Here is a 56,434-nt window from a genome sequence, read left to right on the forward strand (position 1 = left end):
CCGGGGCGGCGGCCCGGGCCCGCGCCGCCGCCGCGGAGGAGGCCGTGGCCCGGGCGGTCGAGCAGGCCAAGGCCCGTGCGGCCGGGACTTCCGGCCATGGGGGCCGGAAACCCGCCGCTGGAGGATCTCCCCGGGGAGGCGATGTGTGGGCCATGGCCACGACGGCGGAGGTGGCCGCAGACGACGCCGCCGAGCCCCGTAGCGTGGATCATGAGCTGGGCGCTTCGGCGCCCGAGGACCGCGATCCGGGCCAGGGCGACGACGCCCGCCCCGGTGCCGCGGTGTAACTGTTTGCAGAGGGGACGGGCAGCGTGACGCTGACCATCGGAATCGACGTCGGCGGCACCAAGGTCGCCGGTGGGGTCGTCGACGAGCAGGGCAACGTGCTCGCGTCGAACCGCCGGCCGACGCCGGCGGACGACCCGGCCGGGACCCGGGACACGATCGTCGAGGTGGCCGCCGAGCTGGTGGAGCAGTACCCGGGCGCGACGGCGATCGGGATCGGCGCCGCCGCGTGGATCGACGCCTCCGGCTCGACGGTGCTGTTCGCGCCGAACCTGGCCTGGCGTGACGAGCCGCTGCGCGACTACGTGAGCAAGGCGATCGGCCTGCCCGTCGTGCTGGACAACGACGCCAACGTGGCCGCCTGGGCGGAGTTCCGGTTCGGGGTCGCCAAGCACGCCGAGTCGATGGTGATGATCACCGTGGGTACCGGCATCGGCGGCGCGATCGTGGTCGGTGGCAACCTGTGGCGCGGCGCCAACGGCATCGCCGCCGAGCTGGGTCACATCCAGTCGGTTCCGGACGGGCATCCGTGCGGCTGCGGCCGGCTCGGCTGCCTGGAGCAGTATGCGAGCGGCAACGCCCTGGTCCGTTTCGGCCGGGCCGGCGCCCGGCAGGAGCCGGAGCGGGCCGCCCAGCTGCTCGCCCTGGCCGGCGGCGACCCGCTGGCGATCACCGGCCGGCAGATCACCGAGGCGGCCCGGGCCGGCGACGGGGTCGCGATGGACGCCTTCGCCCAGGTCGGCTACTGGCTCGGGGTGGCCCTGGCCGACCTCGCGCAGAGCCTCGACCCGCAGGTCATGGTGATCGGCGGCGGCGTGATCGACGCGGGCCCGCTGCTGATGGGCCCGCTCGAGCGGACCTACCGGGAGCAACTGGCCAACCGGGACCGCTTCCCGGTGGCGGAGATCCACGCGGCCCGGATGGGCAACGCGGCCGGCGTGGTGGGCGCGGCCGACCTGGCCCGGCGCGGCTGAGGCGGCGAGGGTGTCCGGGGTTCCGCTGCGGGTGGTCAGTTACAACGTCCACGGGCTGCGGGACGACCGGGCCGCGCTGACCGGCCTGGTCCGTGACCTGGCCCCGGACGTCCTCGTCGTGCAGGAGGCGCCGCGCCGGTTCCGGTGGCGGCAGAAATGTGCCGCGCTCGCCTCCGAGACCGGTCTGGTGGTGGCCGCCGGCGGGCTGCCGTCACTGGGCAACCTCCTGCTGGTCAGCCTGCGGGTGGCGGTCCGGCGGACGTGGTGCCTGCGCTATCCGCTCACCCCGGGCCGGCACCTGCGGGGCGCCGTCTTCGCCGAGGGGGCGGTGCGCGGTGCCACCTTCACCGTCTCCGGGTCGCATCTGGCCACCGACGCGACCGAGCGGCCCGCCCAGGCGCAGTTCTGGAAAGAGGAGCTGGAGAAACTGGACGGCCCGGTGATCGTGGCAGCCGACCTCAACGAGGGGCCGGGCGGCAGCGCCTGGCGGATGGTCGAGGACGGGCTGGTCGGCTCGGCCGTGGACGAGCCCACCTTCCCGGCGGCGGTGCCGAGCCGGCGCATCGACGGGCTCTTCGTCAGCCCCGGCGTCACCATCGAACGTTACGAGATCATCTCGGCCGACCGGGCACGCGTCGCAAGTGATCACTTACCGATCGTCGCGGACCTTTTGCTCCCTTCCTCCTAGGCTCGCCGTCTGCAAGGATCGCCGGGTGCAAGACTCCCCGGACCTCGGAGACCGTGGCGGCGCCGTCTGCGTCGTCGGCGCCGGCGCCAGCGGCCTGACCGCCATCAAGAACCTGCGTGAGCTGGGCTTCGCGGTCGACTGCTACGAGCGTGAGACCTCGGTCGGCGGCGCCTGGAACTGGCGTCACGACCGCAGCCCGGTCTATGCCGGCACCCACCTGATCTCGTCGCGGCCGCTCACCGAGTTCCCCGACTTCCCGATGCCGGACACGTGGCCCGACTACCCCCACCACAGTCAGGTCCTCGAATACCTGGAGCGCTACGCGAAGCATTTCGCCCTGGGCGAGCACATCTGGTACGGCATGGAGGTCAAGTCGATCGTCCCGGCCGGCGACGGCCGCTGGGACGTGACCATCCAGTCGACCGGTGGCGGCTCGTCACGGGTGCAGCGGTACGCCGCCGTGGTGATCGCCAACGGGCACAACTGGTCGCCGGTCGTCCCGGAGATCCCCGGCGACTTCACCGGGCAGGTCATCCACGCGAGCGCCTACAAGGAGCCGTCCCGGCTGCGCGGCCGCCGGGTGCTGGTGGTCGGTGGTGGCAACACCGGCTGTGACATCGCGGTCGAGGCGGCCCAGCACGCCACCCGGGTGTGGCACTCGACCCGGCGTGGCTACTGGTACTTCCCGAAGTACCTCGGCAACCGGCCGGCCGACCAGGTCTACCACCGCCGGACGTCCACCTGGCTGCGCGATCGCCGGTTCCGCCGTACCGCCGCCGACCTGACCCGCTGGGGCGTCCCCGCGCCGGACCACGCCCCGCTGGAGAGCCACCCGATCGTCAACGGCCTGCTCCCGCACTACCTGGGGCACGGCCGGATCGAGGCGGTGCCGGACGTGACCCGCTACGACGGCGCGTCGGTGGAGCTGTCCGACGGCCGGCGGATCGAGCCGGAGCTGGTGATCACCGCGACCGGCTACCGCCCGCGGTTCGACTTCCTGGCGCCCGAGCTGCTCGACATCGACGCGGACGGCCGCCCCGACCTGCACCTGCACGCGTTCGTCCGCAAGCACCCGACGCTGGCCGTGGTCGGGCTGGTGCAACCGTCGGCCGGGTTGTTCCCGCTGGCGCACTGGCAGAGCGTGGCGGTGGCCCGCTGGCTGCGGCTGCGGGCCACCGACCCGGAGAAGGCCGCCGCGGTGCAGAAGGAGGAGTCGCAGCGCCCGCTGGCGTCCTGGTCACGCCGCAAGGTGGTGCCGACGCCGCGGCACTGGTTCGAGGTCGACCACGTCGACTACCTGAAGGCCGTGGAGAGCCTGTTGACCCGTATGGAGTCGGCGAAGTGAGTGAGCTGCTGCGTTTCGAGGACTGGTCCGACCCGGTCCCGGCGGCCGAGCGGGAGGTCGTCTCCCAGCTGCCGGACGACGACCAGGGCCGTCCGCCGCTGCTGTTCGTGCCGGGTCTCGGCCACGGCGCCTGGGCGTTCGCCGAGCACTGGATCGGGCACGCCGCGAGCCGTGGCTTCCCGGCCCACGCGGTCAACCCGCGTCCCGGCGGCGACCTGCGGGCGCAGGCGCACGACGTGGTCCAGGTGGCGGCCGGGCTGCCCCGCCAGACCGTGCTGATCGGCCACGGCACCGGCAGCCGCGTGGTGGCCCGTGCGCTGGGCCGTTACCCGGCCCGTGCGGCGGTCCTGATCGCCCCGGTGCTGGACGGCTGGGCGGCCCTGGGGGCGGCGCTGCGCAGCAACCCGGCCGGGACCGTGCCGGCACTGTTCGGTGGGCGGCTGAAGTTCTCCGGGCGGCAGCTGTTCGGTCCGGAGCTGCCGGCCGAGGAGGCGGCGGCGCACCTGGAGCGGATCGGTGCCCGGCCGCGGGCCGAGCTGTTCTCCCGCGACGGCCTGCCCGAGCCGGTCGGCGGGCCGCCCACGCTGGTGGTGGGCAGCCCCGACGACCGGGTGGTGCCGCGTCCGGCCCTGGACCGGGCGGCCGCCCGTTACGGCGGCGCTCCGCTGCTCTTCCCGGGTATGGGCCACTACCTGATGCTCGAGACGAAATGGGCCGAGCCGATCGACGCGATCCTCGACTGGCTGGACAAGGAGTTACCGCCGGCCGGATAGCGGCGGCAGCCGCTCGGCGAGGCTGCCGGTGTGATCAAGAGCGGTCAGATAGGCCCGCGCCCATGCCATGATGTCGTGGCCGGCCAGGTGCTGCCGCATGGCCGTCATCCGGGCGGTCAGGTCGGCGCTGTCCGCCTCCATGGCGCGCAGCAGGGTGTCCTTGAGCCCGTCCACGTCGTGCGGGTTCACCAGGAACGCCTGCGGGAGCTCGGCGGCCGCCCCGGCGAACTCGCTGAGCACCAGCGCGCCCGTACCGTCCTCCCGGGCGGCCACGAACTCCTTGGCCACCAGGTTCATCCCGTCCCGCAGCGGGGTCACCACCATGACGTCGGCGGTCTGGTAGAGGGCGGCCAGCTCGGCCCGGGCGAACGGCTGGTTGAGGTAGTGGATGGCGGGTTCGCCGACCCGGCCGAACTCCCCGTTGATCCGGCCGACCTCGCCCTCGATCCGGTCCCGCAGGCCCCGGTAGCTCTCCACCCGCTCCCGGCTCGGCACGGCCACCTGGACCATCACCGTGTCGCGCACCTTCACGAACCCGTCGCGCAGCAACTCGCGGTACGCCGTGAGCCGGTGCTCGATGCCCTTGGTCCAGTCGAGCCGGTCCACGCTGAGCAGCACCCGTTTCGGCTGGCCCAGGTCGTGCCGCAGCTGCCGGGCCTGGGTGACCACGTCCGGCCGGGTGGCCAGCGCCCGCATCTCGGCCATGTCGATGGAGACCGGGAACGCCCCGGTCCGCACGGTCCGCCCGTCGACGATGATGGCGTGGTCGGTTGCCTCCACCTCGAGCAGCTTCTTGGCCAGCTGGGCGACATTGTGGGCGGCCTGCTCGCGCTGGAACCCGACCAGGTCGGCTCCGAGCATCCCGCGCAGCAGCTCGACCCGGCGGGGCAACTGCATGTACAGCTCCGGCGGCGGGAACGGCACGTGCAGGAAGAAGCCGATCAGCAGGTCGGGACGCAGCTCCCGAAGCATCGCCGGCACCAGCTGGAGGTGGTAGTCCTGCACCCAGACGGCGGCACCCGGCTCGGCCACCTCGGCGGCCGCCTCGGCGAACCGCTGGTTGACCGCCCGGTACGTCTCCCACCAGCCCCGGTCGAACGTGGGCTGCTGGACGGCGTCGTGATAGAGCGGCCACAGGGTCGAGTTGGCGAACCCCTCGTAGTAGCCCCGCAGCTCCTCCTCGGTCAGCGACACGGGCCGTAACCGCAGGCTGCCGAGGTCGGGCAGGGCTGGTGCCGGGCCCACCCCGCCGGCCCAGCCGACCCAGGTGGCCGGCGTCTGCTCCAGGATCGCGTGCAGGGCGCTGGCCAGGCCACCTGGGCTGCGGCGCCACTCGCAGGCCCCGTCGGGGGCGGCGCTGTCATCCAGGGGCAGACGGTTGGCGATGACGACGAGCGAACTCTGACGCATCACCGTAGGTTACTGCTCGAACACCAACATCTGTCTATACGACAGCGCCGTCGTCGAATTCGTCGTCGTCGTCGCCGGAACGCAGCCGCCAGACCAGCGTGGCCGCCCCGGCGATGATCGAGGCGAAGCCGGCGACCATGACCAGGTTGCTGTCGATCGGGATCAGCCAGGGGAAGAGGAACAGCGTGAAACCCGCCGCGATCCCGATCAGAGCCATCACCGCGTACTTCGAGATGCGGGGCATGGGTGGGGGAGGGGGCGGGATGTACCGCTCGTCCTCGTCGTCGTCAGCGGGCAGATCGGTGCCGAACGTGTCGAGTCCGTAGAGGATCGACGGCTCGTCCTTCGGGTCGGTGCGCCGCCGGTTGTGCGGCGTGCCCTCCTCGGTGATCGAGCGGACCGGCGGAGGCGGCGGGCCCGGGTCGTCCTCGACGGCCGGCCACGGCGTGGTCTGCGGGTCGACGGTGGTGTGGAACCCCGCGATGATCTTGGCCCACTCCTCGTCCACCTCGGCCTGCGGCCGGGGCGCGGGAGCCGGTGGCGCGGGAGGGGTGGGCGGAACCCCGCCGGTCACCTTCTGCAGGTGCTCCTTGGCGGTCTCCAGATGGGTACGGTCCACGAACAGCCGATCGACCGGCCTCGCCGGCAGGGTCGTCGCGCGCAGGATCGGGTTGAGATCGGCCGTCGGCTGAAGGTACGCCGCGATCCCACCGGCCCCGAGCACGTCCAAAAGATGCTCGCCGATCCGTGGATCGACATCTCCTGCCGCCGCGAAGTCGGCGGCGTCGAGCCCGTTGTCGCGCCGCCCGCGACGGGCGCCACCCGCTGTCACCGATGCACACCCCCTTGCCGACCGTGCCTTGAATGGTGACACGGCAGGCACCCGTTGCGGGAGTGCGTTGTGGCGCGCCGCTCCCGCTTCGTACGCTTCCTGTCGCCCCGAATGCACTGTGACATCCGTTGAAAGGACGTCAGTGTTCTACTGGCTGCTGAAGTTGGTGGTCCTCGGACCGGTGTTGAAACTCGTCTTCCGCCCCAAGGTGGAGGGCCTGGAGCACGTGCCCCGTACCGGTCCCGTCATTCTCGCCTGCAACCACCTCTCGTTCTCCGACTCGATCTTCACCCCGCTGATCATGCGACGGAAAGTGACCTTCGTCGCCAAGGCCGAATACTTCACCGGCAAGGGGATCAAGGGCTGGTTCTCGCGGATGTTCTTCACCGGCGCGGGGACGATCCCGGTGGACCGTTCGGGCGGCGAGGCGGCCCAGGCGGCCCTGGACACGCTGCTGCGCGTCCTCAAGGAGGGCAACATCGCCGGCATCTACCCGGAGGGCACCCGCTCGCCGGACGGCCGGCTCTACCGCGGTAAGACCGGGGTGGCCCGGCTCGCCCTGGAGAGCGGCGCGCCGGTGGTCCCGGTGGCCCTGCTCAACACCGACGAGATCCAGCCGACCGGCACGCTGGTCCCGGCGGTGAAACGGGTGCGGATCCGGATCGGCCAGCCGCTCGACTTCTCCCGTTACGCCGACCAGCGCGGTGACCGGTTCGTCGAGCGCGCGATCACCGACGAGATCATGTACGAGCTGATGGCCCTCTCCGGCCGCGAGTACGTCGACGTCTACGCCTCGACCCTCAAGACGGCCGCCTAGCCGGTCATCCCGGCCCGCCGGCGCAGGGCCTGCACATCGGTGACGACGATGCGCCGGCCCTCGGTGCGCAGCCAGCCGCGGCTCGCGAAGGAGCCGATCGCCTGGTTGACGCTCTGCCGGGAGCCGCCGGCCATCTCGGCGAGCTGGCTCTGGTTGAGCTCGATGGTGATCATCGGCGCCTGGCTCTCGCCGGAGAGCCGGACCAGGGTCTTGGCCACCCGGCCGGGCAGGTCGAGGAAGACGTGATCGGCGTTCTGCTCGGTGAGCCGGCGGATCAGGCCGCCGACCGAGCGCATCACCGCGTCCAGGATGCGCGGGTTGGAGTGCACCAGCTCCATGAAGGCGACCCGGGACAGCGACAGCGCCTGCGAGTCCTCGATGGCCTCGGCGGAGGCGCTGCGGGTCGAGGCGTCCAGCAGGGACACCTCACCGAGCACGTCGGGCGGGCGGACCACGGTGAGGACCGCGCGCTCGCCGGTCGGGGCGGTCCGGAAGACGGCGACGGCGCCCCGCTTCATGATGATCAGCGAGTCGCCGGGGTCGTGCTCGACGAAGAGGATCTGCCCCTTGCGGTAATGGCGTGGGACGGCCGCGGCGATGACGCGCTGCCGCACCTCCGGCTCGAGACCGGCGAACATGTCCACGCCGGTGAGTGCGTCGCCGGGATCCGGCATGCGATGGTCCACGGCGCTATCCCCTCCCCCGGTGAGGACACGCCGACGACAGACGGCGCCGGCCCCACGACGCGAACGATCACTCTTAGCACGAAGCGTGCTCCAAACGCCATTTTCAAAACGGACATCGAAGCCTGCCTCGTACGATCATGTCCCTTCGGTAGCGTTCTGTAAACCGTCAATCTCTCTGAGTTACTGTCGCCCTGTCTGTCCGTCGCATTGGCGGCAAGTGTCGAGATAATCCCGCGGTGCCGGATGATGACTTTCTTCGATCGACTCTGCGCGACCAGTGGCACCTTCTCCCGTCCGAGATGATCGAGCTCCCGCTGACGCTGATGTCGCGCGGCTGGGAGTTCGCCGCGGGCGGCGGGCGCTTCGTGGCCCGGCTGACCGAGATCGGCGCCCGGCACCGGATGGAGGCCGGGCTGGCCGTCGCGATGTACCTGCGCGGGCGGTGGGTGGACGCGGGCGAGCCGGTCCGCACCCTCGGCGGGGCACTGACCGTGGCCACCCCGTACGGTGCGCTCGCCGTCCTGCGCCGCCTCCCGGGGCGTCGTCTCGACGGACGGGACCCGGTTGATCAGCAGTGGTGGGGGGAGCGCCTGGGCGCCGTACACCGTGCTCTCCAGGGTTTTCGTCATCCCGGCCTGCGGCCGTGGCAGGTCCTGGACCCGGACGCCTCGCATCTTGACGCGGAGCCCTGGCTCCGCGGGACGGTGACCGCCGCGCTCACCGCCGCCACCCGGCTCACCGTGACCGACCATCTCACCTCGGGTGTCCTGCACGGCGACCCGGCACCGGAGATGTTCGTGCTGGATCCGTCGACCGGCCGTTCCGGGCTGCTCTTCTGTGGTGCCGGCGGGACCGGGCCGCTCGTCTACGACGTGGCCGCCGCCGTCGCCTACGCAGGCGGGCCCGAGCACGCCGGTGAGTTCCTCGACGGGTACCGCGCGGCCGGGCCGGTCGGCGCCGACGAACTGGAGGCCGCCCTGCCGGTGCTGCTGCGGCTGCGGTGGGCGGTGCACGCCGATCTGGCCGCCCGCTACGACTGCCCGCAGGGGCTCGGGGTCGCCAGGGAGGCCCTGGAGTCCATGCCCGGATGACGATGGGCGAGGATGGACCCCGATGCCATATCGCTATTTCTATGACTGCGAGTTCATCGAGGACGGCCGGATCGTCGACCTCGTCTCGATCGGTGTCGTCGACGAGTTCGGCCGCGAGTTCTACGCGGTCAGCACCGAGTTCGACGACTCCCGGGCCGTGCCGTGGGTGCGCCGCAACGTCCTGGACAAGCTCCCCTCCCCGTCGGACAGGGCGTGGCGCAGCCGTGAGCGGATCCGCGAGGACCTCTACGAGTTCCTGAGCGAGCCGATCCGCGGCCGGGGCGAGCAGATGGAGCTCTGGGCGTGGTATGCGGCGTATGACCACGTGGCGCTCGCCCAGTTGTGGGGCGCGATGCCGGCCCTGCCCCGGGAGATCCCGCGGTTCACCAAGGACCTGCGCCAGCGGTGGGACGATCTGGGCCGCCCGCACCTGCCCGAGATGGCCGGCCGGCACGACGCGCTGGTCGACGCCCGGCACAACCTGGCCCGGTGGAACGCTATGACCGCGAAGAGCGCATCGGGGGGACACAGCCCCGCATGACGGCCTGGACGTCGGTGTCGGTCGGCTCGGTGCCGAGTGTCCCGTTGTCCGGCCGCGCCCGCAGGCCGTCGATCACCAGCTCCAGGTAGCGCTCGTAGAGGCCCGGCCGGCACCCCTCGCTGTGCTGGGCCATTTCGGTCACCATCGCCATGATGATCGGGAAGTCGTGGAACCCGGCGTCGAGCCGTAGCGTGCCCTCGGCGTGCGCCCGCTCCATCAGTTGCTCCAGCAGCGGCACGATCTGCTCACCGGCCTGCTTGAAATGCTGCTCGCCCATGCTCAGGGCGGCGTCGCGCAGCCCGCGGTCGGCGGCGTGCCAGCGCGCCGACGTGCGCAGGAAACCGGTCAGCCCCTCCCAGGCGGAGGGTGCCGTGAGCGCCTCCTCGGCCAGCGTGACCAGGTCCTCCAGTCGGTCGGTGAAGACCGCGTCGATCAGCTCCTCCTTGGTCGGGAAGCGCCGGTAGACGGTGCCCACGCCGACGCCCGCGTGATGGGCCACGTCGTCCAGGGTGGCGGCGAATCCCCTGGTCGCGAAGACCTCGCCGGCGGCCTCGACGATCCGCTCCCGGTTGCGCTGTGCGTCACGGCGAAGTGGCATGTGGCCAAGCCTACAACTAAGCGGAGGCAACTCCTCAACTTCTGCTGCTAGCCTGCCGAAGTGGAGGACAGACCTCAACTTAGCTCCGGAAGGCTCCGCCCATGAGCAGCACCGTTATTGATCGGCCACAGCCCGTACAACGTGAGAGCGGGCGCTGGTGGGCGCTCGTGGTGCTGGCACTGGCCCAGCTGATGGTGGTGCTGGACGCCACGATCGTGAACATCGCGCTGCCCACCGCCCAGGCCGACATCGGGTTCTCCGACGCCGACCGGCAGTGGGTCGTCACCGGTTACGCGCTGGCCTTCGGCAGCCTGCTCCTGCTCGGCGGCCGGCTCTCCGACTTCTTCGGCCGCAAGCGGATGTTCCTCATCGGCCTGATCGGGTTCGCCCTGGCCTCGGCGCTCGGCGGTGCCGCCACCAGCCTGGAGATGCTGATCGTGGCCCGCGCGCTGCAGGGCGCCTTCGGTGCGGCGCTGGCCCCGGCCGCCCTGTCGCTGCTCTCCACCACGTTCACCGAGCCCGCCGAGCGCGGCAAGGCGTTCGGCATCTTCGGCGCCATCTCCGGTGCCGGCGGCGGTATCGGCCTGCTGCTCGGCGGCGTCCTCACCGAGTACGCCTCCTGGCGCTGGTGCCTCTACGTCAACCTGGTGATCGCCGCGATCGCGGTGGCCGGCGCCATGCTCAAGCTCAAGGACGAGCCGGTCGCGGCCCACGGCAGGATCGACATCCCGGGTACGGTCACCGCCGTCGTCGGCCTCGTCGGCCTGGTGTACGGCCTCGGCAAGGCGGAGACCGACGGCTGGACCGCGGGCTGGACCCTCGGCCCGATCGCCGTCGGCGTGGTCGCCCTCATCGCGTTCGTGCTGATCGAGCGCCGGGTGGAGAGCCCGCTGCTCCCGCTGCGCGTCGTCCTGGACCGCAACCGCGGCGGCTCCTACGCCTCGATCGCGATCGCCGGTGCCGGCATGTTCGGCATCTTCCTGTTCCTGACCTACTTCCTGACCACGGTGCTCCAGTTCACTCCGGTCAAGACCGGCCTGGCGTTCCTGCCGATGCTCGGTTCGGTCATGCTCACCGCCACCACCGCCGGCTCGTTCCTCGCCCCGAAGGTCGGACCGCGCCCGCTCGTCCCGGTCGGCGCCCTGGTCGCGGCCGGCGGCATGCTCTTCCTGACCCGCCTCGACCTCGACTCCACCTACGCCGGCGGCGTACTCCCCGGCCTGATCATCATCGGTCTCGGCCTCGGCCTGGTCTTCGCACCCACCCAGAACGCCGCCACCGCCGGCGTCGAACACCGCGACGCCGGCGTCGCCTCCGCGATGATCAACACGGTCCAGCAGATCGGTGGCTCGATCGGTACCGCGCTGCTCAGCTCCTTCTACGCCACCGCGATCACCGACTACATGGCCGGCAAGCCGGCCTCGGCCCAGCCGATGGCCCTGATCAGCGGATACCACACGGTCTTCTGGTGGTCGGCCGGCTTCTTCGTGCTCGCCGCCGTGGTCGCCGCGTTCCTCTTCCGCACCGGCCCGCTCGACGTCGACCCGGACGCACCGCCCGCGATGGCCCACTGACCTCTCCGGCACGGACCTTCTGCGGCACGGACCTTTTCTGGTACGGACCAGGGCCGTCCAACCGCAACCACACCTGCCACACCTACGACGCCAGGCAGGCGGGCCGTCCGGACCTCCCGGCGACCGCCGGGCCGAATGCGTCCCGCACCGCTACACCCCTCCCGGAACCGGGCCGGTCTCATGGGCGACTTCGCCAGTGGGACCGGCCCGGTTCCGATGGGACCGGCGGTGCCGCCCACCGCGGCGGTCTCCGTGCTCGATCTTGGCCACTTTTCCACCGTTTTCGGTGGTCAGCCGCTCAAGATCGACTCGGTGGGTGCTCGCTGCGCCTGGCCTGAGCTGACCGGGGTCCTGAGCTGACCGGGTCCTGATCCGGCCGGGGTCCTGATCCGATCGGGGTACGGAAACGCCGGCCGCCTCTTCGTGGCGGCCGGCGTTTTGTGTTGTCGGGTCAGCCCAGCTGGAGGCCGTGGTTGTTGGGGAACAGCGGGTTGGCGGTGTCGTTGGGGACGTCCTCGCGGGACGCCTCGACCTCGGCCATCGAGGACGGGAGCTCGAACGGGAGCGTTCCGGTGGCGGGGGAGCGGCCGAACAGCACGTCCAGCAGGGCTTCGTCTGACGAACCGAAGCTGCCGGTCAGGGCGGCCGCCGTCGATGCCAGCGGCGTGAGGACGGCCGGTCGGTCCAGCCAGACGTCGACGACGGTGGGCAGGGTCGCGGTCAGTTCCAGGACGGGAGCCAGCTCGTCCGGGGTCCACTCCAGGCGCCCGGCGTGGAAGAACGCCTCGAACCCGCCACCTCGCGGATCGAAGGGTGCCGCCCGCCGGACGATCGCGACGTCCGCCAGGGCCGGATCGTCGACCACCTTCGCGTATCCGGCGGCCACCTCCGGGTCGACGCCGTCCAGGTACACGGCGATCCCCTCCTCGAGCGGAAGCGTCACCGCGGCGGCGTCGGCAGTGGTGCCGGGGAAGGCGACGGCGTCGACGCCGGCGGTGGAAGAGGAGGAGGCGGTAGAGGAGGTGGCGGTGGAAGAGCAGGTGGCGGTAGGGGAGGTGGCGGTGGAAGAGGAGGCGGCGGAGGAGGTGGCGATAGGGGAGGTGGCGGTGGGGGAGGGAGACGAGGAGGGGCGGTTGGTCAGGAGGACGATCGAGCGGCGCTGGGCCTCCAGGCCGGCGGCCCGGAACGCGGACTGGCCCGCGACCCGGCCGGCCGCCGCCGGGTCCACGTAGCGGCGGTCGTCGAACAGGCCGAGGCGGAACTTGTCGCGGAGGATCCGGCGGGCCGAGACGTCGATCCGGGACTCCGGGAGACGGCCCGACGTGACCAGGTCGATGATCAGTTCCGGGCAGTGTTCGCCGCCGAGCTGGTCGGCTCCGGCCTCAAGGATGCGCAGCACGCGGGTGTGGCGGTCCAGGTGTTCGACGCCCCAGGCACGGGCCGGCATGTCGGTGCCCATGATGACCGCGTCGGTGACCAGGCCCCAGTCGGTGCAGACGACGCCGTCGAAGCCGTACCGTTCGCGGAGCAGCCCCTCCAGGACGTCGCGGTTGAAACCGAATCCGACCTCCGCGTACGACGTGTCGACCGGCATGCCGTAGTAGGGCATCACCTGGGCGACCCCGGCGGAGAAGGCGCCCTCGAACGGCTTCAGGTGGTAGTCCCACATCCCGCCCGGGTAGACCTGCTCCCGCCCGTACGCGAAATGCGCGTCCTCGCCGTCCTTCTGCGGGCCGGCACCGGGGAAGTGTTTGACCATCGCCGCCACCGAGGTGGGGCCGAGCGACGGGCCCTGCAGACCGAGGACGTATTCGTGGATCATCGACGACACCAGGTCGGCGTCGGAACCGAGGGTGCCGTTGGTGCGCGCCCAGCGGGGTTCGGTGGCGAGGTCGGCCATCGGGTGCAGGGCCACGCGGATGCCGGTGGCCAGGTACTCCTGGCGGACGATGTCGGCGAATGCCCGTACCAGCGAGGGGTCTTTGGTCGCGCCCAGCCCGATGGGCTCCGGCCACGCGGAGAAACCGCCGGCCGCCGCGGACGCCGCGGGGTTGTCGATGACGCCGTGCCGCGGGTCGGTGGAGACGGTGACGGGGATGCCGTGGCCGATGCCGGCGGCGATCTCCTGGATCCGGTTGTGCCATTCGGCCAGGCGTTCCGGGGCGACCGGCGCGAAGGTCAGGATGTTGACGTGGTTGATCAGCTTGTCCTGGAGGAGCGTCGCCGCGGACGGGATCATCTCGTCACCCCCGGCGATCGTGCCGTCCGGGTTGACCGCGATCATCGTGTGGAACATCAGGCCCGCCTTCTCCGCGAGCGTGAGCCGGGAGAGCAGGTCACCGACCCGGTCGTCGATCGGGAGGGCGGGATTCTGGTACGGGTGCATGGTGATCTCCAGGAGTAGGGCTCAGCGGGCGCCGCGGACCATGCGGACCAGCAGTGATCCGGCGATGGCGACGACCGCGCCGCACAGGAACAGCAGGCTGTAGTTGGAGTTGTCGCTGCTGCCGACCGCGAGGATCGGCGCGGCCAGGATCGGCACCAGCGACTGCGGCAGCGCGTTGGCGATGTTGAGGACGCCCATGTCCTTGGCGGCGTCGTCCGGGTCGGGCAGCACGTCGGTGGCGAGCGCCAGGTCGACGGCGAGGTAGACGCCCTGGCCGAGCCCGAAGAGCAGGGACGCGGCGAGGAAGACCCCGAAGCTGCCGGCGAACGCGATGACCACGAGCGCGGCGGTGACGACCAGGCCGGCGCCGAGCACGAACGGCTTGCGGCGGCCGGTGCGGTCGGAGAGCGTGCCGCCGACGGCCGAGCCGACGACCAGGCCGCCGGTGCTGATCAGGGTGGAGAGCAGGATGCCGTTGGCCACGTTGTCGGTGGTGTAGCCGAACCGGTCGATCAGCAGGTACGCCTGGTAGGTGGTGACCGACGCCAGGCCCATCCAGATGAGGAAGCGGCTGACGATGTTCCACACGAAGTCGGGGTGCCGGCGCGGGCTGACATAGAAGGTGTGCAGGAACTCCCGGAACCGGTAGGGCGCGAAGTGGCCCTTCTCGGCCGGCCGGTCCTTGAGCACCACGACCAGCAGCGCGACGGTGGCGACGCCGATCGCCGACGGGACCGCGAACATCAGCACGGCGTTCCCGGCCAGGGCGGCGGCGAGCGCGCTGCCGGCCAGGATCGCGACCGACGTCATCAGGCCGAGGATGCCGCTGACCCTGCCCCGCTGCTGGACCGGGATCTGGTCGGGCAGCAACGCGGTCAGCGTGGAGAGGGTGGCGTTGACGCCGAGCTGGGCGAGCGCCCACCCGGCGGTCAGGACCGCGATGCTGCCGCCGAGCGCGACGACCATCAGGCCGGCGAAGCCGACGACCATGCCGCCGATCAGCCATGGGCGGCGGCGGCCGAAGCGGGAGGTGGTGCGGTCGGACATGGCGCCGAAGAACGGGTTGCCGATCAGCGCGAGGACGGCGCCGACGGACAGGACGGTGCCGAGGGCCGCGGCCTTGTCGTCGGGGGCGATCTGAGCGACCCGGATCGACATGGTGACGATGACCGGGGTGAGGATCGTCAGGTAGGCGCCGAGCTGGGCGAGCGCCATCGCGACGATGAGTTTCGCGGGCGCGTCGGGGACGCTCGGGGTGGTGGCCGGCGGGCGGGGCTGGACAGTTGTCATCGCACACCTCGAAAGGACAGGAAAGGGGAGGATTGCCACCGGGCCGGCTTCCGGTGTTTGTTAACGCCTTGTGTGCTGAACGTATCGACTCGATTAGCGCCGAACCAGAGCCGAAAAGGCCTGCTCAACGCCATGATTTGCCTGTGTCTCGCCTTACTGCCGCCCGGTTTGCCCGCACCTGGGTGTGACCGGCGTCGCAATTGGCCGCTGATTAGGTCCAGATACGGCAAAACTGGAGTCATGTCGGGCCGCCGGGTGCATCAGGTCCGCCGGGACCTGCTCCTGGCCGCCGTCCGCGAGGCCGGCCGCAGCAGCCGCTCCGACCTGGCCCGCCGCACCGGCATGGCCCGGATGACCGTCGACCACCTGGTCGCCGAGCTTCTCACGGCCGGGCTGCTGGCCGAGGAGGCCGCGGTCCCCGACGGCACCCGCGCCGGGCGTCCCGCCCGGTCGATCGTTCTCGGTCCGGCGGCGGGTGGGGTGGTGGGCGCGATCGTCACTTCCCATGGGGTACGGGTGGCGAGCGCCGACCTCACCGGGCGCATCCTCGCCGAACACCACGGCACCGGCACCGACCTGGACGCCCTCGCCCTGCTGGTCGCCGAGTGCGGGACCGGCGTGTCCGGCCCGGCCTGGTCGGTCGTGCTCGGCCTCGGCACCGACCGGGACCACACCCTCGCCACCGGACTCCAGCAGCGCCTCGGCCGCCGGGTCATCGTCCGCACCGCCGCCGAGCTGAGTCTTCTCGGCGAGGTCGGCTACGGCGCCGCGTCCGGCCACACCGACGTCTGCTACCTGCGGGTCGGCGCCGGCATCACCTGCGGCCTGCTGCTCGGCGGAGTGCTGCACCACGGGGCGCACGCCGCCGCCGGCCGGTTCGGGCACGTCCAGATGGACGAGATCGGGTCGCTGTGCCGCTGCGGCAACCGCGGTTGCCTCGACACGATCGCCTCCGTCCCGGCCATCCTCGCCGCACTGGGCACACCCCACGGCGAGCCGGTCACCGCCACCCGCGCGGTCGAACTGTCCCGGACCGACGCCGCCACCGAGCGGATCCTCGCCGACGCCGGCCGGATGATCGGGCGGGTGGTCGCCGACCTGGCCAACACCGTCAACCCGGCACTGGTCCTGCTGGACGGGCCGTTGATCGAGCCGGGCGGCCCGATCATCACCGCCGTCGGCGAGTCGCTCCAGCGGTACGCCCAGCCCGAGGTGGCGGCCGGCACGGAGGTCCGGGCCGGGACGCTGGGGGACCGGGCGGCACTTCTCGGCGCGCTGTTCGCGGGCCTGCGGGCCACCCCGGCGGCGCGCGGTAGCCGTACCCTCGCCCGGGTTTCACCCACAGTGACCACCGCGGACCTCGCGCCGTCCGGCAGAGTGGCCTCGCCGGGGGCGCGGGAGCGGGTGGTGCGCCGCGAGATCCTCGTCGAGTCGCTCCGGACCCTCGGCCAGGCCACCCGCAGTGACCTGGTGAAACACACCCGGCTGCCGCGAGCCGCGGTGGCCGCGCTGCTGGACGCCCTGACCCGCGACGGCGTCGTCGAACCGTGCGCCGCCACCGGGCCCCGCGCCGGGCGGCCGTCGCCGTGCTTCCGCCTGGTCGCGCCGGGTGAGCTCCTGGTCGGGGTGGCGATCGGCGGCGACGGTGTCCGGGTGATCGCCACCGACGGCGCCGGCGAGATCCGCTGGTCGGGGTTCCGGTCGATGCCGCCGGCGTCGGACGGCCGGGCGATCATGAGGGACGCCGCCGGGTTCGTGCGCGAGCTGCTCGACGGCAACGGCGAGCGTCCCGGGCCGGGGACCAGGTTCGGGGTGAGCATGCCGGCGCCGGTGCACCCGCACACCGGATACCTGAGTTCCCGCAGCGTGCTGACCATGTTCGCCGGGTTCTCACCGGCCGAGGAGATCGCCGCGGTCCTCGGCCACCCGGTCCGGGTGACCAACAACGCCCAGCTCGCGGCACTGGCCGAGAGCCGGCGGGGCGCGGCCCGGGGTGCCCGCGACGTGCTCTACCTGAGCTGTGACCAGTACTGCGGGGCCGGGCTGCTGGCCGGCGGGCGGATGCACAGCGGGGCGATCGGCTACGCCGGGGAGGTCGGTCACCTCAACGTCCGCGAGGTCGGTCCGCTCTGTCTGTGCGGCAAACGCGGGTGTCTCAGCGCCTTCCTGTCGCCCGGCCACTTCGCGGCGATCTCCGACGGCGGGCCGCCCGACGAGGACCGGCTGCTGGCCCGGGCCGCCGCCGGAGACCGTCCCGCCCAGCGCGCGCTGCTCGACGCGGGCCGCCTGATCGGGCGGACCGTCACGTCGCTCGTGTCCGTCTTCGACCCGGCCGTGGTGGTCGTCGGCGGCCGGTTCGCCGAACCGGGCGGATTCGTCGTCGACGGCGTCCGGGAGTCGCTGCAACGGCACTGCGCCCCGGCCGTGGCGGCCGCGCTCACCGTGGTTCCCGCAGCTCTCGGCCGCAATGCCGAGGCGCTGGGGGCGATCGAGTCGCTGCGCTGAGGTTGCCGTTCCGTCGCGGCGCCGTGACCGCATCGAAACTGTCCGGCTTTAGTGGGCCGCCGTCGGGGTGCTCAGGTACGGAGACTAGAGTGCGGTTGCGGCCCGCCCCGGGCCGGCAACGCTGCCGACGAAATCGTCCCTGGGGCCTCGACGGGCTATCCGCATCTCGCTACCCGATCCAGGGGGAAGAAAAATGCGTATCGGCGTGCTCACCGGTGGCGGCGACTGCCCCGGTCTCAATGCGGTCATCCGTGCCGTGGTTCGTAAGGGCGTGTCCGCTTACGGTCACGAGTTCGTCGGCTTCCGCGACGGCTGGAAGGGCCCGCTGGAGGGTCTGACCAAGCCGCTCGGCATCGCTGAGGTCCGTGGCATCCTGCCGCGCGGCGGCACCATCCTGGGCTCGTCCCGCACCAACCCGTTCAAGATCGAGAACGGTGTCGAGCGCATCAAGGCCAACCTGGCCGAGATGGGCGTCGACGCGCTCGTGGCGATCGGCGGCGAGGACACCCTGGGCGTCGCCACCAAGCTGCACGACCTGGGCGTCAACGTGGTCGGCGTGCCGAAGACGATCGACAACGACCTCAACGGCACCGACTACACCTTCGGCTTCGACACCGCGGTCAACATCGCGATGGAGGCCATCGACCGGCTGCACACCACCGCCGAGTCGCACCACCGCACCCTCGTCGTCGAGGTCATGGGCCGCCACGCCGGCTGGATCGCGCTGCACGCCGGCCTCGCCGGTGGTGCCAACGTCATCCTGCTGCCGGAGCGCCAGTTCGACGTCGAGCAGGTCGCGACCTACGTGACCAAGCGCTTCCAGGTGGAGTACGCACCGATCGTCGTCGTCGCCGAGGGCGCCCAGCCCCTCGACGGCCAGATGGTGCTGCACAACCAGGAGCTCGACAGCTTCGGCCACGTCCGCCTCGGCGGCATCGGCCAGTGGCTCGCCGAGCAGCTCGAGGAGAAGACCGGCAAGGAGGCCCGCACGGTCGTCCTCGGTCACATCCAGCGCGGTGGCACCCCGACCGCGTTCGACCGGGTCCTCTCGACCCGCTTCGGCCTGCAGGCCATCGACGCCGTCCACGAGGGCGACTTCGGCAAGATGGTCGCCCTCCAGGGCACCGACATCGTCCGGATCCCGCTCATCGAGGGCACCGGCGAGCTGAAGACCGTTCCGATCGAGCGTTACGAAGAGGCCGAGGTCTTCTTCGGCAGCTGATCCACCAGGTCGCGATGCCGGGGGCGATCCGCTCCCGGCATCCGGCGTTTCTGCGACCGGCCGGTCCCGCGGCCGCCCGCCGTCCTGCTGACCTTCCGCTTCGCCGTCGTCTTGTTGTCGCCTTCGAGGAGTCCGCTTTGTCTCAGCACACCGTCGCGGTCCTCGGGACCGGCAAGATCGGCGAACTTGTCGTCGCCGGTCTGCTCCGCTCCGGCCATCCCGCCGAGAACCTGCTGGTCACCGCCCGCCGTCCGGAACGCGGTACCGAACTGGCCGAGCGTTACGGTGTGACGGTCGTCGACAACACCACCGCCGCCGAGCGGGCCGGAGTCCTGGCGATCGGTGTCAAACCGCAGGACGCCGGGGCACTGCTCGACGCGATCGGCAGCCGGATCCCCTCGGACACGCTCGTCGTGTCGCTCTGCGCCGGGCTGCCGACCGGTTTCTTCGCGTCCCGGCTGGCCGAGGGCACGCCGGTGATCCGGGTCATGACGAACACCCCGGCCACCGTCGACCAGGCGATGACCGCGATCTCGGCCGGCCCGCACGCCACCGACGACCACATCACCATCGCCGAGCAGATGTTCAAGCCGCTCGGCTCCACGGTGCGGGTTCCGGAGTATCAGCAGGACGCTGTGACGGCGCTCTCCGGGTCCGGCCCGGCCTACTTCTACCTGCTGGTCGAAGCCATGATCGACGCGGGCGTCCTGCTGGGGCTGCCCCGGACGGTCGCCCGCGAGCTGGCCGTCCAGACCGCCGTCGGGTCGGCGACCATGCTCCGCGACTCCGGCGAGCACCCGGTGCTGCTCCGCGAGGCGGTGACCTCCCCGGCCGGCACCACCGCCGCCGCCCTCCGCGAGCTGGAGAACCACGGCCTCCGCGCGGCGGTGCTCAGCGCCCTCGAAGCGGCCCGGGACCGGGCCCGAGAGATCGCCGCCCAGGCCAAGTAGACCCAGCTGCCCTCACCGCTGTCGCGAGCCCGCTGAGACGCCGGTGACGCCCGGTGCGGGGACCACCGCATTCAGCCCGGCGGCGGCGTTTCGGCCCGGACTGTCGCCTGCGTCGCGTGGGAGCCACGGGACGGCGGACGTGCGGTCGGGGGCCGATGGCCGTACCAGATCAGTAATAGATTGCGATTTTGCTGCCTTTTTCCTCTTCGGGTGGGCTCGGGTAGCTCAGGGCCGCGCCGGTGGCGACGCGATGCGCGGTCCAGGCGACGGCGGCCGCGTCGAGGATGTCGTCGGGTGGCGCCTGCCCGGCCGGGCCGAGTTTGTCCGGCAGGACGATGCCGTTGCGGGCCAGCAGTTCGCGCCGGCGGGTCTGGCCGCTCCACGTCTTCTTCGCGTGGGCCAGCGGCTCACCGGCCATGGTCCGGAAGGAGACCTCCGGGTGCGCCTCGAAGAGGAGCCCGGGATGCCGCTCCCAGATCGCATTGGCCTCCAGCAGTTTCGGCCGCAGCGCCCACGACTGCCGGCTGAGCCCGGCGCCGGTCAGCTCGCGGCAGAGCCGGTTGGCGGACGCGAAGTCGGGCTCCTGCCAGACGGCGCGCGGCGGCACCCGGAAGACACTGCCGCGGCGCGGGCCGAGCTGGTCGGCGGCGAGTGTGTCGGCGGCCCGCCAGCGGTCGGGGAGCATGCCGAGCGGGATGTCGACGCCGATGACGGCGGCGCCGGAGCTGCCGGCGACGATCTCGTAGAGGGTGGCGGCCAGCACGGCGCGCCCGAAGACGCCGTCGCGCAGCTCGACGCCGACCCAGCCGAGCGCGTACGCGTCGACGCCGATGACGTGGATGCTCATCCGCGCGGCAGCAGCTTCTCGATCGTCGCGACGAGCTCACTGTCGTCGGGTGCGGTGCCGGGCTCGAACCGGGCCGCCACGGTGCCGTCGGGGGCGACGACGAACTTCTCGAAGTTCCACGAGATGTCCGGGCCGGCGGCGACGAGCTCCCGGTAGAGAGGGTGCCGGCCAGGTCCGTTGACCTCGACTTTCTCGGTCACCGGGAAGGTCACGCCGTAGTTGACGCGGCAGAACTCGTCGATCTGCTCGGCGGTGCCGGGCTCCTGGCCGCCGAACTGGTCGCAGGGGACGCCGACGATGACGAGGCCCCGGTCACGGTAGGTCTCGTAGAGACTCTGCAACTTCGCGTACTGCGGGGTCAGGCCGCATCGCGAGGCCACATTGACCACCAGCACGACCCGGCCGCGGTAACGGTCCAATTCGGTCGCGCCGCCGGTGAGGGCGCCAATGCTGACGTCGAAGATGGTCATGACGGAAGACTACTTGCTGTGTCCGCCCGATTGCACCCCGTCGTGACGTGACCGGTGATGTTAAAGAGACCTTAAAGCTGTTCACCTGGCTTGACTGTTGTTAATCGATGTGACTACGGTCTCTTCATTCCTCTCTCTGGAAAGTTTCCTAACTGTTCGAGGAGACATCCGTTGCGTACAACCCCCCGTCGGGCGCTCATCACCGGCGCCATCGTGCTGGCGTCCAGCGTCGCCGTGCCGATGAGCCAGGCGTCCGCCGCTGCCGCCTGTGCCACCCCCTGGTCCGCCACCGCCGTCTACGTGAAGGACAACGTCGCCTCGCAGAACGGCCACAACTACACCGCCAAGTGGTGGACCCAGAACGAGTCCCCGGCCACCAACAGCACCCAGTGGGCGGTCTGGATCGACAACGGCGTCTGTGGTGGCACCACGCCCACCACCCCGCCGACGACCACCCCCACGACGCCGCCGACCACCACGCCGACGACGCCGCCGACCACCTCACCCACGACCACGCCGCCGAGCACCGGCAACAAGTGGGTCGTCGGCTACTTCGCCGAGTGGGGCGTCTACGGCCGCGGCTACCACGTGAAGAACATCGACACGTCCGGCTCGGCGTCCAAGCTGACCCACATCCTGTACGCGTTCGCCAACACCACCGGCGGCCGCTGCGCGATCGGTGACTCCTACGCCGACTACGAGAAGGCGTACACCGCCGCGGAGAGCGTCGACGGCGTCGCGGACACCTGGGACCAGCCGCTGCGTGGCTCGTTCAACCAGCTCCGCAAGCTCAAGGCCAAGTACCCGGGCCTCAAGGTGATCTACTCGGTCGGCGGCTGGACCTGGTCCGGCGGCTTCACCCAGGCGGCCGCCAACCCGACCGCCTTCGCCGAGAGCTGCTACAACCTGGTCGAGGACCCGCGCTGGGCGGACGTCTTCGACGGCATCGACATCGACTGGGAGTACCCGAACGCCTGCGGCCTCTCCTGCGACGCCAGCGGCCCGAACTCCTACGCCAACGTGATCAGCGCGCTGCGCACCAAGTTCGGCAGCAACAACCTGATCACCTCGGCGATCTCCGCCGACGGCAGCAACGGCGGCAAGCTCGACGTGGCCGACTACGCGGCCGGCATCGCGAAGCTCGACAAGGTCTTCCCGATGACGTACGACTACTTCGGCGCCTTCGCCGCGCAGGGCCCGACCGCCCCGCACTCGCCGCTGACCTCCTACACCGGCATCCCGACCGCGGGCTTCAACTCCGACGCCGCGATCCAGAAGCTGAAGAGCAAGGGTGTTCCGGCCAGCAAGATCCTGCTCGGCATCGGCTTCTACGGCCGTGGCTGGACCGGCGTCACCCAGGCCGCCCCGGGCGGCAGCGCGACCGGTGCCGCGGCCGGCACCTACGAGGCCGGCATCGAGGACTACAAGGTCCTCAAGACCAAGTGCCCGGCGACCGGCACGGTCGGTGGCACGGCGTACGCCTTCTGCGGCAACAACTGGTGGGGCTACGACACCCCGGCCACGATCGCCGGCAAGATGACCTACGCCAAGAACCAGGGTCTCGGCGGCGCGTTCTTCTGGGAGCTCTCCGGTGACACCACCAACGGCGAGCTGATCACCGCGATCAAGAGCAACGTCTGACGGGTCGTTTTTTGAGGGGGGCACCGGGAGATCCCGGTGCCCCCCTTCCGTACGCTTTCGGCATGCGCCGTGAGTGGCACCAGCTCAGTCATCCGGGAGTCGGCAACCCTGCCCTGCAGACGTCCCGCCCGTCCACGAACTCCGCCGAGGACGAGGCTCTCGGCCTCGACCACTGGCGCGGCCTGCCGCGCGTGCAGATGCCGCCGTGGCCGGACATGGCCGAGGTCGCCGAGGTCTGCAAGGTCCTCGACAACGTGCCGTCGATCGTCGCCCCCTACGAGGTCGACCAGCTGCGTCACCGGCTCGCCGAGGTCTGCGAGGGCCGTGCCTTCCTGCTCCAGGGTGGTGACTGCGCCGAGACGTTCGCCGACAACACCGAGAGCCACCTGCTGGCCAACGCGCGCACCCTGCTCCAGATGGCGGTCGTGCTCACCTACGGCGCCTCGATGCCGGTGGTCAAGGTGGCCCGCGTCGCCGGGCAGTACACGAAGCCACGCTCCGCCCCGACCGACTCGCTCGGCCTGCCCGCCTACCGCGGCGACATGATCAACTCGCTGGAGCCGGACGAGGCGGCGCGCATCGCCGACCCGCAGCGCATGATCCGGGCCTATGCGAACTCGGCCGCCGCGATGAACATGCTCCGGGCGTATCTTTCGGGTGGTCTCGCCGACCTGCACGGCCTCCACGACTGGAACAAGGATTTCGTCCGCGCCTCCCCGGCCGGCGAGCGCTACGAGGCGATCGCCCGTGAGATCGACCGCGCCCTCGACTTCATCCGCGCCTGCGGCATGACCGACTCCGAGGCACTGCGCACGGTCAGCCTCTACTGCTCGCACGAGGCGCTCGCGCTGGAGTACGACAGGGCACTCACCCGGGTCTCCGACGGCCGCGCCTACGGCCTGTCCGGCCACTTCCTGTGGATCGGCGAGCGCACCCGCCAGCTCGACCACGCGCACATCGACTTCATCAGCCGCATCGCCAACCCGATCGGTGTCAAGATCGGCCCCGGCACGTCGCCGGAGACCGCGATCGAGCTGTGCGAGAAGCTGAACCCGTTGAACGAGCCGGGTCGCCTCACCCTGATCAGCCGGATGGGCAACGGCAAGGTCCGGGACGCCCTGCCCCCGATCGTGGAGAAGGTGCACGCCTCCGGCGCCAAGGTCGTCTGGCAGTGCGACCCGATGCACGGCAACACCCACGAGTCGTCGAACGGTTACAAGACCCGCCACTTCGACCGGGTCGTCGACGAGGTGCTCGGCTACTTCGAGGTGCACCGCGGTCTCGGCACCCACCCGGGCGGCATCCACGTCGAGCTGACCGGCGAGGACGTCACCGAGTGCCTCGGTGGTGCCCAGGGCATCGAGGACCTCGACCTGCCGGACCGTTACGAGACGGCCTGCGACCCGCGCCTCAACACCCAGCAGAGTCTGGAGCTGGCGTTCCTTGTCGCCGAGATGCTCCGTGGCTGACCTGCGGTCGGACACCGTCACCCGCCCCACCAAGGGGATGCGGGCAGCGATGGCCCGCGCGGCCGTCGGCGACGACGTCTTCGGTGACGACCCGACCGTCAACGCGCTCGAGGCTCACGTGGCGGAGCTCTTCGGGCACGAGGCGGCCCTTTTCGCCCCCTCGGGGACGATGGCCAACCAGATCGCTCTGCAACTCGTCGTCCCGCCGGGCGGCGAGTTGCTGGCCGGTGCCGACGCGCACGTCGTCACCTACGAGCTGGGGGCGGCCGCGGTGCTCGGCGGCATCTCGACCCGCACCTGGCCCTCGGACGGCGCTGTTCTGAACGTCGAGCGGATCACCGACATGATCCGCCCGGCCGGTTTCCCCTCGGTGCCGACCGCGGCGATCGCCGTCGAGCAGACCCACAACCTGGGCGGCGGCGGGGTCGTCCCGCTCGGCACACTCCAGGACCTGCGGGTGGCCGCCGACAAGCACAACGTCGCCCTGCACTGCGACGGCGCCCGGATCTGGCACGCGCACATCGCCGACGGGGTGACCCTCGCCGAGTACGGCGCGCTCTTCGACACCCTCTCCGTCTGCCTCTCCAAGGGACTCGGCGCACCGGTCGGCTCCCTGATCGTCGGCAGCCGCGAGCGGATCGCCAAGGCCCGCGTCATCCGTAAGCGGATGGGCGGTGGCATGCGGCAGGCCGGCATCCTCGCCGCCGCCGGTCGTTACGCCCTTGACCACCACCTCCAGCGGCTCACCGAGGACCACGAGCGGGCCCGCCAGATCGCCGAGGCCCTCGCCCCTTACGGCGTCGTCGACCCGGAGAAGGTGCGGACCAACCTGGTGCCACTGGACCTGTCGAAACACGACGTGAGCGCCCCCGCGCTGGCGTCGGCCGCCGCCGAGCGAGGTGTGCTGATCGCCGCGATGCTGCCGCGCGTCGCACGGCTCGTCACCCACCTCGACCTCGACGAGGCCGGGGTGGATCAGGCCATCGACGTCCTCAGTGACCTGCTGGCCTGAGCGACACCCGCGGCCGCGACGAAACCACGGATGATCGGGTGCGGGTCGGTCCCGTCGCCGGCCAGCTCCGGCTGGAAGAGCGTGGCCAGGTAGAACGGGTGGTCCGCGAGCTCCGCGACGCGGACCGCCCCGCTCTCGTCGCGGCCGGTGAAACGCATCCCGTGGGTGGTCAGCAACTCCAGGTGAGCGTCGGCCAGCCCGTAGGAGCAGTGGTAACGCTCCACCGTGCGGGACGAGCCCAGCAGCCGCTCGATCAGTGACCCGGCCTCGACCTCGACGGCCGCCTCGTGCCCGGCCAGGGAACAGGACAGCTCCACGATCAGGGTGTCCTCGTCCTCCTCCTCTCCCTCCGCATACTCCGAGTGGCGGGCGGCGAGGAACCCGCACTCGTGCCGCGCGAACTCGAGCATCGCGTGCTGGAAACCACCACACGTGCCCAGGAACGGGATGCCACCGAGCCGGGCCACCTGGGCCGCCGTGATCCCGCCCTCGGCGCTCCGGTAGGGACTGCCCGGCACCAGCCAGATCCCGTCGAAGCCGCGCAGGGCGGCCGGGTCCTCCGCATCCGGCGTCGGGATCCAGTAGACGTCGATGTCCTCGTCGTCACGCAGCACGTCGAGCAGGTCAGGGATCCGGTTGTGGGCGCGGACGGTCGGTGACCGGTCGCCGACCAGGGCGATTCTCTTCATGGGTCCACTCTCGTCCCTGTGCGAGATCAGGTCCAACGATGTCTGCTGCTCTCGCTATTAGCATCGCTTATGTGGATCCGCATCTGCTGCGTACGTTCGTCGCCGTGGCCGAAACCTGCTCGTTCTCCGCCGCCGCCGAGCGCCTCAGCTACACCCAGTCGGCCGTCTCGCAGCAGATCGCCGTCCTCGAAGCCGACCTCGGAACCCCGCTGCTGACCCGCCGCCCGGTCGCCCTCACCCCGGCCGGGGAACGCCTGCACCGGCACGCCACACTCCTGCTGGCCCGGCTCGCCGCGGCCCGCGCCGACGTCACCCGGGCGGCGGCACCGCCCGGCCGCCTGATCGTCGGCCTGACCCCGCTCGCCTGGTCACGACGGATCTCCGGGGCCCTCGCCACGATCCGCGCCGAGTCGGCTCGCCTCAGCAGCCGGGTGCTGGTCGCCGACCGGGAGCGGATCGTCGCCGCGGCCGTCACCGGGGAGATCGACGTGGCCCTCGTCGACGGGTTCACCGCGCCGAACGATCCGCTGCCGCTCCCGCAGTCCGGTGCGATCGGGGTGGCCGAGGACGGCGTCGTGGTGGCGGTTCCCGGCGGCCATCCGCTGCGGGCGCGCCGGACCGTGGATCTCGCCGATCTCGCGGAGGCGTACTGGATCGACGCCCCGGTGGTGTCGCCCTTGACGAACCTGCCGGTCGACGGCCTGCGGGCGGGGTTGCGCTACGAGGGTGCCGACGTGGCCGTCCTGCTCGGGCTGGTCGAGGCCGGCCACGGACTCGCGGTCCTGCCCGCGAGCGTCGCCGGTGGGGTGGCGCTGCCCCGGCTCGTGCACCGGGTGGAGCTGCTGACCACGCCGGGCGCCGGTGCCCCGGCGCTCCGGCTCAGCCGGCTTCTGACGAGCGCAACCCCTTGAGCAGTGCGATGTCGGCGGCGTGCCCCTCGTGCTCGACCGTCGGCGTCTCCACGATGACCGGGATGCCCTCGGTCGCCGGGTGGGCGAAGAGCTCGGCGAACGGCGCGGTGCCGATCCGCCCCTTGCCGATGGTCTCGTGCCGGTCCCGGGTCGACCCGCACTCGTCCTTCGAGTCGTTGGCGTGGATCAGCTGGAGCCGGCCCGGCCCGGCCGCCTCGACCAGCGCGTCGAGCGTCGACGTCATGCCGCCCGGCGTGGCCAGGTCGTGCCCGGCCGCCCAGGCGTGACAGGTGTCGAAACAGACACCCAGCCAGGGATGTTGCTCCACCGCGGCGAGGTAGGCCGACAGGTCCTGCACCTTCGACGCCAGGCTCCGGCCACCGCCGGCGCTCGGCTCGACGAGCAGTCGCGGCAGCCCCTCGGCGGACGCCCGCTCCAGCAGCGGCAGCAACTGCTCGTGCAGCTGGTGCATGGCCTTCTCGGCGTGCGCCTCGTCGACTGAGCTGCCGGCGTGGTAGACGACGGCGGTCGCGCCGATCGCCTTACCCCGCAGCAGGGCGTGCTCCAGCGTGGCGATCGAGCGCTCCACCGTCAGCTCGGTCGGCGAACCGAGGTTGACCAGCAGCGACGCGTGGATGTAGGCGGGCAGCCCGCGCTCGCCGATCCCGTCGCGGAACAGCACGTCCTGTTTCGGGTCGCCGGGCGGCAGGGCCCAGCCACGGGAGTTGGAAACGTACACCTGGAGGGTCTCCGACCCCGCGGCGTCGGCGTAGGGGAGGGCCGCCTTGGCCAGCCCTCCCGACGTCTTGGTGTGTGATCCGATCCGGCGCAGGGTCACAGGAAGCACACCAGCTGGACGACGCTCTGCGGCGCGACCGGGGTGCCGGGACCCGGGTTCATCTGGCGGGCCGTCGCGTTGGCGTCACCGTTCATCTGGACCTGGACGCCCTGTGCCTGGAGTGCCGCGGCCGCCTGCTGGCACGGCTGGTTCGTCACGTCCTGCAGCACGATCTGCGCCGGGCCCTTGCTGAACGTGAGGGTGACCTGAGCGTTCTTCTCCACGCCGGTGCCCGCCTTGGGCGTCTGGCTGATCACCTCGTCGGCCGGCTTGTCGCTCTCCACCGACTGCTCGGCGACCTGCAGGCCCTTCTCGTTGAGCTGACGCCGTGCCTCGTTGATGTTCAACCCGACCAGGTCCGGGATGGTGATCGGTGCCTTGCCCTTGCTCAGCACCAGGGTGACGGTCTCACCGGGCTTGAGCTCGGTGCCCGCCTTGGGGTCGGTGGACAGCACCACACCCTCCGGCGCGGTGTCGCTGTACTGCCCCTTGCCCTGCTTGACCTTGAGTTTCAGCGCGTCCAGCTGGGCCTTGGCGAAGGCCAGCTCCTGACCCTCCAGCTCGGGGACCGGGTGCACCTCGGGACCGAGCGACAGGATGACGGTGATGTTGCCGCCCTTGACGATCTTGTCACCTGGCCCCGGGTCCTGCTTGAAGACCGAACCCTTGGGAACGGTCTCGCTGTACTCGCCGTCGCCGAGAATGATCTGGAAACCCTGCTGCTTCGCATACTCCGTCGCCTGCTCCTGGCTCATCGTCAGCAGCTGCGGCGCCTCGGTGTAGCGCCCGAGCGTCACCCACCAGGTGCTGCCCAGGACGACCAGGGCCATCACCGCGATCAGCGAGGTCAGGACGACACGGCGCCGGTCCTCGAAGAAACCGGACAGCCCGCCCGCGGGAGCGGCGGAACGGCGGTGCGGTGCGGTGCGGCCACCCTGCTCCGGCAGGCGGGCCCAGGCCGGCCGGTGCGACGCCTGATAGGCGGTGCCGGCCGGGACCGGCGGCACCAGCGCGGTCGCGTCGGAGGCCGGGACGGCCGGGACGAGCCGGGTCGCGTCGGAGGTGCCGGGCGCACCCGGGACCGGGCGCATCAGCGCGGTGTCGACATGCGTGACACCGAGACCCTCACGGGCGGCCTGCACCTCGGTCAGGAACGCGCCGGCGTCGGTCGGCCGCGACCCCGGATCACGCCGGGTGGCCCGGGTGACGAGCCGGTCGAGCACCGTGGGCAGGCCGCGGACGATCGAGGAAGGAGCCGGCACGTCGTTGTCGACATGCTGCCAGGCCACCTCGATCGGCTCGGTCCCGTCATACGGCACGCGGCCGGTGAGCATCTCGAACAGCACGACACCGGCCGAGTAGACGTCGGTGCGGGCGTCGGCATGCCCGTTCTGCACGAGCTCGGGGGCGACGTAGGCCACCGTGGCCATGAGCTGGCCGGAGTCGTCGACGGTGCTCGCCTCGATGGCCCGGGCCAGACCGAAGTCGGCCACCTTGACCACGGCGTCCACCAGGTCGGCCGCGCCACCGCTGGGGGCCTCGGCGACCAGCACGTTCTCCGGCTTGACGTCACGGTGCACCAGGCCGGCGCGGTGGGCGGCGGCGATCGCGGCGAGCATCTGCTCCAGGATCGCCAGGGCCTCGACCGGGCTCAGCTTGGTGCGCTGGCTCAGCAGATCACGCAGCGTGCGGCCCTGCACGAACTCCATCACCAGATAGGGCAGGCCCTGATGGCGGCCCTGATCGTAGACCGCCACGACATTGGGGTGCGTCAGGCGGGCGATCGTCTTCGCCTCGTCGGTGAAACGGTCGACGAAGTGAACGTTGGTGGCCTGCGACGGGTGAATGATCTTCAGCGCGACGGTGCGCTCAAGCCGCTCGTCGGTGGCCCGGTAGACGGTCGCCATGCCACCACGGGCGACGCGACCGGTGATCCGGTAGCGCCCGTCAATCGTTGTGCCGATCAACGTATCGGCGACTGTGGTGTCCATCGGCGTGAAGTGTATGTGTCTTTCCAGTGGGGGTGACCCAGGATGTCACAGCTGAGTCCAAACGGGTATGCAAACGCGTGTGACCTGCACCGATTGACGCGGAACCCTTTCACATACGACGAAATTCCGGGTTTGTCACCATGGGTGGCGGCGGTGATAGCCGTCACTGGAGGGCGCCCCGGGGCTCGGATCGGCCGGAGCGCTCGCGCTGGGATCGGCCGGCCTGCTCGGTGAGGGGGACGCCGACGGCGAGGCGCCCGGAGCGGTCGGCGTCGGCACCGGCGGGGTGTCGCAGTCGCAGTCCGGCGAGGTCGGCAGCGGTGTCGCCGGGCGGGTGTTCTCCCTGGTCGGAGGGGGTGTGACAAGGATCGTCCGGGTGCTGGTCACGACCGCCGGTGAGGGTGGGGCGGCCGGGGCCGTGGTGGTGGCGTGCGACCTGCGCGGGGTGCCGCCCATCCCGGCGTGGCCGCCCGCGCGGACCGGGGGGCCGGCCTCGAACGCCGGCGGTCGCGGCGCCGCGACCGCCGGAGGTGGTGCCACGGCCGGGGCGTCGGTCATCCTCCCGGCGAACGCGGTCGTGGCGGCGAGGTACGCACCGGCCGCCCCGCAGACGGCCAATGCGCAGAAGGCTGCAACCGCGACAAATCGCCGCGGGGGGCGGCTGTCCTCCTCCGGCGGTCCGGCGGGCGGGTCCAGATCCACCAGCGAGCCCGGGAACGTGTTCATCCCGGTCGACGTGACGTCGGGGCCCGGCGCGCCCCGGCCCGCCGGGCGGCGTCCCAGGTCGTAGCAGACGGACCGCCAGGCTCCGGCCATCTCCGCACGAACGTTGCGCCACAGGCTCATCAACGGTTCTCCGATCTGGTCTGGCACGCTGTACTGGTGAACGAACCCGTTACTCCCGGCCCCTCCGGCTGGGTCCCTCTGCCGGATGTGTCCGAAAAGCTCGGTGTGACGATCAGCAAGGTGCACCAGCTGATCCGCGAGGGATCGCTGCTGGCGGTCCGCAGGGACGGCATCCGGGTGGTGCCCGCCGAGCTTGTGGCGAACGCCACCGTGCTCAAGCACCTGCCCGGCGTCCTCACCCTGCTCCATGACGCCGGGTACAACGACGAAGAAGCCCTCGGGTGGCTCTACGAACCGGACGAGACGCTCGGCGGCAACGCCGCCATCGCTCTGGGCGGCGACCGGGCACGGGAGGCGAAACGGCGCGCGCAGGCCCTCGGCTTCTGAAAACCCTTCTCCGGTACGGCTACCCGCCCCGCGCCCAGCAGGTGCGAGGGCGGGCCGTACCGGACTGTCAGACCGAACGCCGCGTCGCCGCGTAGGCCAGCGCCAAGAGCACCTCGCGTGCCTCCGCGTCGACCGGCGCCTGATCGAGAGCGGTCAGTGCCTCACGGCTCAGCGCATCGATCCGTGCCTCCGTGGCATCCAGTGCCCCCGACTCCCGGATGATCGCCCGCAGCCGTTCCACACCCGCGTCGTCCAGCGCCGGATCGCCCAGCGCCGCCTCCAGCTCGGCCCCGCCGGGCCCGCCGGCCGCCGCGAGCGCGGACGCCACCAGATAGGTGCGCTTGCCCTCCCGCAGGTCGTCACCGGCCGGCTTGCCGGTCTGCGCCGGATCCCCGAAGACACCGAGAACGTCGTCGCGCATCTGGAACGCCTCACCCAGCGGCAGGCCGAACGCCGCGTACGACACGAAGATCTCCGGCCCGGCGCCGGCGAGAGCCGCGCCCAGCAGCAACGGCCGCTCCACCGTGTACTTCGCCGACTTGAACCGGGCCACCTTCCCGGCCCGCTCCAGCGACGTGTCGCCGGTCGCCTGGGTCAGCACGTCCAGGTACTGCCCGACGGTCACCTCGGTCCGCATCTGGTCGAACACCGGCCGCGCCCGGGCCAGCTCGGCCAGGCCCATCCCCGACGCGTGCAGCATCTCGTCCGACCAGACCAGGGCCAGGTCACCGAGGAGCACCGCCGCCGAGTCGCCGAACCCGCCCGCGTCGCTGCCCCAGCCCTCCCGGCGGTGCAGCATCTCGAACCGCCGGTGCACCGACGGCTCACCGCGCCGGGTGTCGGACCGGTCCATCAGGTCGTCGTGGATCAGCGCGCTCGCCTGCACCAGCTCCAGCGCCGAGACCGCGGCCACCACCTCGTCCGAGTCGATGCCGCCCGCCCCGCGGAAACCCCAGTACGCGAACGCCGGCCGCAGCCGCTTCCCGCCGCCCAGCACGAACGCCGACACCGTGTCGGACACCTCGGCCAGTGCCGGGTCGATCTCCAGCAGGCGCGTCCGCTGGGTCGCGAGGAAACCGGAGAGGGCCTTGTCGACACGGGGCCGCAGGCCGGCGCGCTCGAGCGGAGAGTTCGTCACCCTTCGAGACGCTAGCGGGTGTGCTCGTCCCCCGTTCGGCCAGATCGCCCCGAGTCCACCACGCCGACGATCCCCGGCTGATCCTCGCCGCTGTGTCCCGCGCCGTGAAACAGCGGTGAGAGGCAGCCGGGGTTCGCCGGTAGAGTTCCGGTGTGGCTCTTGGTCTTCCGTCCCGGCTGCCCGGGGCGCCGTCCGTCGGCGATCTGGTCCGGGGTGCGGCGCCGACGTTCTCGTTCGAGTTCTTCCCACCGAAGACACCGGTCGGGGAGCAGCGGCTCTGGCAGGCGATCCGCGAGCTGGAGCCGTTACGGCCCAGCTTCGTGTCGATCACCTACGGGTCCGGCGGCACCACCCGCGACACCACGGTCGCCGTCACCGAGCGGGTCGCCACCGAGACGACCCTGCTGCCGATGGCCCACCTCACCGCCGTCGACCACTCGATCGCCGAGCTGCGCAACGTGATCGGCCGCCTGGCCGGCGCCGGCATCAGCAACATCCTCGCCGTCCGCGGCGACCCGCCCGGCGACCCCACCGGCGAGTGGGTCAAGCACCCCGACGGCGTGCTCTATGCCGAGGAGCTGGTGCGCCTGATCCGCGAGTCGGGAGACTTCAGCGTCGGCGTGGCCGCGTTCCCCTACAAACACCCCCGCTCCGCCGACGTGGAGAGCGACACCCGCGCGTTCGTCCGCAAGTGCCGGGCCGGTGCCGACTTCGCGATCACCCAGATGTTCTTCGACGTCGACGACTACCTGCGCCTGCGCGACCGGGTCACCGCCGAGGGCTGCGACACCCCGATCCTGCCCGGTCTCATGCCGGTCACCCAGATGGCCACGATCGAGCGCGCCACGACACTGTCCGGCGCCCCGTTCCCCCCGGCCCTGCTGCCCCGTTTCGAGCGCCTCGCCGACGACCCCGAGGCGGTCCGCTCCCTGGGCATCGAGATGTGCGCCGAGATGTGCGCCCGCCTGCTGGCCGAGGGCGTCCCCGGCATCCACTTCATCACCCTGAACCGCTCCACGGCGACCCGCGAGGTCTGGCAACTGCTGGCCCCCGCCGAGGCCACCGCCGCCGCCTGACGTGTCCCCACCCACTCTCGGCGCGCCACCGCCGGAACCGCCCACCTCACCGGTCCCGGCCACAGCGCCGGAACTGCCTACCTCACCTGGCCCGGCTGCCTTACCTGGGCCGGCTGCTTCGCCTGGCCCGGCTGCCTTACCTGGGCCGGCTGCTTCGCCGGGCCCGGCTGCCTTACCTGGGCCGGCTGCTTCGCCTGGCCCGCCTGCTTCGCCGGGGCCGGCCGTCTCGCTGCCCACAGCCGTGCCACCGCCACCGCCGCCGCTGCCCGCGGCTGTGATGGCCTGGGACGACTATGTAGCGGCCTGGTCCGGGCTGCATGGTGGGTTCGATCCGCGGGGGGCCTCGCCTCTGGTGCGGGGGTGGGTGCTTTCGGCGTACAAAATCGGGTCCTTTCTCGGCCGTAAGCGGATCTCGCCGCTCACGGTGACCCTCGCCGGTCTGCTGCTCTGTCTCGGCGTGCCGGTGGTGATCGGCCTGGCCGGGCCGCCGGGCGGACTCGCCGCCGGTGCGCTGCTGGTGCTGCTCGCCGCCGTCGCCGACGGGCTGGACGGGGCGGTCGCGGTGGTGACCGGGCGGGTGACCAGGGCCGGGCACGTGTACGACTCGGTCGCCGACCGTCTCGGCGAGGCCGCCTGGCTGACCGCGTTCTGGCTGGCCGGGGTGCCGGCATGGTTGGCGGTGTCCGCCGGAGCGGCCGGCTGGCTGCACGAATACCTCCGGGCCCGCGCGACCACCGCCGGAATGACCGAGATCGGCGTCGTCACCGTGGGTGAGCGGCCGACCCGGGTCGCGGTCGCCGTGACCGGCCTGGTCCTGGCCCCGATCGCCGCCATCATCGCCCCGGCGTGGACCGTCCCTGCACTCACCGTCACCGTGTCGATCTGGCTGGCTCTGCAGACCGCCGGCCTCGCCCAGCTCACCGTGGCGGTCCACCGCGCCTTGCGCTGATCGTTTATTCGGTTGTCGGCGGTCGATGTCGCGCCTATTTTTTCCTCAGCGGATCCGAACGGGGTAAAACGCCCCTGAACTGTGGATCAGCTATTGTGCAAACGATTTTCCGGGGGGTGACGAAATGAGTGCGGTTCTGGTTCTGAACGCCGACTGCGGGCCGCTGCACCGGGTCAGCCTCCGGCATGCGATCCGGATGCTGTTCCGTCAGGTCGCCGTGGTTCACGAGGCCCAGCCGGACAGCCGGATGGGTGTCTACCCGGTGCCGACCGTGGTGCGCCTGGTGTCCTACGTCGTGACGCGCTGGCGCCGCGGGCGTGGCCCGGGCTGGTCGCGGGCCGGAGTGCTGCTGCGTGACGGGCGGAAATGCGCCTACTGCGGTGACGCCGCGTCGACCATCGACCACGTGCTACCGCGTTCGCGGGGCGGTCGCAACGAATGGCTGAACACCGTCGCCGCGTGCGGGCGCTGCAACAACCGCAAGGGCGACCGCACCCCGGCCGAGGCCCGGATGCCACTGCGCATCACGCCGTTCGCCCCGGTGTGGGCCGCTCATCTCTGAGCCCCTTTTACGCTCCGCATTGTCGACTTTCCTCATTGCGGCGGCCGGCGGGTTTACACGGGGACTCGCCGGCCGCCCCCCCCTTCGGCTGCCGCGGTCAGTGACTGCTCTTCAGCGGCTGCCCTCAGTGGCCGTCTTGATCGGCTTTTGGTAAGCGGCCGCATTCCAGAGTGGCTGCCCTTCAGTGGTCGCCCGCCAGCGGCCGTTCCGGATGAATTGCTCCGGGACGGCCGCTGTTCTGGTGCGCATCTCGGGTCACGGGCGGCTGATTCGGGACGTCACTGTTCTCATCAAGGGTGCGAATGTCGCTCGTCCGTGTTGCCCATCCCGGCCGGTTCGCCCGCCCGCGGGTTGCCCATCCCGGCTGGTTCGCCCGCCCGCGGGTTGCCTATCCCGGCCGGTTCGCCCGCCCGCGGGTTGCCCATCCCGGCCGGTTCGCCCGCCTGCCGGGTTGGTCGCGGCTTTGAACCTTCGTCTGCGGAGAGCGGCTCGGGTTCCGCTCGGCCGCCGCGACGACGGAAGCACACACGACGCCAATGTGTGACCTCACCAGCGTTGTAGCGCAATGCCGCGTAGTTGAGAGGTTCCGGGTGTCGGCAATGCTCGTCCGAGTGATCGATATCCGGCTCTGTGGTGGGCCGTCGGCGAGATCGGTGGGCGTCCGAGAATCGAGCCGGATGGGCGGTGACCGCACCCGGTGTGCTGACCGTGACCGTTCACCGCCCTTCCTGATCGAGTCAGATGGGCGGTGACCGCACCCGGTGTGCTGACCGTGACCGTTCACCGCCCTTCCTGATCGAGCCGGATGGGCGGTGGCCCCACCCGGTGTGCTGACCGTGAACGTTCACCGCCCTTCCTGTCGGATCTTGACCGATTGACCACCGGAAGCGGTGGTCAATCGGTCAAGATCGGCTGGGGTTCATTCGGCGAATGTCGGTGGTCACCGCGTTAGCGGGCGCCTGGTGACTTCGGGTGTCGTGGGTGTCGCTCCGCCTGAGGGAAGTTGGGCGGCCATTCAAGTGCCTGTGTCGGGTTCAGGCTGATATCGATCACCCCGGGTCGGTGTTGCGGGTCCTCAGGGCCTCTTGAGCGCGCGGCATTGCATCATGACGAGGAATCCCTTGATCGTTCATCCTCGCGAGGGCGACGACCAGCGCACGCAATCGACGATCGTTTGCGTTGACCAACGCTGTCCGGCCCAGCGCGCCTCGATCCCGCATCCTGGCGGCCGGTGACGCCGGTCAGCGGGCACCCCGAGCGATCATGAACAGGGCAGTGCGGCCGGTGGTGAAAATGGGGACGGCGGTGAGATCGGGGAGGGGCCGGGTGGGGGAACTGGACGGGTTGCGGGAGATTCGGGCGCGCCGGGCCCGGCTCGATACCGAGGAACTGGAACTGATCGATCGAGCCAGGCGCTCCGGTGTGACCTGGCCGGAGATCGCGGCGGCCCTCGGTCTCGGCAGCCGTCAGGCGGCGGAGCAGCGCCGGCGCAACCTGGCGAAAAGCGCCGAACGCGACTCCCGGCCGCGGCGCTCAGAGCTTGATCAGGGGTACGGCGACAGCGCCGGCCGCCTCCGTGGGCAAGCCGTCGACCTGCACCGCAGAATCGGCGCCGACCGTCGGTGGGATGCCCGTTTCACCCGCGCGGCCCTGGTTCGGGAGACTCTCGCCGCCGCTCCGGACGCCCCCGCCGGCGCGCTCTACGACCTGGTGACCGCCGCGCTCGCCGACCTGGAGGGCCGCCTGCTCCCCGCACCATTGCGCGCCTCGGTCGAACGTCTCCGCACCGAAGCCGAGCAGCCACGCGGCCCGATCTGACGGAGAAGCGCCGATGTCCAGCGACCTCGCATCCCAGGCCGATGGTGAGGCGCTGGCATGGCGACGGAGGAGGGCGCAGCGACGACGGTAGGGCGGCGACGGTGGCAGGGCGGCGACGGTGGCAGGGCGGCGGCGACGGTGGCAGGGCGGCGACGGTGGCAGGGCGGCGGCGACGGTGGCAGGGCGGCGACGGTGGCAGGGCGGCGGCGGTAGGGCGGCGGCGACGGTGGCAGGGTGCGGCGACGGCGGCAGGGTGCGGCGACGGCGGCAGGGTGTGGCGGTGGAGTGGCAGAGCGCGGCAGCGACGGTGACAGGTGCTGGGCTTCAGAGGCTGAGCCGGCGGAGGTAGGTGAGGATGTCGGCCACCTCGTGAGTGGCGCAGCCGATGTAGTTGTCCGGGCGGATCAGGAGCAGCGTGGGACCTGTCGTTTCGTAGATCGGGGCCGCCTCGGGCACGTGGTGGACCGGGATCGGCAGGTCGGGCAGCGTTTCGGTCCAGCCGAAGGTCAGCAGGGTGGCGTGTGGGCCCCGCAACCGGTCGAAGAGGCGGTCGCCGGCGTTCAGTGGGGCGTCGGGTGCCCGGTCGCCGGCGCGCACCGGGCCCGGTGACGGCCTGTGCTCCGCGGAGAGGCTCGCGCCTCGGTAGTTGAGGGACAACTGCCGCAGCACCGGGTCGTCGCGGCGCATGGCGTCGTCATCGCCCGCGACGTGCCGGTCGTGCAGCCGGGTGCTGATCCCCAGGACCGATGCCGCGACCGGTAGTCGTTCCTCCTCGTATGTGTCGAGCACCGCGGGGCTGCCGGTGGCGATCTTCCAGCCCAGGTTGTACGCATCCTGGATGCCGGTGTTGAGCCCCTGCCCGCCGGCCGGTGAGTGCACGTGGGCGGCGTCGCCGGCCAGGAAGACGTCGCCGGAGCGGAAACGGGACGCCATCCGCATGCTGGCGCGGTACTCCGACGTCCAGCCGACCTCGGTGACGGTGATCGACGGGTCGACGGCGGCGACCAGGGCGGCGGGGGACAGCGGTGACGGTGGGGCGGTCAGCTGGAACCAGTCGCCGCCGGGTAGCGGGCACAACCCGAGACGGAACGCCCGGCCCTCGCCCGGCCACACGTGCCAGTGGTCGCTGCCGAGGCCGGTGAGGCGCACGTCGGCGATCAGCATCCGCTCGTCCTCGTGGGTCTCGCCCTCGAACCCGATGCCGGCCAGCTTGCGGACCGTGCTGCGGCCACCGTCGGCGCCGACCACGTGTCGCGCGTCGACGGTCTCGCCGCTGTCCAGCGTGATCCGCACTCCGCCGTCGATCGGGGTGAGCCCGGTGAGGCCGGTGCCGAACTCCACGGGGACTCCGTCGGCGAGCAGCTCGCAGGTGCGCCACTGGGGGAGCATCAGCATGTTCGGCCACGGCACGGCCGGTGTCGGCGCGTGGGTCTCGTCGAGGCGGAACTCGTGCGTCCCGCCGCCGGGCAGATGGGCCAGCAGCGCCGGGTAGTCGCTGCCGGCGGCCCGGAAACGCCCGGCGAGCCCGAGGTCGTCGAGGACTTCGAGGGTACGGGGTTGCAGTCCCTTGCCACGCGAGCCGGTGAACGGGTCCGGTGACCTCTCCACGATCCGGAACGGCACGCCGTGGCGGGCAAGCTGGCGGGCGAGGGTGAGCCCGGTCGGGCCGGCACCCACGATTACGGTGAATTTTGATTCAGTGAACATGTATTCACCGTACGGTCGCTGCTAACCTCCGTCAAGTGGTGATGGGGACACGCAGGCAGCAGGCGGCGCAGACCGAGGCGGAGTTGAAGGCGGCCGCGATCCGGGTGTTCGCGCGGGTGGGCTACCTGAACACGAAGATCACGGACATCACGGCCGAGGCGGGGCGGGCCACCGGCTCGTTCTACAAGCACTTCCCGAGCAAGGAGAAGCTGCTCGAGGCGCTGCTGGCCGATCTGCTCGCCGAGGGGGACGCCAACGCGGAGCTGGCCGGTCACCGGGACGACTTCCGCGACCGGGAGGCGGTGCGCTGGCACGTCGCCGTCTACTGGGCGTTCTATCGCGACCATCGCGCGGTCATGTCGGCGCTCCAGCAGGCCGCGACCGTCGACGAGGAGTTCGCCCGCCGCAGCCGGGAGATGCTCGAACCGGACCTGCACCACCTGGCGGGGCATCTGGCCGGGCTGAACCCGCCCGGCGGCCCGCTGGTCGCGGCGTCGTTCTTCACCTCGACGCTCTCGGCGGTCACCGCCGCCTGGTTCACCGATCCGAGCCCCGCCGCCGGTGAGGACGAGACGATCGAGGCCCTGACCACATTCCTGCACCACGGGCTCGGCGGGTAGGAGACCACCGTTCAAAGACCGGATGCCCGGCACGCCGTTGTGCCGGGCATCCGAAGAAGCCGGGTACCGGACACGCCGTTGTGCCCGGTACCTGGAGTCGCGTGCGATCAGCGCGTGGTGATCGCCTTGCGGTAATCGCTGTTCAGGCGGCCGATGAGGCTCAGCGGGATGCCCTTGGGGCAGACCGTGGTGCACTCGCCGGCGTTGGTGCAGCCGCCGAAACCGGCGTCGTCCTGCGCCTGCAGCATGTCGATGACGCGGCTGTCGCGCTCGGGCTGGCCCTGCGGCATCAGCCCGAGGTGGGCGATCTTCGCGGCGGTGAACAGCATCGACGAGCCGTTCGGGCAGGCCGCCACGCAGGCGCCGCAGCCGATGCAGGTGGCCGCCTCGAACGCGGCGTCCGCGTCCTTCTTCGGCACCGGCGTGGCGTGGGCGTCCGGCGCGGTACCGGTCGGGGCGGTGATGTAGCCACCGGCCTGGATGATCTTGTCGAACGCGGACCGGTCGACGACCAGGTCCTTGATCACCGGGAAGGCGGCGGCGCGCCACGGCTCGACATCGATCACGTCGCCGTCGGAGAACTTGCGCATGTGCAGCTGACAGGTCGTGGTCGCCTTCTCCGGGCCGTGCGCCACACCGTTGATGACCATGCTGCAGGCGCCGCAGATGCCCTCGCGGCAGTCGTGGTCGAACGCGATCGGGTCGTCACCACCGAGGATCAGCGTCTCGTTGAGGACGTCGATCATCTCGAGGAACGACGCGTCGGGGGAGATCCCCTTCACGTCGTAGGTGACCATCTTCCCGGCCGCCGAGGGGCCGGACTGACGCCACACCCTGACCTTGATGTCCATTACTTGTAGCTCCGCGTGCTCGGGTGGACGTACTCGAAGTTGAGGTCTTCCTTGTGCAGCGTCGGCTTGCCGTCCGCGCCGAAGTACTCCCACGCCGCGGCGTAGCTGAACTCGTCGTCGTGGCGCAGCGCCTCACCGTCGGGGGTCTGCGACTCACCGCGGAAGTGGCCACCGCAGGACTCGCGGCGGTGCAGCGCGTCGATGCACATGAGCTCGCCGAGCTCGATGAAGTCGGCGACCCGGCCGGCCTTCTCCAGGTTCTGGTTGAGCTCCTCGCCCTTGCCCGGCACCTTCACCCGGGTCCAGAACTCCTCCTTGAGCGCCCGGATCAGGCCGATGGCCTTGGTCAGGCCCTCCTCGGTCCGCTCCATGCCGCAGTACTCCCACATGATCTGGCCGAGCTCGCGGTGGAACGAGTCCACCGTCCGGTCGCCGTCGATCGACAGGAACTTCTCGATCCGGTCCTCGACCTGCTTGCGGGCCGCGACGACCGCCTCGTCCGATTCGGTGACCTTCTTGAAGGGGCCCGCGGCGAGGTAGTTGCTGATCGTGTTCGGGAGCACGAAGTAGCCGTCGGCCAGGCCCTGCATCAGCGCGGACGCGCCGAGCCGGTTGGCGCCGTGGTCGGAGAAGTTCGCCTCGCCCACCACGAACAGGCCGGGGACCGTCGACTGCAGGTCGTAGTCGACCCAGAGGCCGCCCATCGTGTAGTGCACGGCCGGGTAGATGCGCATCGGCGTCTCGTACGGGTCCTCGCCCGTGATCCGCTCGTACATCTCGAAGAGGTTGCCGTACTTCGCCTCGACCGCCTTGCGGCCCAGCCGGTTGATCGCGTCGGCGAAGTCCAGGTACACGCCGAGACCACCGGGGCCCACACCGCGGCCCTCGTCGCAGACGTTCTTGGCGGCACGCGACGCGATGTCACGGGGCACCAGGTTGCCGAACGACGGGTAGATCCGCTCCAGGTAGTAGTCGCGGTCCTCCTCGGCGATCGAACCGGCGGGCTTCTGGCAGTCCGCGGCCTTCTTCGGCACCCACACCCGGCCGTCGTTGCGCAGCGACTCCGACATCAGGGTCAGCTTCGACTGGTGCGAGCCGGACTCCGGGATGCAGGTCGGGTGGATCTGCGTGTAGCAGGGGTTCGCGAACAGCGCGCCCTTGCGGTGCGCCCGCCACGACGCCGTGACGTTGCAGCCCTTGGCGTTGGTGGAGAGGAAGAAGACGTTGCCGTAGCCGCCGGAGGCCAGCACGACCGCGTCGGCGAACTCGGTGGTGATCTCACCGGTCACCATGTCGCGGACGACGATGCCGCGGGCCTTGCCGTCCACGATGATCAGCTCGAGCATCTCGTGCCGGGCGTTCATCTCGACGTTGCCGAGGCCGATCTGCCGCTCCAGGGCCTGGTAGGCGCCGAGCAGCAGCTGCTGACCCGTCTGGCCCCGGGCGTAGAACGTCCGGGACACCTGGGTGCCGCCGAACGAGCGGTTGTCGAGCAGGCCGCCGTACTCACGGGCGAACGGGACGCCCTGGGCCACGCACTGGTCGATGATGTTCACCGACACCTGGGCGAGGCGGTACACGTTCGACTCGCGGGCGCGGAAGTCGCCGCCCTTGACCGTGTCGTAGAAGAGCCGGTAGACGGAGTCGCCGTCGTTGCGGTAGTTCTTCGCGGCGTTGATGCCACCCTGCGCGGCGATCGAGTGCGCGCGGCGCGGGCTGTCCTGGTAGCAGTAGGACTTGACCTGGTATCCGGCCTCGGCCAGGGTCGCCGCGGCCGAGCCGCCGGCCAGGCCGGTGCCGACGATGATGACGGTCAGCTTCCGGCGGTTCGCCGGGTTGACCAGCTTGGCGTTGAATTTGCGTCGTTCCCAGCGGGTCTCGACCGGCCCGTCCGGGGCGGCCTTGTCGAAGACGGGTTCGCCCTCGGCCCAGAAGTCGTTAGCAGTCATCATCAACCCACCAATCCGGTCAGGACCGCGATCGGCACCGAGAGGTACATCGCGACCAGGATCACCGAGAGCGTCAGGGCGATCGCCTTGGCCCGGCGCTCGCCCTTGATCGTCTGCTGGCCCATCGTGCGGGCCGCGCTCCAGATGCCGTGCCGCAGGTGGAAACCGACGGCGACGACCGCGAGGACGTAGAAGAGGGTCACGTACCAGCGATCGGGGGCGAAGCCCTCGACCACGCGCTCCGACGGGGCGGAGTCGCCGCCGGCGGGGTTCACCTTGCCCAGAGTCAGGTCCAGGATGTGCCAGATCACGAACAGCACGATGATCACGCCGCCCCAGCGCATGGTGCGGGCGGCGTAGCTGCCCTGGACCTTCGGCCGGTGGGCGTACTTGACCGGACGGGCCTTCTTGGCGCGGATGGTCAGCGCCGCGGCCGCCCAGATGTGCAGGCCGATCGCGACCAGCAGGCCGACACGCTGGATCCAGAGGAACCAGGCGTGCGGCAGCAGGGGCGTGCCGAGCTCCCGCAGCCACTCCGCGTAGTGGTCGAAGTCCGACTCACCCACGAAGATCTTGAGGTTGCCGGCCGCGTGCGCGAAGAGGAAGAAGACCAGCAGAGCGCCGCTGGCCGCCATGATCAATTTGAGTACGACCGACGAGGGCCGGACCGACTTCGGCGGCGTGGGGCGTGCCGTCGCACCCGCAGCCTTGGTCGTCTTGGGAATAGGAGTGTCTACCGCCACAACTTGGACGGTAGAAAGTCCCGATCGATTCGTCTAATGCATGCAGGTGCTGCCCTCCATAGCTATAGGCTATTAAGGTGCAGCTGCAACAACTCAGGTACTTCGTAGCGGTGGCAGAGACGCGACATTTCACCCAAGCAGCGGATGAATTGGGCGTCTCGCAGCCCACCTTGAGTAAGCAGATTCACACCCTCGAAACGTCACTCGGCGCGCCGCTCTTCGAGCGCATCCGCGGGGGCGTGACCCTCACCGTAGCGGGCGAAACCCTGCTTCCGCTGGCACAGCGCATGATCGCCGACGCGGATGCGGCACGCGACGCCGTCGCCGACATCGTCGGCCTCCGGCGTGGGGAGATCCGGCTCGGTGCCACCCCCAGCCTCTGCTCCTCACTGGTCCCGTCGGTGCTCCGGGCCTACCGGGCCGATCACCCCGGCATCCGGCTGCACGTGACCGAGGGCAGCTCGCAGGAGATGATCGCCGACCTGCTCGCGCACACCCTCGACCTGGCCCTGATCGTGCAGCCCGAGCACGGCGTCGACCCGGCCCTGGAGACCGCCGAGCTGCTCCGGGAGAGCCTCGTCGTGGCGTCGGTCGCGACCGGTCCGCCGCCGACTGTGGCCCGCCAGCTCGACCTCATCGAGCTGCGGCACACCCCGATGGTGATGTTCCGCGACGGGTACGACATCCGTGACGTCACCCTGCAGGCGTGCGAGCGGGCCGGCTTCACCCCCAGGTTCGCCGTCGAGGGCGGCGAGATGGACGCCGTGCTCGCCTTCGTCGAGGCCGGTCTCGGTGTCGCGCTGGTGCCGAGCATGGTGCTGACCAACCGCCCGCTGCTGCGGGCCACCCCGCTCGCCCCGCCCGGCATGCGGCGCACCATAGCCCTCGCCCAGCGCCGCGGGGCCATCATGTCGCACGCCGCGGCCGCGCTGCGCGAGGTCGTCATCGAGCACTGCGCCGCGACCGTCCACATCGGGTAGTCAGGCGGCTGCGGCGCGTTTAGGCTGCGGAGGTGTGGCATGGCGAGTATCGGGATCCCCGGCTGGTCGAGGTCTACGACGCTGAGCACCCCTGGGGCTGGGAGGACGACTTCTTCATGCGGGTCCTCGCCGACCGCATGACGCCCCGCGTCCTCGATCTGGGCTGCGGCACCGGCCGGCTGGCGATCGCCATGGCCGGGGCGGGACATGACGTGACCGCTGTCGACCCGGCCCGCGCCTGCCTCGACGCGGCCCGCCGCAAGCCCGGGGCCGCCCGGGTCCGGTGGGTCGAGGGCTCCTTCGAGACGCTGTCGCCCGGTGCCTTCGACGCGGCCTTCCTCGCCGGCCACGTCACCGAGCTGATGGTCACCGACGAGGAGTGGTCCGGCGCCCTGCACGCGCTGCGCGACTCCCTCGTCGTCGACGGGCGGCTGATCCTGGACAGCCGCGACCCGGCCGCCCGCCCGTGGCGGCAGTGGGACCGGGCCGGCACCGAGCGGTCCATCGTGCTCTCCGACGGCTCGGCGGTCGTCGCGTGGACCGAGGGCGTCCCGGCCGCCGACGAGAGCACGGTGTCCGTCGTCCATCACTATCTGTATCCGGACGGTCTTGAGCTGACCAGCGCGGCCGTCCACCGGTTCCGGGACGAGACCACGCTGCGTGACACACTGCGTGCTGCCGGTTTCCGGGTCGACCAGCTCTACGGTGGATGGAGCCGGGAGCCGCCCGGCCTCAGCGATGACGGAGAACTGATAGTGATCGCTGTCGCTGAGCCTCGGATAGGGCCCTGATGTGCCGCGTTACTTACTGAACCATTGCAGGACATGAATCCCGGACTACTATCCGGCAGGCATCGGTACCGACCTCAACGACGGGGCTAGGTGGCATGTCCGACAACGAGTGGCCAAGGCAGTTGCCCGCGCCGGACCACGGCGACTGGTCCGAAGCGCCCCAGAGCCGCGGCCGGGTCATGCTCGCCGCGGTGCTGGTGATCACGGTCCTGCTCGTCGCCGGCGGCGTCGCCTGGCGGCTGATGAGCAACGGGACGTCCACACCGGTCGCGCAACCCAGCGCCGCCCCCGTGCCGTCCGCCACCCCCACCGTCACCCCGTGCCCCGACCCCGAGCTGACCGTGGCCGTGGCGCCCGAGATGGCCCCGGTGATCAGCGAGGCCGCGGCCGAGCTCAAGCCGGAGGGGCAGCGCTGCTCGTCGATCGTGGTCCGGGCCGAGGAGCCGGGCGTCACCGCCGACGCCAAGGACCAGCCGGACGTCTGGGTGCCGTCGTCGAGCGTCTGGTTGCGGGTCGCCGCCGACAAGAAACACGTCTTCCAGACCTCCGGCGCCACGCTCGCCTGGTCGCCGATCGTGCTGGCCGCGCCACCCGCCCTCGCCGACCAGTACGCCAAGGACGGCAAGACCGCCTGGACCACGCTGATCAAGGCGGTCACCGAGGAACGGGTCCCGGTCGTCACCATGCCCGACCCGCTGATCACCACGACCGGCCTGCTCAGCGTCCACGGCATTCAGGCCGCCGCCGCGCTCACCACCAAGGACCCGGGCATCGCCCAGCTCCGCGCGCTCACCCTGCGCAGCCGGCTCACCGAGGCCGACGCCGACCCGACCTCCCTGATCGTCGAGATGGGCCGCCAGACCGACCCCGGTGCCGCAGCCTTCGACGTCGGCGTCTTCCCGGTCGTCGAGCAGCAGGTCACCGCCTATCAGAAAGCCGCTCCCAAGGTTCCGCTGTCGGCTGCGGTGCCGGTCGACGGGCAGGTCGAGGCCGACTATCCGTTCGCGGTCCGCAAGGGTGTGAAGACCCGGCTCGTCGAGCAGTTGCGCGCCGCGATCAGCAAACCGGACCTGGCCGCCGCCGGGTTCCGTACCGAACCCACCGCCGGCGGCGCCCGCCTGCCCGAGTCGGCCAAGGCGATGCTGACCCCGGCCAAGCAGTGGGCCCAGTTCCAGACGCTGGCCTTCCAGGTGCTCCTGCTGATCGACAACTCCGGCTCGATGAACGAGAAGATCGGCGCCGGCGCGGACACGAAGGCGTCGCTGCTGCGGGAGTCCGGCGCCAGCGCGGCCGAACTGTTCAACGAGGAGACCACGATCGGTATGTGGTATTTCGGCGCCGCTGGTGCGACCGATCCCGCACACACCGAGGTGGTCCCGTTCGGCCCGATCACCGCGGGAGCCGGTGGGAAACCCCGCCGCCAGGCGCTCGGCGAGGCGATCGGCTCCTACCAGCCGCGGGCGAACGCCGGCACGCCGCTCTACCAGAGCGTCCTCGACGGCATGGACACCATGCGCAAGCAGGCCCAGGACGGCCGTCCGTCGGTCCTCGTGGTGCTCACCGACGGCGCCGACGGCGGCACCCGGTTCTCGATGACCAACCAGGAGTTCCTGCGCCGGCTCGACGCCGGCCTCGACCCCGCCCGCCCGGTCCAGATCTTCGCGGTCGGTTACGGCCCGGACGCCAACCTGAAGGCGCTCCAGGACATGGCGAAGGCCACCGGGGGGCAGGCGATCGCCGCCCGCAACCCGGCCGACCTCGCCTCCGCGATGGCCAAGGCCTTCCTCGCGACCCGGACCACGCCCTAGACGACGGGACCGATCACGTCGGTTCAGGCGGCGGGACCGATCACGCCGGTTCCTCAGGTGGCGGGGCCGATCATGTCAGCGACGATCCGGGCGGACAGGGTCACCATCGGCAGGCCGCCGCCCGGATGGACCGAACCGCCGACCAGGAACAGGCCGTCCACCGGGCCCCGGTTGCCGGGGCGCAGCAGGCCGCCCGCGGTGCCGTAGATCGCCCCGCCCGGCGCGCCCGCCGAGTCGGCCAGGTCGGCGGGGGTACGGGTCTCCCGGAACTCCAGGCGGTCGCGCACGTCGACACCCCGCTGGGCCAGCACGTCCAGCACGTGCCGGGCATAGGCGTCGGCCAGCCCCGGCCGCCGCCAGTCCACAGCGGACGTCGTGGTTCCGTGACGGGGCGCGTTCACCAGCACGAACCACGCCTCCCGGCCGGACGGGTGAACCGACGGATCCTCGGCCCGGGTGACGAACACCGCCGGATCGTCGACCGGCCGGGCCCGCCGCCCCGGGCCGGGGAAGATCGCGTCGAACTCGCCGTCGTAGCGGCGCGGGAAGAACACCGTGTGGTGGGCCAGTTCGGGGGTGTCCCCGCGCACGCCGAGCAGCAGCACGAACCCGCCGAGGCTCCGGTCGGCGAGCCCGGCCAGCCGGCCCGGGCTCGGCAGCAGATCCCGGTACAGCGTCGTCGCGTCCACATCGGACACCACCACGTCGGCGCGCACGAAACGGCCCGACCGCAGGCTCACCCCGCGAACCGCGGCGTCGGCCTCGATCGCCGTCACCTCGGAGCCCAGCTCCAGCCGTACCCCCAGATCGTCACATCGCGCGCGCAGCGCCGCGGCCAGCGTGCCCAGACCGCCCGGCAGATACCAGCCGCCGTGCGTCAGTTCGGCGTAGGGGATCGCGGCGAGCGCCGCCGGCGCGCGTCGCGGATCGGTGCCGGTGTACGTCGCGTAGCGGTCCAGCAGCATCCGCAGCCGCCGGTCCCGCAGGTAGCGACGGCCCAGGCCACGCAGCGTCCGGCCGGGCGCGATCGCCGCGAGATCACCCACCCGCCAGGTGAGCCGCGCCAGCGACCCGGCCGTCACCGGCCGCTGCAGCACCGACTCCCAGGAGGCCTGCCAGATCCGGGCCGCCCGGCGCCAGAACCGCTCCCAGTCACGAGCGGCCTCATCACCGAGTGTCGCCGCGATCCGTTCCAGGAACACCGCGTGATCGGGCGACGAGTCGAGCACCACCCCGTCCGGGAAGACGTGCCGCACCACCGGGTCCAGCGGCCGCGGCCGCAACCCCAGCTCCAGATCGTCGAAGACCTGCGGCAACGTGAGCAGACTCGGCCCGGTGTCGAAGCGGTAGCCGTCCCGTTCGTACACCGCGAGCTTCCCGCCGGCCTCCGCCGCCCGCTCGTGCACCGTCACCCGATGCCCTGCCGCCGCCAGCCGCACGGCGGCGGCAAGACCACCGACTCCGGCTCCCACCACGACGACGTCACTCACGGTTACCCCTCTTTCTCTGGTACGGGCGCCGCACTCCCGCCGAATGATCCCCGTCCCGTGGCTCCCGCGCGAGCGATGCGACAGTCCCGGCCGCAGCGCGACCGCCGGGCTGGTTGCCCGCTCACCGTCATACGGGGCGGCCCCGCCACGAGAGGCGGCCACGGCGTCGCCTGTGGAACGAGCGGGCGACCAGCCAGGCGAACAGGACCACCGAGAGCGGGTGGGCGAACGCGTCCCCCGGCCGGCCCCCGGTGGCCACGGCGCTGATCATGCGGCCTGCGACACCGAGCAGATAGGCGACGGTGGCGACGGCCGGGCGGGGTCCGAGGAGGAACGGGAGCGGGACGGCGTACAGGAGAAAGAGAAGGACCACGACGGCGGCCGCGCCGGACGGAGACCCGAAGGACGCCCACAGTGATTTGCTGTAACCGTTCGCCAGGTCCGGCCAGGAGTCGTACATGTGGCAGGTGGCCAGGCGCGAGCCGTCGGCGAGCGCGATCCGGCCGCCGGAGCGTTTCACCGCGCGGGCCAGGCCGATGTCCTCGAGGATGTCGTCGCGGACGGCGGCATGACCGCCGGCCCGGTGATATCCGGCCCGGTCGGCGACCAGCCACTGACCGCCGGCGGCGGCGAGCGACGGGCGCGGCGAGCGTTCCATCAGACGCAACGGCAGGAACGTGAGCCAGGACCACTGCAGCATCGGCTGGACGAGGCGTCCGGCACCGGAGATCCGGGGGTACGGCGAGAGCAGCGTCACCCCGGTCTCCCGGAGGAGGGCGACCGCCCCGGCGATCGCGTCCGGTGCCAGGACCACGTCGGCGTCGACGAAGACCAGCACGTCCGCGTCGCCGGCGTCGTCGGCCAGTTGCCGGCACGCGTTCGGTTTGCCGAGCCAGCCGTCCGGCAGCGGCCCGCCGGCGAGCAGCCGTACCCGGGAACCGGCGACCGCCCGCACCACGCCGGCGGTCCCGTCGGTGGACCCGTCGTCGAGGACGTGGATGCTCAGGTTCGGCACGCCGCGCTGGGCGAGCAGCGACTCCAGGCAGGGCGTGACCCGGCCGGCCTCGTCGCGCAGCGGCAACAGGACCGCGACCCGTTCGGTGGTGGTGGCGTCGCGGCGGGGACGGCGCAGCAGCAGCGCGTTGACCGCGGTGTGCACGGTGAGCAGCAGCAACGGCACCAGCACGAGCCAGGGGGTCACGTCGTGCGGCGTTTCAGCAGGGGGAGCACGGCCAGGCCCATCAGGACACCACCCCACACGGCGGAGGCGGGCAGGTCCAGGAAGACGGCGTGGGCGAGGACCGAGGAGAAGTACGTCCACAGCCACAGTGCCAGCATCGGCAGATCCTCCGGCGCCGGGGACGACGCGGCACGTGTCGCCGCCAGCGCCGTCATCAGCAGGATCGCGAACCCCAGCCAGCCCAGATAGTTGCCGACCGGGATGCCCGGCACCCCCGGCAGCGCCGGGACCGGGTCGTGCCAGCGCCAATACCCCTCGGCGACCATCTGCGGATCGAGGAACAGGTCCCACGCGGCCAGCCCACCGGCCGCCACCGCGATCCGGGCCGCCCGGCCCCGGACCACCCGCAGCGCCGCGAGCCACGCCGGCCACGCCATCCACGTCCATGCCAGCGGAATGATCAGCGGAACACCCAGCAGTTTCGGCCCGAGCTGACCCGAGTAGTCGTAGGTCCCGAACGGGAACCCGGTCGCCACCCCCACCGCCTCGACCGCGAACCCGCCGAGCATCGCCGTCCCCACCAGCGCCAGCGCCGCCCGGCCGCCACGGAACAGCCACGCGTGCGACACCGACAGCACCACACCGATCAGCACCGTCGCCACGGTCAGGCCGGCCCTCGTCTCGCCCCCGGTCAGCGTCCCATCGCCGGCCGGCGTCCCGCCTTCGGTCAGCGGGTAGCAGATCTGGGCCAGGATCAGGCCGCCCAGCAGCACCCAGGGAACCGCACGCACCGTGGTCAGCTGACCGTTCCCTCAGCCACCGGCAGCTCCCGCCCGAGGATCGCGAACGCCCGCTCGTCACCCGGGAACAGGAAGTCCCGCAGCACGTCGGAGAACCCGAAACGCCGGTACAGCCGCCAGGCCCGGGACACCTGCTCGTCAGCCTCCGGAGTGGACAGCAGCACCCGCTTGCCCTCGGCCATCGCCAGCAGCGCCCGCAACTGCCGGGCCCCGACACCGTGACCCTGCGCCACCGGGCGCACGTGCAGCTCGACGACCTCGAAACAGTCCGACAGCCAGTACTTCCGGGACGGCTCGTCCAGCGACGCCCGCACCTGGTCGTGCCACCACTGACCGGCGGCGGACGTGTAGCCGTAGCCGAAACCGGCGAGCCGGCCCTCCGCGGTCAGCGTCGCCACCGCACGGAACCCCGGCCGCCGCACGTGCGAACCGATGTAGCCACGCCGCGTCTGCAGCAGCTCCTTGCGGTATCCCATCGCCTCGCCGTAGACGGCCACCACGTCGTCGAGCCGGCGCAGCAGGTCATCCGGCTGCCAAGCTACGAGCCTCATCGCTCCGTCAGCTCCTCGTCGATCCAGCCCAGCACCGTGCGGTCGCCGGTGAGGTCACGCACAGCGAAACGGGCGAAAAGCTCCTCCGCATACCAACGGTCGGCGGGCGTGCGGGCGATCACCGCGCGGTGCTCCGGCTGACGGTACGCGAACGCGGTCAGATCCGCCGTGCTGCGCCACACGCTGACCGTGCCCTGCCAGCCGATCGGCGCCTCACCCACCCCGAAACGGGCCAGCAGACCCGGCGCCTCCGCCACCTCCCGCGCCACCGCCGGGACCGCCCGCCAGAACCGCAGAGCCCGCGTCGGCCGCAGCCGGGCCCGGGTCAGCGCCACCACCATGCCGTCCGTTTTACGACCCGTCGGGCGGAACGGGTTGCGGCCCGCCCACTCGCCCCGGCTCACCAGCGGTTCCAGGTCGATCCGGGCATGCCTTTCGGCTATCGCGTCCCACTTCGGGAAACTGACCGGGGCGTCACTCACGGTTATCGCTGCCCAGCGGGTCAGATCCGTGTCGCCCGGGCCGAAGGTGGCGCCGGTGCCCGTACCCAGGAATCTGCCGAAGTCGACTTTTTTCAGGTCTTTCCCGGCGAAGGCCATGCGCAACATGGCAGCGCCGACGGCGCGGCGCGGGACCCGCCAGACGTGCAGGCTGACGCTCTGTTCGGTCACGGTCTTTCAATCACGGTTTTCAGTCACGGTTTTCGGTCACGGTTTTCGGTCACGGTTTTCGGTCGCGGTTTTTCGGTCACGCGACCACGGCGGGGGTTCCGGAGGTGACGCGGACCAGCTCCGCATAGGTCGTGGCAAACAGCGACTGAGGTACGCCGCCCGCCGCCCACACCACCGGGAACCGTTCCAGATCGACATCCACCAGGGTCCGCACCGGCTTCGGATGACCCAGCGGGGCGACCCCGCCGATCGCCTGGCCGGTGTGCTGCCGGACGAACTCCGGCGTCGCCCGCCGCAGCCTGCCGATGCCCAGCAGCGCGGCCACCTTCGCCGTGTCCACCCGATGCGCGCCCGACGTCAGGACCAGCAGCGGCTCACCGTCGGCGTCGAAGATCAGCGAGTTGGCGATCTGGCCGACCTCGATGTCGAGAGCGGCCGCCGCGGCGGGAGCGGTGTGCACCGCCTCGTCCAGGATGACGATCTCGGCGGCGTCCGCTCCGGCCGCCGTCAGGGCATCGCGGACCGCGATCACATTCGGATGGTTGTGCATCCTTACTTGTTTACCGCCTCGGCGCTGGCCTCCCACAACCGACCGGCCAACTCGGCGTCACGGGCGTGCGGCGCCGGACGCGTCAGCGCGTGACCCACGTAGTAGCCGCCGTTCACCAACTCCGCCTCCGGGGCCGTGGCCAGCCACACCAGCAGCTCACCCGCCTTCTCCGGGGTGACCAGGAACGGCGCCCACCGGTAGAACAACCGGACCGTCCGGCCCGCGCCGAAGTTGGTGCGCACCACACCCGGGTGGAACGACACACTGAACACATCCGGCCAGCGGCGGGCCGCCTCCGCGGCGAACAGGATGTTCGCCGACTTACCCGCCCCGTACGCCTGCCAGCTGTTGTAGCTCGCCGGATCACCGGCCGGATGCTCCGGATCGGGACGGCCCCGCATGTGCGCGCGGGACGCCGTGTTCACCACCCGGGCGCCGCGCAGCCGCTCCCGCAACAGGCTCGTCAACAGGAACGGGGCCAGATGATTGCCCTGGAACGTCGCCTCGTAGCCGTCGACGGTCCGCCGGAACCCGTCGACCATGCCGCCGGCGTTGTTGGCCAGCACGTCGATCCTCGGGAAACCGGCCAGCAACTCCTCCGCCAGCCCCCGCACCTCGTCGAGGCTCTCGAAATCGGCGCGGAAATGCGCCGCCGGCCGCACCTGCGCCACCGCGTCGGCGAGACGTCGCGGATCACGGCCCACCAGGACCACCTCGTCGCCGCGCGCGGCGAACTGCTTCGCGGCGGCCAGCCCCACACCCGAGCTGCCGCCGGTGACCACGATCGTCGCCATCCCGCCATCGTATTCACGTCCGTGCGGATCCGCGCCGGGTCATGGGTACCGTGATGGGGTGCGGATCATGGCGGTGGGCGGTGCGGTGTCCCGCCGGGCTGCCTGGTGGTTGCTGCTGACCTGCACGGTTGTCGGGTTGGCGGCCATGCACACGCTGGGGCACGGGCGTCATGCCGGCTCATCCCATGCGCACGTCCCGGCGGGTTCGGTCCTCTCGCCTGTCTCGGCTGTCTCGGTCTTTTCGCCTGTCTCGGCCGTCTCGGTCTTTTCGCCTGTCTCGGCTGTCTCGGTCTTTTCGCCTGTCTCGGCTGTCTCGGTCTTTTCGCCTGTCTCGGCCGTCTCGGTCCTCTCTCCCGTCCCGGCCGGTTCGTGGGCTTCACCCTCCCTCTCTCCCGTCCCGGCCGGCTCGTGGCACTCACCTTCTCTTCCGCGCGTCTCGGCCGGCTCGTGGCACTCACCCTCCCTTCCGCACGTCTCCTCCTCTCGCGTTTTCTCCCTTCGCCTTTTTGTGATCGACTTCTTGTCGGGTGGCGGTGAGCCGGATGGCGGGCACGGTGTGGCATGGCGTGTCTGTCTGGCGGTGCTCGTCGGGCTGACCGTGGCGGTGTTGCTGCTGGCCTGGCTGCTGTGGTGGAGGGCTGGCGGGCTCGGGGCGATGCGGGTGCCCTCCGCCGGGCGGGTGATCTCGCGGGGGCCGCCTCGGCGTGGCGTCGGCTTACGCTTGGCTTCGGTCTCGGTGATGCGCATATAGCGGGATTTGTCGCCCGCTTGTCCGTCTCCGATGCGAAAGGCCCGAAACCCGATGACCCGTACGCTGCTGCGCCGTGCCCTCCCGGCCGGTGCCCTGTTCCTTGCGCTCTCCCTCACCGTCGCCGGTTGTAGCGGTGGCGATCATTCGTCCGACGGTTCCGCCGGCGGTTCCTCCGGTGCGTCCTCCGGCCACAATGGCGGCTCCTCCGGTGCGCCCGCAGGCCACTCCGGTGGAGCCTCTCCTGATGCCGGCGTGCCGGCTTCCCCGGGGGCGGTGTTCAACGAAGCCGACGCGGCGTTCGCCGAGCACATGACGGTCCACCACCAGCAGGCGGTCGTGATGTCGGCCCTCGCCGCCGAACGGGCCTCCAACCCCCGGGTGAAGGAACTGGCGGCCACCATCGAAGCCGCACAGACCCCGGAGATCGCCACCATGACCGGCTGGCTCTCGGACTGGGGCCTGCCACCCGTCACGAACGCCGACGGTCACGGCACCGGCCACGAGTCGATGCCGGGAATGATGTCCGCCGCCGACATGACGAAGCTGGCCGAATCCACCGGTGCGGCCTTCGACACCCGGTTCCTCACCATGATGATCGCCCACCACGAGGGTGCCGTGACGATGGCCGAGGCCCAGATCGCCAACGGTGCCAACCCCGAGGCCAAGGCTCTAGCCACAAAGATCGTCGCCGACCAGAAGGCGGAGATCGCCACCATGAAGGCCCTGCTGAAGTAACCGGTTCACAAAGGTGACGGTGCGGCCGGGCGTTGTCCCGGCCGCACCGTTCACCCCATCCTCTAGTGCTTTGGGTGCTCCTGGTGCTATTGGTCCTGTCTCTGGCGTTGTCGGTCCTGTTTCTGGTTTTGTCGGTCCTGTTTCTGGTGTTGTCGGTCCTACTTCTGGTGTTGTGGGCCGTGACTCTGGTGATGCTGGTGCGCGACCGCGTGGCCCTTGCCGCGGGCGATCAGCCACCGGTTGACCGGCACGGTCAGCACGAAGGCCACCGCCAGAGCGAACGCGAGCGACACCCAGAACAGCCCACTGGCCAGACCGGCCTCCATCGCGCCGGGCACCACGACCATGACCGTGTTGTCGACGATCTCCATGACGATGATCGACACCGTGTCGGCGGCGAGCGCCACCTTCAGCGCGTCACGCAGGCCGATGCCGGAGCTCAGTAGCGGCCGCATGGTCAGCGCATAGCCGAAGACGAATGCCAGCGCGACCGCGAGAGCCACGGTGGACCCGGTGCTCCAGCCGAGCGCGGTGCCGATCACCATGCCGAGCACCTCGCCGATGGCGCACCCGGTGAGGCAGTGCAGTGTCGCCTGTATCGCCATCCGCCACGAAGCGGATCCGTGCGTGCTGTCGGTCATGGGTCTTCTCCCTCCACTCTGGCTCCAAAATACCCCTGGGGGGTATATGCGGGAAGAGCTCCGGCGCTCGGCTGTCTGTGACGCACGCCGCTACGTGCTGTCGATCATCCGTTCGAAAAAGCTGGTGGCGCGGCACCCCGAAGGTTGCGTTTTTGTCGTAGGGGGGTGTTAGTCTCTGCGGTAGTTAGAACGAATGTTCGAAAGGGTGTTCGTTCGACTCCGGGAGCGTGTTTCGCGGCTCGTCTCCCGGGTGTGGCGCCCGCGAAGCGCCGCACACGTGGTCCGGGCATTCGCGGGTCCGGGCCACGTTCAGGCAGGCCGTCGCTCGCTGCCCCCGACCCCCGGTGGCGGGCGACGGACCCGCCGGCGGTGCCGGCCGGGTGTGGTGTGGGGAAGCTTCACACCTGGCCGGCTTGCCGTCGGGCGGCCCACGGGCCGTCCACCGGGGCCCCGACCGCCCGTCGGAGCCCCGGGTTCCGGCTTGGCCGGTCACGGCCTGCTGCGTCTTCCTCCGCAGTGATCGGTTCGACCAACCAACGTCGGATGCGGAACGAGCGAGGAGAAACGACGATGGCGAGCACCAACACCCCGCGCACCGGCTCACCTCTACCCGGTCCGGCAACTCCTAGCCAGGCAGTGCTCAGCTCGACAACGTCCGGCCCGGCGGTGTCCACTTCGACAACGTCCGGCCCGGCGGTGTCCACTTCGACAACGTCCGGCCCGGCTGTGTCCAGTTCGACAACGTCCGGCCCGGCGGCTGGTGAGGCCTCCCGTGTGGAAGCGCTCACGGTCCCGGCTCACATGCTGCCCCACCGCACTCCCGCCCAATTGCTGGCGATCGCCCACGAGGGCTTGATCGAGGCGGCGAGGACCACGCCTGACGGTTTGCGCTACGCGACGGCCCATCTGGCGGCCCTGCGGGCAGCCGCGGCGGTGATTGCCGCGCGTGCCCGCCCTTCCGCACCCGGTCGCCGAGCCCGCGCCACCAGCGCCTGGTCGCTGCTGGTCCTGGTCGCGCCCGAGTTCAGCGACTGGGCCGGCTATTTCGCTCTCGGCGCCAGCAAGCGCGCGGCCGCCGAGGCCGGCATCCCACACGTGGTGAGTGCCCGCGAGGCCAACGACCTCCTACGTGCGGCCGAGCAGTTCGTCACTGTGGTCCAGGCGTCCCTGGGTCTTTCCTACCAGCCCCCACTGGCCGCATGACAACGCTCACTGGCCGCATGACCGCATCCGCCTCCCCGGCCGCGTCTCTTCCGCCTTCCCGCAGGACCACGCAATCCGGCCCGGTGACTGCGCATAGTCGCTCACACCCTGCGGCAACGCCCTCTCGTCTGTTCCCGCCAGCCGCACATCCGGTGTCGCGGTTTGTGGCCGTGTGTTCTCGTCCGTTCCTGGCGGCGGCATATCTGGTGTCGCGGTTTGTGGCCGTGTGTTCTCGTCCGTTCCTGGCGGCGGCATATCTGGTGTCGCGGTTTGTGGCCGTGTGTTCTCGTCCGTTCCTGGCGGCGGCATATCCGGTGTCGTTGTTTTTGACCGCACATCCTTGCTCGGTTCCGGCGGTGGCATCCTCGACGTCTTTGTCCGCCGCGTCCTTCCCCATAGGTAAACACCCTCCGCCCTCCAACGGCCGTAGACCCTCGGCCCTCTCGGCAAGTGGTGAGAGGGCCGGCCTGTTCAGCTGACGAGGCGGTGCTCTGCTGCGCGTCTTTGTTCGGCTGTGAAGCCACCGGATCAGAGTCGGCGGCAGCATCCGCGTCCGTGCGGGTCCGGCGGAATGTGTGGCCCGCGCCTTGACGGAGATCGGCTTCGGTCACCTCTGAGGGCCTTTGAGTACCTGGGGATGCCCGCTGGTTGGGCGGTTTCCGGTTCGAGTCGTCTACGGCTCGAACGGATTTTCGGTTGCTTCTGTCCTTTGGCGACTGTGGCGCCGGCTTCCCAGGGTGAGTGGTGTGGATGACGGGTCGGTTGTAGTGGTGCTGGTGAGGGTCTGTCCGCGTGGCTGGGGGTTGCCTGTTCGGTAGCGCTTGACGGGGAGCAGCAAAGCGAGGCATGACGTGGCAGGGCGCATGATCAGTGGTGCGAACGCCCTTGTGGGACTGGTCCGCACGGCTAGCGGAACCGACGAGTCGGATGTGGACCGGATGCTGCCGGTGGCGGCGGAGTTGAGTGGGTTGCTGCCGGGACGAGGGTTGCGCCGGGGCAGCACCGTAT

At 71.0% G+C, this 56,434-nt stretch carries 53 protein-coding genes; 27 read left to right on the forward strand and 26 right to left on the reverse strand.

The genetic code is table 11. The features are described 5' to 3' along the window. From ACFO0C_RS04340 to ACFO0C_RS04360, 5 genes are all read left to right on the forward strand, one after another. Positions 1 to 287, forward strand: a 287-nt coding sequence (locus ACFO0C_RS04340) for a hypothetical protein (RefSeq protein ID WP_378065183.1), incomplete at its 5' end; no start/stop codon positions are given. A gap of 24 nt (positions 288 to 311) precedes the next feature. Next, positions 312 to 1,259, forward strand: a complete 948-nt coding sequence (locus tag ACFO0C_RS04345) for an ROK family glucokinase (RefSeq protein ID WP_378065184.1) — start codon at positions 312 to 314, stop codon at positions 1,257 to 1,259. Positions 1,260 to 1,269: 10 nt separating this feature from the next. After that, entirely contained in the window at positions 1,270 to 1,947 is a 678-nt protein-coding gene (locus ACFO0C_RS04350) for an endonuclease/exonuclease/phosphatase family protein (RefSeq protein WP_378065185.1), read from the forward strand. A 25-nt stretch (positions 1,948 to 1,972) separates the two neighbouring features. After that, entirely contained in the window at positions 1,973 to 3,292 is a 1,320-nt protein-coding gene (locus ACFO0C_RS04355; protein ID WP_378065186.1) for a flavin-containing monooxygenase, read from the forward strand. Continuing rightward, positions 3,289 to 4,065 carry an alpha/beta hydrolase gene (locus ACFO0C_RS04360; RefSeq protein WP_378065187.1) on the forward strand — a complete coding sequence of 259 codons (777 nt, stop codon included), beginning with the start codon at positions 3,289 to 3,291 and terminating at the stop codon, positions 4,063 to 4,065. The genes ACFO0C_RS04355 and ACFO0C_RS04360 overlap by 4 nt, the downstream gene beginning before the upstream one ends. Here ACFO0C_RS04360 and ACFO0C_RS04365 read toward each other — a convergent pair. Continuing rightward, a complete protein-coding gene (locus ACFO0C_RS04365; RefSeq protein WP_378065189.1) occupies positions 4,048 to 5,475 on the reverse strand; it encodes an alpha,alpha-trehalose-phosphate synthase (UDP-forming) in 1,428 nt (475 codons plus the stop codon). The genes ACFO0C_RS04360 and ACFO0C_RS04365 overlap by 18 nt on opposite strands. 34 nt (positions 5,476 to 5,509) lie before the next feature. After that, positions 5,510 to 6,307: a DUF308 domain-containing protein gene (locus ACFO0C_RS04370; protein WP_378065190.1), complete on the reverse strand. Its 798-nt coding sequence runs from the start codon at positions 6,305 to 6,307 to the stop codon at positions 5,510 to 5,512. Between the two features lie 142 nt (positions 6,308 to 6,449). Here ACFO0C_RS04370 and ACFO0C_RS04375 point away from each other — a divergent pair, with 142 nt between their 5' ends. After that, positions 6,450 to 7,124 (forward strand): lysophospholipid acyltransferase family protein, encoded by a 675-nt coding sequence (locus ACFO0C_RS04375; RefSeq protein WP_378065191.1) that lies wholly within the window; start codon positions 6,450 to 6,452, stop codon positions 7,122 to 7,124. Here the strand turns inward: ACFO0C_RS04375 and ACFO0C_RS04380 are convergent. Then, positions 7,121 to 7,798 (reverse strand): Crp/Fnr family transcriptional regulator, encoded by a 678-nt coding sequence (locus ACFO0C_RS04380; protein WP_373871036.1) that lies wholly within the window; start codon positions 7,796 to 7,798, stop codon positions 7,121 to 7,123. The two genes, ACFO0C_RS04375 and ACFO0C_RS04380, sit on opposite strands and share 4 nt — an antisense overlap. Positions 7,799 to 8,046: 248 nt before the next feature. Between ACFO0C_RS04380 and ACFO0C_RS04385 the strand changes: the two genes are divergently transcribed. Then, on the forward strand, positions 8,047 to 8,901 hold the full coding sequence (locus tag ACFO0C_RS04385; RefSeq protein WP_378065192.1) for a phosphotransferase enzyme family protein: 855 nt from the start codon (positions 8,047 to 8,049) through the stop codon (positions 8,899 to 8,901). A gap of 22 nt (positions 8,902 to 8,923) precedes the next feature. After that, a complete protein-coding gene (locus tag ACFO0C_RS04390) occupies positions 8,924 to 9,442 on the forward strand; it encodes a polyadenylate-specific 3'-exoribonuclease AS (RefSeq protein ID WP_378065193.1) in 519 nt (172 codons plus the stop codon). Here the strand turns inward: ACFO0C_RS04390 and ACFO0C_RS04395 are convergent. After that, entirely contained in the window at positions 9,399 to 10,040 is a 642-nt protein-coding gene (locus ACFO0C_RS04395; RefSeq protein WP_378065194.1) for a TetR/AcrR family transcriptional regulator, read from the reverse strand. The two genes, ACFO0C_RS04390 and ACFO0C_RS04395, sit on opposite strands and share 44 nt — an antisense overlap. Positions 10,041 to 10,141: 101 nt before the next feature. On the opposite strand from ACFO0C_RS04395, the gene ACFO0C_RS04400 reads away from it, so the two are divergent. Continuing rightward, positions 10,142 to 11,614 (forward strand): DHA2 family efflux MFS transporter permease subunit, encoded by a 1,473-nt coding sequence (locus tag ACFO0C_RS04400; protein ID WP_378065195.1) that lies wholly within the window; start codon positions 10,142 to 10,144, stop codon positions 11,612 to 11,614. Between the two features lie 451 nt (positions 11,615 to 12,065). On the opposite strand, the gene ACFO0C_RS04405 is transcribed toward ACFO0C_RS04400, so the two are convergent. Continuing rightward, the gene (locus tag ACFO0C_RS04405) at positions 12,066 to 14,000 is read right to left on the reverse strand and encodes a glycoside hydrolase family 3 protein (RefSeq protein WP_378065196.1); all 1,935 of its coding nucleotides are present in this window, start codon (positions 13,998 to 14,000) and stop codon (positions 12,066 to 12,068) included. A gap of 21 nt (positions 14,001 to 14,021) precedes the next feature. Next, entirely contained in the window at positions 14,022 to 15,290 is a 1,269-nt protein-coding gene (locus ACFO0C_RS04410) for an MFS transporter (protein ID WP_378065197.1), read from the reverse strand. Between the two features lie 240 nt (positions 15,291 to 15,530). On the opposite strand from ACFO0C_RS04410, the gene ACFO0C_RS04415 reads away from it, so the two are divergent. The 3 genes from ACFO0C_RS04415 to proC all read left to right on the forward strand — a co-directional run bounded on the left by ACFO0C_RS04415 (position 15,531) and on the right by proC (position 19,967). Continuing rightward, entirely contained in the window at positions 15,531 to 17,795 is a 2,265-nt protein-coding gene (locus tag ACFO0C_RS04415; RefSeq protein WP_378065198.1) for an ROK family transcriptional regulator, read from the forward strand. Positions 17,796 to 17,988: 193 nt separating this feature from the next. Beyond that, positions 17,989 to 19,017 carry a 6-phosphofructokinase gene (locus ACFO0C_RS04420; RefSeq protein WP_378065199.1) on the forward strand — a complete coding sequence of 343 codons (1,029 nt, stop codon included), beginning with the start codon at positions 17,989 to 17,991 and terminating at the stop codon, positions 19,015 to 19,017. Between the two features lie 137 nt (positions 19,018 to 19,154). Further along, positions 19,155 to 19,967, forward strand: a complete 813-nt coding sequence (proC, locus tag ACFO0C_RS04425) for a pyrroline-5-carboxylate reductase (protein ID WP_378065200.1) — start codon at positions 19,155 to 19,157, stop codon at positions 19,965 to 19,967. A 169-nt stretch (positions 19,968 to 20,136) separates the two neighbouring features. Here the strand turns inward: proC and ACFO0C_RS04430 are convergent, their stop codons facing one another. Next, complete coding sequence (locus ACFO0C_RS04430; RefSeq protein ID WP_378065201.1) at positions 20,137 to 20,814, reverse strand: DUF429 domain-containing protein; 678 nt, start codon at positions 20,812 to 20,814, stop codon at positions 20,137 to 20,139. Beyond that, a complete protein-coding gene (locus tag ACFO0C_RS04435) occupies positions 20,811 to 21,284 on the reverse strand; it encodes a glutathione peroxidase (RefSeq protein ID WP_378065202.1) in 474 nt (157 codons plus the stop codon). The genes ACFO0C_RS04430 and ACFO0C_RS04435 overlap by 4 nt, the downstream gene beginning before the upstream one ends. A gap of 171 nt (positions 21,285 to 21,455) precedes the next feature. Between ACFO0C_RS04435 and ACFO0C_RS04440 the strand changes: the two genes are divergently transcribed. From ACFO0C_RS04440 to ACFO0C_RS04450, 3 genes are all read left to right on the forward strand, one after another. Then, positions 21,456 to 22,925: a glycosyl hydrolase family 18 protein gene (locus ACFO0C_RS04440; RefSeq protein WP_378065203.1), complete on the forward strand. Its 1,470-nt coding sequence runs from the start codon at positions 21,456 to 21,458 to the stop codon at positions 22,923 to 22,925. 62 nt (positions 22,926 to 22,987) lie between these two features. Further along, complete coding sequence (locus tag ACFO0C_RS04445) at positions 22,988 to 24,394, forward strand: class II 3-deoxy-7-phosphoheptulonate synthase (protein WP_378065204.1); 1,407 nt, start codon at positions 22,988 to 22,990, stop codon at positions 24,392 to 24,394. After that, entirely contained in the window at positions 24,387 to 25,406 is a 1,020-nt protein-coding gene (locus tag ACFO0C_RS04450) for a threonine aldolase family protein (protein ID WP_378065205.1), read from the forward strand. Before ACFO0C_RS04445 ends, ACFO0C_RS04450 begins: the two co-directional genes overlap by 8 nt. Here ACFO0C_RS04450 and ACFO0C_RS04455 read toward each other — a convergent pair. Further along, positions 25,370 to 26,095, reverse strand: coding sequence for a CTP synthase C-terminal region-related (seleno)protein (locus ACFO0C_RS04455; RefSeq protein ID WP_378065206.1), 726 nt, complete (start codon positions 26,093 to 26,095; stop codon positions 25,370 to 25,372). The two genes, ACFO0C_RS04450 and ACFO0C_RS04455, sit on opposite strands and share 37 nt — an antisense overlap. A 71-nt stretch (positions 26,096 to 26,166) precedes the next feature. Between ACFO0C_RS04455 and ACFO0C_RS04460 the strand changes: the two genes are divergently transcribed. Further along, complete coding sequence (locus ACFO0C_RS04460) at positions 26,167 to 27,006, forward strand: LysR family transcriptional regulator (protein ID WP_378065207.1); 840 nt, start codon at positions 26,167 to 26,169, stop codon at positions 27,004 to 27,006. Here ACFO0C_RS04460 and ACFO0C_RS04465 read toward each other — a convergent pair. From ACFO0C_RS04465 to ACFO0C_RS04475, 3 genes are all read right to left on the reverse strand, one after another. After that, positions 26,975 to 27,853 (reverse strand): deoxyribonuclease IV, encoded by an 879-nt coding sequence (locus tag ACFO0C_RS04465; RefSeq protein ID WP_378065208.1) that lies wholly within the window; start codon positions 27,851 to 27,853, stop codon positions 26,975 to 26,977. The two genes, ACFO0C_RS04460 and ACFO0C_RS04465, sit on opposite strands and share 32 nt — an antisense overlap. Then, positions 27,841 to 29,835 carry a Stk1 family PASTA domain-containing Ser/Thr kinase gene (gene pknB / locus ACFO0C_RS04470; RefSeq protein WP_378065209.1) on the reverse strand — a complete coding sequence of 665 codons (1,995 nt, stop codon included), beginning with the start codon at positions 29,833 to 29,835 and terminating at the stop codon, positions 27,841 to 27,843. The genes ACFO0C_RS04465 and pknB overlap by 13 nt, the downstream gene beginning before the upstream one ends. Positions 29,836 to 29,970: 135 nt before the next feature. Beyond that, the gene (locus ACFO0C_RS04475) at positions 29,971 to 30,681 is read right to left on the reverse strand and encodes a hypothetical protein (protein ID WP_378065210.1); all 711 of its coding nucleotides are present in this window, start codon (positions 30,679 to 30,681) and stop codon (positions 29,971 to 29,973) included. Positions 30,682 to 30,717: 36 nt separating this feature from the next. Between ACFO0C_RS04475 and ACFO0C_RS04480 the strand changes: the two genes are divergently transcribed. After that, the gene (locus tag ACFO0C_RS04480) at positions 30,718 to 31,068 is read left to right on the forward strand and encodes an Rv2175c family DNA-binding protein (protein WP_378065211.1); all 351 of its coding nucleotides are present in this window, start codon (positions 30,718 to 30,720) and stop codon (positions 31,066 to 31,068) included. 67 nt (positions 31,069 to 31,135) lie between these two features. Here the strand turns inward: ACFO0C_RS04480 and ACFO0C_RS04485 are convergent, their stop codons facing one another. Next, on the reverse strand, positions 31,136 to 32,206 hold the full coding sequence (locus tag ACFO0C_RS04485; RefSeq protein WP_378065212.1) for a polyprenyl synthetase family protein: 1,071 nt from the start codon (positions 32,204 to 32,206) through the stop codon (positions 31,136 to 31,138). A gap of 152 nt (positions 32,207 to 32,358) precedes the next feature. Here ACFO0C_RS04485 and metF point away from each other — a divergent pair, with 152 nt between their 5' ends. From metF to ACFO0C_RS04505, 4 genes are all read left to right on the forward strand, one after another. Beyond that, positions 32,359 to 33,282 (forward strand): methylenetetrahydrofolate reductase [NAD(P)H], encoded by a 924-nt coding sequence (gene metF / locus ACFO0C_RS04490; RefSeq protein WP_378065213.1) that lies wholly within the window; start codon positions 32,359 to 32,361, stop codon positions 33,280 to 33,282. A gap of 277 nt (positions 33,283 to 33,559) precedes the next feature. Beyond that, positions 33,560 to 34,231, forward strand: coding sequence for a CDP-alcohol phosphatidyltransferase family protein (locus tag ACFO0C_RS04495; protein WP_378065214.1), 672 nt, complete (start codon positions 33,560 to 33,562; stop codon positions 34,229 to 34,231). Positions 34,232 to 34,355: 124 nt separating this feature from the next. Then, positions 34,356 to 34,793: an HNH endonuclease gene (locus ACFO0C_RS04500; protein ID WP_378065215.1), complete on the forward strand. Its 438-nt coding sequence runs from the start codon at positions 34,356 to 34,358 to the stop codon at positions 34,791 to 34,793. Between the two features lie 1,326 nt (positions 34,794 to 36,119). Next, on the forward strand, positions 36,120 to 36,611 hold the full coding sequence (locus tag ACFO0C_RS04505) for a hypothetical protein (RefSeq protein ID WP_378065216.1): 492 nt from the start codon (positions 36,120 to 36,122) through the stop codon (positions 36,609 to 36,611). Between the two features lie 324 nt (positions 36,612 to 36,935). Here ACFO0C_RS04505 and ACFO0C_RS04510 read toward each other — a convergent pair whose 3' ends face one another. Continuing rightward, entirely contained in the window at positions 36,936 to 38,318 is a 1,383-nt protein-coding gene (locus tag ACFO0C_RS04510; protein ID WP_378065217.1) for an FAD-dependent monooxygenase, read from the reverse strand. A 41-nt stretch (positions 38,319 to 38,359) separates the two neighbouring features. Between ACFO0C_RS04510 and ACFO0C_RS04515 the strand changes: the two genes are divergently transcribed. After that, on the forward strand, positions 38,360 to 38,938 hold the full coding sequence (locus tag ACFO0C_RS04515; protein WP_378065218.1) for a TetR/AcrR family transcriptional regulator: 579 nt from the start codon (positions 38,360 to 38,362) through the stop codon (positions 38,936 to 38,938). A 107-nt stretch (positions 38,939 to 39,045) separates the two neighbouring features. Here ACFO0C_RS04515 and ACFO0C_RS04520 read toward each other — a convergent pair whose 3' ends face one another. The 3 genes from ACFO0C_RS04520 to ACFO0C_RS04530 are packed head-to-tail and all read right to left on the reverse strand — an operon-like array spanning position 39,046 to position 42,481. Beyond that, a complete protein-coding gene (locus ACFO0C_RS04520; protein WP_378065219.1) occupies positions 39,046 to 39,789 on the reverse strand; it encodes a succinate dehydrogenase/fumarate reductase iron-sulfur subunit in 744 nt (247 codons plus the stop codon). Continuing rightward, positions 39,789 to 41,738, reverse strand: coding sequence for a fumarate reductase/succinate dehydrogenase flavoprotein subunit (locus ACFO0C_RS04525; RefSeq protein ID WP_378065552.1), 1,950 nt, complete (start codon positions 41,736 to 41,738; stop codon positions 39,789 to 39,791). Before ACFO0C_RS04525 ends, ACFO0C_RS04520 begins: the two co-directional genes overlap by 1 nt. Before the next feature lie 2 nt (positions 41,739 to 41,740). Beyond that, positions 41,741 to 42,481, reverse strand: a complete 741-nt coding sequence (locus ACFO0C_RS04530; protein WP_378065220.1) for a succinate dehydrogenase cytochrome b subunit — start codon at positions 42,479 to 42,481, stop codon at positions 41,741 to 41,743. A 71-nt stretch (positions 42,482 to 42,552) separates the two neighbouring features. Between ACFO0C_RS04530 and ACFO0C_RS04535 the strand changes: the two genes are divergently transcribed. The 3 genes from ACFO0C_RS04535 (at position 42,553) to ACFO0C_RS04545 (ending at position 46,060) form a co-directional block, all read left to right on the forward strand. Beyond that, complete coding sequence (locus tag ACFO0C_RS04535) at positions 42,553 to 43,461, forward strand: LysR family transcriptional regulator (protein ID WP_378065553.1); 909 nt, start codon at positions 42,553 to 42,555, stop codon at positions 43,459 to 43,461. A gap of 32 nt (positions 43,462 to 43,493) precedes the next feature. Further along, the gene (locus ACFO0C_RS04540; protein ID WP_378065221.1) at positions 43,494 to 44,252 is read left to right on the forward strand and encodes a class I SAM-dependent methyltransferase; all 759 of its coding nucleotides are present in this window, start codon (positions 43,494 to 43,496) and stop codon (positions 44,250 to 44,252) included. Positions 44,253 to 44,347: 95 nt separating this feature from the next. Next, positions 44,348 to 46,060 carry a substrate-binding domain-containing protein gene (locus ACFO0C_RS04545; RefSeq protein WP_378065222.1) on the forward strand — a complete coding sequence of 571 codons (1,713 nt, stop codon included), beginning with the start codon at positions 44,348 to 44,350 and terminating at the stop codon, positions 46,058 to 46,060. A gap of 53 nt (positions 46,061 to 46,113) precedes the next feature. Here ACFO0C_RS04545 and ACFO0C_RS04550 read toward each other — a convergent pair whose 3' ends face one another. The 8 genes from ACFO0C_RS04550 to ACFO0C_RS04585 all read right to left on the reverse strand — a co-directional run bounded on the left by ACFO0C_RS04550 (position 46,114) and on the right by ACFO0C_RS04585 (position 52,843). Then, positions 46,114 to 47,550, reverse strand: a complete 1,437-nt coding sequence (locus ACFO0C_RS04550) for a phytoene desaturase family protein (RefSeq protein WP_378065223.1) — start codon at positions 47,548 to 47,550, stop codon at positions 46,114 to 46,116. Positions 47,551 to 47,677: 127 nt separating this feature from the next. Beyond that, positions 47,678 to 48,751: a glycosyltransferase gene (locus ACFO0C_RS04555; protein WP_378065224.1), complete on the reverse strand. Its 1,074-nt coding sequence runs from the start codon at positions 48,749 to 48,751 to the stop codon at positions 47,678 to 47,680. Further along, positions 48,748 to 49,521 (reverse strand): carotenoid biosynthesis protein, encoded by a 774-nt coding sequence (locus ACFO0C_RS04560; protein ID WP_378065225.1) that lies wholly within the window; start codon positions 49,519 to 49,521, stop codon positions 48,748 to 48,750. The genes ACFO0C_RS04555 and ACFO0C_RS04560 overlap by 4 nt, the downstream gene beginning before the upstream one ends. A 5-nt stretch (positions 49,522 to 49,526) precedes the next feature. Continuing rightward, positions 49,527 to 50,081, reverse strand: coding sequence for a GNAT family N-acetyltransferase (locus ACFO0C_RS04565; protein ID WP_378065226.1), 555 nt, complete (start codon positions 50,079 to 50,081; stop codon positions 49,527 to 49,529). Then, complete coding sequence (locus ACFO0C_RS04570; RefSeq protein WP_378065554.1) at positions 50,078 to 50,689, reverse strand: monooxygenase; 612 nt, start codon at positions 50,687 to 50,689, stop codon at positions 50,078 to 50,080. The genes ACFO0C_RS04565 and ACFO0C_RS04570 overlap by 4 nt, the downstream gene beginning before the upstream one ends. A gap of 139 nt (positions 50,690 to 50,828) precedes the next feature. Then, complete coding sequence (locus ACFO0C_RS04575; RefSeq protein ID WP_378065228.1) at positions 50,829 to 51,302, reverse strand: YbaK/EbsC family protein; 474 nt, start codon at positions 51,300 to 51,302, stop codon at positions 50,829 to 50,831. Between the two features lie 2 nt (positions 51,303 to 51,304). Continuing rightward, entirely contained in the window at positions 51,305 to 52,096 is a 792-nt protein-coding gene (locus ACFO0C_RS04580) for an SDR family NAD(P)-dependent oxidoreductase (RefSeq protein ID WP_378065229.1), read from the reverse strand. Positions 52,097 to 52,264: 168 nt separating this feature from the next. Then, on the reverse strand, positions 52,265 to 52,843 hold the full coding sequence (locus ACFO0C_RS04585; protein WP_378065230.1) for a hypothetical protein: 579 nt from the start codon (positions 52,841 to 52,843) through the stop codon (positions 52,265 to 52,267). Positions 52,844 to 52,898: 55 nt separating this feature from the next. Between ACFO0C_RS04585 and ACFO0C_RS04590 the strand changes: the two genes are divergently transcribed. Continuing rightward, complete coding sequence (locus ACFO0C_RS04590) at positions 52,899 to 53,582, forward strand: DUF305 domain-containing protein (RefSeq protein ID WP_378065231.1); 684 nt, start codon at positions 52,899 to 52,901, stop codon at positions 53,580 to 53,582. A 158-nt stretch (positions 53,583 to 53,740) separates the two neighbouring features. Here the strand turns inward: ACFO0C_RS04590 and ACFO0C_RS04595 are convergent, their stop codons facing one another. Then, entirely contained in the window at positions 53,741 to 54,223 is a 483-nt protein-coding gene (locus tag ACFO0C_RS04595; RefSeq protein ID WP_378065232.1) for a DUF4396 domain-containing protein, read from the reverse strand. Positions 54,224 to 55,024: 801 nt separating this feature from the next. On the opposite strand from ACFO0C_RS04595, the gene ACFO0C_RS04600 reads away from it, so the two are divergent. Then, entirely contained in the window at positions 55,025 to 55,426 is a 402-nt protein-coding gene (locus ACFO0C_RS04600) for an SAV_6107 family HEPN domain-containing protein (protein ID WP_378065233.1), read from the forward strand. Positions 55,427 to 56,434: the final 1,008 nt, after the last annotated feature.

Origin of the sequence: Actinoplanes subglobosus, from assembly GCF_042650585.1 — a bacterium.
Taxonomy (GTDB): domain Bacteria; phylum Actinomycetota; class Actinomycetes; order Mycobacteriales; family Micromonosporaceae; genus Actinoplanes; species Actinoplanes subglobosus.

Excerpts from the sequence above, each read along its gene's own strand:
- ACFO0C_RS04365 (WP_378065189.1), bottom strand. The coding sequence starts at position 5,475 with ATGCGTCAGAGTTCGCTCGTCGTCATCGCCAACCGTCTGCCCCTGGAT.
- ACFO0C_RS04380 (WP_373871036.1), bottom strand. The coding sequence starts at position 7,798 with ATGCCGGATCCCGGCGACGCACTCACCGGCGTGGACATGTTCGCCGGT.
- ACFO0C_RS04390 (WP_378065193.1), top strand. The coding sequence starts at position 8,924 with ATGCCATATCGCTATTTCTATGACTGCGAGTTCATCGAGGACGGCCGG.
- ACFO0C_RS04395 (WP_378065194.1), bottom strand. The coding sequence starts at position 10,040 with ATGCCACTTCGCCGTGACGCACAGCGCAACCGGGAGCGGATCGTCGAG.
- ACFO0C_RS04400 (WP_378065195.1), top strand. The coding sequence starts at position 10,142 with ATGAGCAGCACCGTTATTGATCGGCCACAGCCCGTACAACGTGAGAGC.
- ACFO0C_RS04405 (WP_378065196.1), bottom strand. The coding sequence starts at position 14,000 with ATGCACCCGTACCAGAATCCCGCCCTCCCGATCGACGACCGGGTCGGT.
- ACFO0C_RS04410 (WP_378065197.1), bottom strand. The coding sequence starts at position 15,290 with ATGACAACTGTCCAGCCCCGCCCGCCGGCCACCACCCCGAGCGTCCCC.
- ACFO0C_RS04415 (WP_378065198.1), top strand. The coding sequence starts at position 15,531 with ATGTCGGGCCGCCGGGTGCATCAGGTCCGCCGGGACCTGCTCCTGGCC.
- ACFO0C_RS04420 (WP_378065199.1), top strand. The coding sequence starts at position 17,989 with ATGCGTATCGGCGTGCTCACCGGTGGCGGCGACTGCCCCGGTCTCAAT.
- ACFO0C_RS04430 (WP_378065201.1), bottom strand. The coding sequence starts at position 20,814 with ATGAGCATCCACGTCATCGGCGTCGACGCGTACGCGCTCGGCTGGGTC.
- ACFO0C_RS04435 (WP_378065202.1), bottom strand. The coding sequence starts at position 21,284 with ATGACCATCTTCGACGTCAGCATTGGCGCCCTCACCGGCGGCGCGACC.
- ACFO0C_RS04445 (WP_378065204.1), top strand. The coding sequence starts at position 22,988 with ATGCGCCGTGAGTGGCACCAGCTCAGTCATCCGGGAGTCGGCAACCCT.
- ACFO0C_RS04455 (WP_378065206.1), bottom strand. The coding sequence starts at position 26,095 with ATGAAGAGAATCGCCCTGGTCGGCGACCGGTCACCGACCGTCCGCGCC.
- pknB (WP_378065209.1), bottom strand. The coding sequence starts at position 29,835 with ATGGACACCACAGTCGCCGATACGTTGATCGGCACAACGATTGACGGG.
- ACFO0C_RS04475 (WP_378065210.1), bottom strand. The coding sequence starts at position 30,681 with ATGAGCCTGTGGCGCAACGTTCGTGCGGAGATGGCCGGAGCCTGGCGG.
- ACFO0C_RS04495 (WP_378065214.1), top strand. The coding sequence starts at position 33,560 with ATGGCCTGGGACGACTATGTAGCGGCCTGGTCCGGGCTGCATGGTGGG.
- ACFO0C_RS04500 (WP_378065215.1), top strand. The coding sequence starts at position 34,356 with ATGAGTGCGGTTCTGGTTCTGAACGCCGACTGCGGGCCGCTGCACCGG.
- ACFO0C_RS04510 (WP_378065217.1), bottom strand. The coding sequence starts at position 38,318 with ATGTTCACTGAATCAAAATTCACCGTAATCGTGGGTGCCGGCCCGACC.
- ACFO0C_RS04515 (WP_378065218.1), top strand. The coding sequence starts at position 38,360 with ATGGGGACACGCAGGCAGCAGGCGGCGCAGACCGAGGCGGAGTTGAAG.
- ACFO0C_RS04520 (WP_378065219.1), bottom strand. The coding sequence starts at position 39,789 with ATGGACATCAAGGTCAGGGTGTGGCGTCAGTCCGGCCCCTCGGCGGCC.
- ACFO0C_RS04525 (WP_378065552.1), bottom strand. The coding sequence starts at position 41,738 with ATGACTGCTAACGACTTCTGGGCCGAGGGCGAACCCGTCTTCGACAAG.
- ACFO0C_RS04545 (WP_378065222.1), top strand. The coding sequence starts at position 44,348 with ATGTCCGACAACGAGTGGCCAAGGCAGTTGCCCGCGCCGGACCACGGC.
- ACFO0C_RS04565 (WP_378065226.1), bottom strand. The coding sequence starts at position 50,081 with ATGAGGCTCGTAGCTTGGCAGCCGGATGACCTGCTGCGCCGGCTCGAC.
- ACFO0C_RS04570 (WP_378065554.1), bottom strand. The coding sequence starts at position 50,689 with ATGTTGCGCATGGCCTTCGCCGGGAAAGACCTGAAAAAAGTCGACTTC.
- ACFO0C_RS04575 (WP_378065228.1), bottom strand. The coding sequence starts at position 51,302 with ATGCACAACCATCCGAATGTGATCGCGGTCCGCGATGCCCTGACGGCG.
- ACFO0C_RS04580 (WP_378065229.1), bottom strand. The coding sequence starts at position 52,096 with ATGGCGACGATCGTGGTCACCGGCGGCAGCTCGGGTGTGGGGCTGGCC.
- ACFO0C_RS04585 (WP_378065230.1), bottom strand. The coding sequence starts at position 52,843 with ATGCGCATCACCGAGACCGAAGCCAAGCGTAAGCCGACGCCACGCCGA.
- ACFO0C_RS04590 (WP_378065231.1), top strand. The coding sequence starts at position 52,899 with ATGACCCGTACGCTGCTGCGCCGTGCCCTCCCGGCCGGTGCCCTGTTC.
- ACFO0C_RS04595 (WP_378065232.1), bottom strand. The coding sequence starts at position 54,223 with ATGACCGACAGCACGCACGGATCCGCTTCGTGGCGGATGGCGATACAG.
- ACFO0C_RS04600 (WP_378065233.1), top strand. The coding sequence starts at position 55,025 with ATGCTGCCCCACCGCACTCCCGCCCAATTGCTGGCGATCGCCCACGAG.